Annotated in this window: 52 protein-coding genes (1 of these 52 running past the window's edge); 28 read left to right on the top strand and 24 right to left on the bottom strand. The window is 41.5% G+C overall.

All coding sequences use genetic code 11. The features are described from left to right. Positions 1 to 1,251: the 5' portion of a DNA helicase RecQ gene (gene recQ / locus LZG71_RS21355; RefSeq protein WP_233823847.1), read on the bottom strand. Its footprint begins 960 nt before the window's first position; only the first 1,251 of its 2,211 coding nucleotides appear in the window; it begins with the start codon at positions 1,249 to 1,251; its stop codon lies beyond the left edge, outside the window. Positions 1,252 to 1,345: 94 nt separating this feature from the next. On the opposite strand from recQ, the gene LZG71_RS21350 reads away from it, so the two are divergent. Beyond that, positions 1,346 to 2,320, top strand: a complete 975-nt coding sequence (locus tag LZG71_RS21350; protein WP_233823845.1) for an SIS domain-containing protein — start codon at positions 1,346 to 1,348, stop codon at positions 2,318 to 2,320. Positions 2,321 to 2,355: 35 nt separating this feature from the next. Here LZG71_RS21350 and LZG71_RS21345 read toward each other — a convergent pair whose 3' ends face one another. The 6 genes from LZG71_RS21345 to rpmG form a co-directional block, all read right to left on the bottom strand. Further along, positions 2,356 to 2,832: a DUF4293 domain-containing protein gene (locus LZG71_RS21345; protein WP_233823843.1), complete on the bottom strand. Its 477-nt coding sequence runs from the start codon at positions 2,830 to 2,832 to the stop codon at positions 2,356 to 2,358. 80 nt (positions 2,833 to 2,912) lie between these two features. Further along, on the bottom strand, positions 2,913 to 4,223 hold the full coding sequence (rimO, locus tag LZG71_RS21340; protein ID WP_233823841.1) for a 30S ribosomal protein S12 methylthiotransferase RimO: 1,311 nt from the start codon (positions 4,221 to 4,223) through the stop codon (positions 2,913 to 2,915). A gap of 150 nt (positions 4,224 to 4,373) precedes the next feature. Then, positions 4,374 to 4,949: a hypothetical protein gene (locus tag LZG71_RS21335; RefSeq protein ID WP_233823839.1), complete on the bottom strand. Its 576-nt coding sequence runs from the start codon at positions 4,947 to 4,949 to the stop codon at positions 4,374 to 4,376. Between the two features lie 48 nt (positions 4,950 to 4,997). Further along, positions 4,998 to 5,960, bottom strand: a complete 963-nt coding sequence (gene ftsY, locus LZG71_RS21330; RefSeq protein WP_233823837.1) for a signal recognition particle-docking protein FtsY — start codon at positions 5,958 to 5,960, stop codon at positions 4,998 to 5,000. A 152-nt stretch (positions 5,961 to 6,112) separates the two neighbouring features. Further along, positions 6,113 to 6,265, bottom strand: a complete 153-nt coding sequence (locus tag LZG71_RS21325; protein ID WP_233823835.1) for a DUF4295 domain-containing protein — start codon at positions 6,263 to 6,265, stop codon at positions 6,113 to 6,115. A 106-nt stretch (positions 6,266 to 6,371) separates the two neighbouring features. Then, complete coding sequence (rpmG, locus tag LZG71_RS21320; RefSeq protein WP_131960515.1) at positions 6,372 to 6,554, bottom strand: 50S ribosomal protein L33; 183 nt, start codon at positions 6,552 to 6,554, stop codon at positions 6,372 to 6,374. A gap of 277 nt (positions 6,555 to 6,831) precedes the next feature. Between rpmG and LZG71_RS21315 the strand changes: the two genes are divergently transcribed. The 3 genes from LZG71_RS21315 to LZG71_RS21305 all read left to right on the top strand — a co-directional run bounded on the left by LZG71_RS21315 (position 6,832) and on the right by LZG71_RS21305 (position 10,152). Continuing rightward, entirely contained in the window at positions 6,832 to 7,368 is a 537-nt protein-coding gene (locus LZG71_RS21315; RefSeq protein WP_233823833.1) for a hypothetical protein, read from the top strand. 138 nt (positions 7,369 to 7,506) lie between these two features. Further along, positions 7,507 to 9,003 carry an Asp-tRNA(Asn)/Glu-tRNA(Gln) amidotransferase subunit GatB gene (gene gatB, locus LZG71_RS21310; protein ID WP_233823831.1) on the top strand — a complete coding sequence of 499 codons (1,497 nt, stop codon included), beginning with the start codon at positions 7,507 to 7,509 and terminating at the stop codon, positions 9,001 to 9,003. Between the two features lie 27 nt (positions 9,004 to 9,030). After that, positions 9,031 to 10,152 carry a TlpA disulfide reductase family protein gene (locus tag LZG71_RS21305; protein WP_233823829.1) on the top strand — a complete coding sequence of 374 codons (1,122 nt, stop codon included), beginning with the start codon at positions 9,031 to 9,033 and terminating at the stop codon, positions 10,150 to 10,152. Positions 10,153 to 10,217: 65 nt separating this feature from the next. On the opposite strand, the gene LZG71_RS21300 is transcribed toward LZG71_RS21305, so the two are convergent. Further along, positions 10,218 to 11,090 (bottom strand): NAD-dependent dehydratase, encoded by an 873-nt coding sequence (locus LZG71_RS21300; protein ID WP_233823827.1) that lies wholly within the window; start codon positions 11,088 to 11,090, stop codon positions 10,218 to 10,220. 18 nt (positions 11,091 to 11,108) lie between these two features. Between LZG71_RS21300 and LZG71_RS21295 the strand changes: the two genes are divergently transcribed. Together LZG71_RS21295 and LZG71_RS21290 are read left to right on the top strand one after the other, a co-directional pair. Next, on the top strand, positions 11,109 to 12,119 hold the full coding sequence (locus LZG71_RS21295) for a gliding motility protein (protein WP_233823825.1): 1,011 nt from the start codon (positions 11,109 to 11,111) through the stop codon (positions 12,117 to 12,119). A gap of 111 nt (positions 12,120 to 12,230) precedes the next feature. Continuing rightward, positions 12,231 to 13,316 (top strand): complex I subunit 1 family protein, encoded by a 1,086-nt coding sequence (locus LZG71_RS21290; protein ID WP_233823823.1) that lies wholly within the window; start codon positions 12,231 to 12,233, stop codon positions 13,314 to 13,316. Positions 13,317 to 13,322: 6 nt separating this feature from the next. Here LZG71_RS21290 and LZG71_RS21285 read toward each other — a convergent pair whose 3' ends face one another. From LZG71_RS21285 to LZG71_RS21275, 3 genes are read right to left on the bottom strand one after another with little or no spacing between them, the layout of a single operon-like run. After that, positions 13,323 to 13,790 (bottom strand): DUF3299 domain-containing protein, encoded by a 468-nt coding sequence (locus LZG71_RS21285; RefSeq protein ID WP_233823821.1) that lies wholly within the window; start codon positions 13,788 to 13,790, stop codon positions 13,323 to 13,325. Between the two features lie 58 nt (positions 13,791 to 13,848). Further along, positions 13,849 to 15,066 carry an ABC transporter permease gene (locus tag LZG71_RS21280; protein ID WP_233823819.1) on the bottom strand — a complete coding sequence of 406 codons (1,218 nt, stop codon included), beginning with the start codon at positions 15,064 to 15,066 and terminating at the stop codon, positions 13,849 to 13,851. 42 nt (positions 15,067 to 15,108) lie between these two features. Then, positions 15,109 to 15,735, bottom strand: coding sequence for an ABC transporter ATP-binding protein (locus LZG71_RS21275; protein ID WP_233823817.1), 627 nt, complete (start codon positions 15,733 to 15,735; stop codon positions 15,109 to 15,111). Between the two features lie 247 nt (positions 15,736 to 15,982). Here LZG71_RS21275 and LZG71_RS21270 point away from each other — a divergent pair, with 247 nt between their 5' ends. Genes LZG71_RS21270 through LZG71_RS21255 form a run of 4 tightly spaced genes read left to right on the top strand, consistent with a single transcriptional unit; the run spans position 15,983 to position 19,218 of the window. Next, complete coding sequence (locus LZG71_RS21270) at positions 15,983 to 17,047, top strand: DUF6089 family protein (protein ID WP_233823815.1); 1,065 nt, start codon at positions 15,983 to 15,985, stop codon at positions 17,045 to 17,047. Positions 17,048 to 17,104: 57 nt separating this feature from the next. Beyond that, complete coding sequence (locus LZG71_RS21265) at positions 17,105 to 17,764, top strand: DUF6089 family protein (protein ID WP_233823813.1); 660 nt, start codon at positions 17,105 to 17,107, stop codon at positions 17,762 to 17,764. 3 nt (positions 17,765 to 17,767) lie between these two features. Next, a complete protein-coding gene (locus LZG71_RS21260; protein ID WP_233823812.1) occupies positions 17,768 to 18,310 on the top strand; it encodes a DUF2911 domain-containing protein in 543 nt (180 codons plus the stop codon). A gap of 20 nt (positions 18,311 to 18,330) precedes the next feature. Beyond that, positions 18,331 to 19,218, top strand: a complete 888-nt coding sequence (locus LZG71_RS21255; protein WP_233823810.1) for a serine protease — start codon at positions 18,331 to 18,333, stop codon at positions 19,216 to 19,218. Between the two features lie 17 nt (positions 19,219 to 19,235). Here the strand turns inward: LZG71_RS21255 and LZG71_RS21250 are convergent, their stop codons facing one another. Continuing rightward, the gene (locus tag LZG71_RS21250) at positions 19,236 to 19,931 is read right to left on the bottom strand and encodes a YjjG family noncanonical pyrimidine nucleotidase (RefSeq protein ID WP_233823808.1); all 696 of its coding nucleotides are present in this window, start codon (positions 19,929 to 19,931) and stop codon (positions 19,236 to 19,238) included. A gap of 380 nt (positions 19,932 to 20,311) precedes the next feature. Between LZG71_RS21250 and LZG71_RS21245 the strand changes: the two genes are divergently transcribed. The 4 genes from LZG71_RS21245 to LZG71_RS21230 all read left to right on the top strand — a co-directional run bounded on the left by LZG71_RS21245 (position 20,312) and on the right by LZG71_RS21230 (position 22,936). Further along, entirely contained in the window at positions 20,312 to 20,911 is a 600-nt protein-coding gene (locus LZG71_RS21245; RefSeq protein WP_233823806.1) for an RNA polymerase sigma factor, read from the top strand. Then, a complete protein-coding gene (locus LZG71_RS21240; RefSeq protein WP_233823804.1) occupies positions 20,886 to 21,134 on the top strand; it encodes a hypothetical protein in 249 nt (82 codons plus the stop codon). The genes LZG71_RS21245 and LZG71_RS21240 overlap by 26 nt, the downstream gene beginning before the upstream one ends. Positions 21,135 to 21,271: 137 nt before the next feature. Beyond that, the gene (gene nth, locus LZG71_RS21235; RefSeq protein ID WP_233823802.1) at positions 21,272 to 21,919 is read left to right on the top strand and encodes an endonuclease III; all 648 of its coding nucleotides are present in this window, start codon (positions 21,272 to 21,274) and stop codon (positions 21,917 to 21,919) included. A 99-nt stretch (positions 21,920 to 22,018) separates the two neighbouring features. After that, positions 22,019 to 22,936: an FKBP-type peptidyl-prolyl cis-trans isomerase gene (locus tag LZG71_RS21230; protein WP_233823801.1), complete on the top strand. Its 918-nt coding sequence runs from the start codon at positions 22,019 to 22,021 to the stop codon at positions 22,934 to 22,936. Between the two features lie 34 nt (positions 22,937 to 22,970). On the opposite strand, the gene LZG71_RS21225 is transcribed toward LZG71_RS21230, so the two are convergent. The 4 genes from LZG71_RS21225 to LZG71_RS21210 form a co-directional block, all read right to left on the bottom strand. Then, positions 22,971 to 24,134: a DegT/DnrJ/EryC1/StrS aminotransferase family protein gene (locus LZG71_RS21225; protein ID WP_255713143.1), complete on the bottom strand. Its 1,164-nt coding sequence runs from the start codon at positions 24,132 to 24,134 to the stop codon at positions 22,971 to 22,973. Next, entirely contained in the window at positions 24,131 to 24,730 is a 600-nt protein-coding gene (locus LZG71_RS21220) for an acetyltransferase (protein ID WP_233823799.1), read from the bottom strand. The genes LZG71_RS21225 and LZG71_RS21220 overlap by 4 nt, the downstream gene beginning before the upstream one ends. A gap of 80 nt (positions 24,731 to 24,810) precedes the next feature. Beyond that, positions 24,811 to 25,404, bottom strand: a complete 594-nt coding sequence (locus LZG71_RS21215; protein WP_233823797.1) for a sugar transferase — start codon at positions 25,402 to 25,404, stop codon at positions 24,811 to 24,813. An 11-nt stretch (positions 25,405 to 25,415) separates the two neighbouring features. Continuing rightward, positions 25,416 to 27,824 carry a thiamine pyrophosphate-dependent enzyme gene (locus LZG71_RS21210; protein ID WP_233823795.1) on the bottom strand — a complete coding sequence of 803 codons (2,409 nt, stop codon included), beginning with the start codon at positions 27,822 to 27,824 and terminating at the stop codon, positions 25,416 to 25,418. A gap of 206 nt (positions 27,825 to 28,030) precedes the next feature. Here LZG71_RS21210 and LZG71_RS21205 point away from each other — a divergent pair, with 206 nt between their 5' ends. Continuing rightward, entirely contained in the window at positions 28,031 to 28,429 is a 399-nt protein-coding gene (locus LZG71_RS21205; protein ID WP_233823793.1) for a DUF1573 domain-containing protein, read from the top strand. Between the two features lie 128 nt (positions 28,430 to 28,557). Here the strand turns inward: LZG71_RS21205 and LZG71_RS21200 are convergent, their stop codons facing one another. Then, positions 28,558 to 31,437 carry a putative LPS assembly protein LptD gene (locus LZG71_RS21200; RefSeq protein ID WP_233823791.1) on the bottom strand — a complete coding sequence of 960 codons (2,880 nt, stop codon included), beginning with the start codon at positions 31,435 to 31,437 and terminating at the stop codon, positions 28,558 to 28,560. A 75-nt stretch (positions 31,438 to 31,512) separates the two neighbouring features. Here LZG71_RS21200 and LZG71_RS21195 point away from each other — a divergent pair, with 75 nt between their 5' ends. The 5 genes from LZG71_RS21195 to LZG71_RS21175 all read left to right on the top strand — a co-directional run bounded on the left by LZG71_RS21195 (position 31,513) and on the right by LZG71_RS21175 (position 36,446). Next, positions 31,513 to 32,313 (top strand): N-acetylmuramoyl-L-alanine amidase, encoded by an 801-nt coding sequence (locus tag LZG71_RS21195; RefSeq protein ID WP_233823789.1) that lies wholly within the window; start codon positions 31,513 to 31,515, stop codon positions 32,311 to 32,313. Between the two features lie 85 nt (positions 32,314 to 32,398). Continuing rightward, a complete protein-coding gene (locus LZG71_RS21190; protein WP_233823787.1) occupies positions 32,399 to 33,367 on the top strand; it encodes an MlaD family protein in 969 nt (322 codons plus the stop codon). Positions 33,368 to 33,439: 72 nt separating this feature from the next. After that, positions 33,440 to 34,075 carry a Uma2 family endonuclease gene (locus LZG71_RS21185; protein WP_233823785.1) on the top strand — a complete coding sequence of 212 codons (636 nt, stop codon included), beginning with the start codon at positions 33,440 to 33,442 and terminating at the stop codon, positions 34,073 to 34,075. A 132-nt stretch (positions 34,076 to 34,207) separates the two neighbouring features. Continuing rightward, a complete protein-coding gene (locus LZG71_RS21180; RefSeq protein ID WP_233823783.1) occupies positions 34,208 to 35,818 on the top strand; it encodes an acyl-CoA carboxylase subunit beta in 1,611 nt (536 codons plus the stop codon). Between the two features lie 52 nt (positions 35,819 to 35,870). Beyond that, a complete protein-coding gene (locus LZG71_RS21175) occupies positions 35,871 to 36,446 on the top strand; it encodes a hypothetical protein (protein WP_233823781.1) in 576 nt (191 codons plus the stop codon). A gap of 76 nt (positions 36,447 to 36,522) precedes the next feature. On the opposite strand, the gene LZG71_RS21170 is transcribed toward LZG71_RS21175, so the two are convergent. Beyond that, the gene (locus LZG71_RS21170) at positions 36,523 to 36,813 is read right to left on the bottom strand and encodes a hypothetical protein (protein ID WP_233823779.1); all 291 of its coding nucleotides are present in this window, start codon (positions 36,811 to 36,813) and stop codon (positions 36,523 to 36,525) included. A 118-nt stretch (positions 36,814 to 36,931) separates the two neighbouring features. Here LZG71_RS21170 and LZG71_RS21165 point away from each other — a divergent pair, with 118 nt between their 5' ends. Then, a complete protein-coding gene (locus LZG71_RS21165) occupies positions 36,932 to 38,881 on the top strand; it encodes a GDSL-type esterase/lipase family protein (protein ID WP_233823777.1) in 1,950 nt (649 codons plus the stop codon). A gap of 10 nt (positions 38,882 to 38,891) precedes the next feature. Here the strand turns inward: LZG71_RS21165 and LZG71_RS21160 are convergent, their stop codons facing one another. Genes LZG71_RS21160 through LZG71_RS21150 form a run of 3 tightly spaced genes read right to left on the bottom strand, consistent with a single transcriptional unit; the run spans position 38,892 to position 40,398 of the window. Further along, complete coding sequence (locus tag LZG71_RS21160; protein ID WP_233823775.1) at positions 38,892 to 39,263, bottom strand: type II toxin-antitoxin system VapC family toxin; 372 nt, start codon at positions 39,261 to 39,263, stop codon at positions 38,892 to 38,894. Further along, complete coding sequence (locus LZG71_RS21155; RefSeq protein ID WP_233823773.1) at positions 39,253 to 39,426, bottom strand: hypothetical protein; 174 nt, start codon at positions 39,424 to 39,426, stop codon at positions 39,253 to 39,255. The genes LZG71_RS21160 and LZG71_RS21155 overlap by 11 nt, the downstream gene beginning before the upstream one ends. Positions 39,427 to 39,483: 57 nt before the next feature. Further along, a complete protein-coding gene (locus LZG71_RS21150; RefSeq protein ID WP_233823771.1) occupies positions 39,484 to 40,398 on the bottom strand; it encodes a DUF1338 domain-containing protein in 915 nt (304 codons plus the stop codon). A 266-nt stretch (positions 40,399 to 40,664) separates the two neighbouring features. Between LZG71_RS21150 and LZG71_RS21145 the strand changes: the two genes are divergently transcribed. The 3 genes from LZG71_RS21145 to LZG71_RS21135 all read left to right on the top strand — a co-directional run bounded on the left by LZG71_RS21145 (position 40,665) and on the right by LZG71_RS21135 (position 46,910). Then, positions 40,665 to 42,983, top strand: coding sequence for a PSD1 and planctomycete cytochrome C domain-containing protein (locus LZG71_RS21145; protein ID WP_409013649.1), 2,319 nt, complete (start codon positions 40,665 to 40,667; stop codon positions 42,981 to 42,983). 270 nt (positions 42,984 to 43,253) lie between these two features. Further along, positions 43,254 to 44,711, top strand: a complete 1,458-nt coding sequence (locus LZG71_RS21140; RefSeq protein ID WP_233823770.1) for a DUF1501 domain-containing protein — start codon at positions 43,254 to 43,256, stop codon at positions 44,709 to 44,711. Continuing rightward, positions 44,712 to 46,910 (top strand): FN3 associated domain-containing protein, encoded by a 2,199-nt coding sequence (locus tag LZG71_RS21135; protein ID WP_233823769.1) that lies wholly within the window; start codon positions 44,712 to 44,714, stop codon positions 46,908 to 46,910. It begins immediately after the preceding gene. A gap of 95 nt (positions 46,911 to 47,005) precedes the next feature. Here the strand turns inward: LZG71_RS21135 and LZG71_RS21130 are convergent, their stop codons facing one another. Beyond that, the gene (locus tag LZG71_RS21130; RefSeq protein WP_233823767.1) at positions 47,006 to 47,746 is read right to left on the bottom strand and encodes an MIP/aquaporin family protein; all 741 of its coding nucleotides are present in this window, start codon (positions 47,744 to 47,746) and stop codon (positions 47,006 to 47,008) included. A gap of 158 nt (positions 47,747 to 47,904) precedes the next feature. On the opposite strand from LZG71_RS21130, the gene purB reads away from it, so the two are divergent. After that, entirely contained in the window at positions 47,905 to 49,260 is a 1,356-nt protein-coding gene (gene purB, locus LZG71_RS21125; protein WP_233823765.1) for an adenylosuccinate lyase, read from the top strand. Between the two features lie 153 nt (positions 49,261 to 49,413). Beyond that, positions 49,414 to 50,829: a TlpA disulfide reductase family protein gene (locus LZG71_RS21120; protein ID WP_233823763.1), complete on the top strand. Its 1,416-nt coding sequence runs from the start codon at positions 49,414 to 49,416 to the stop codon at positions 50,827 to 50,829. Positions 50,830 to 50,878: 49 nt separating this feature from the next. On the opposite strand, the gene LZG71_RS21115 is transcribed toward LZG71_RS21120, so the two are convergent. Together LZG71_RS21115 and LZG71_RS21110 are read right to left on the bottom strand one after the other, a co-directional pair. Further along, complete coding sequence (locus tag LZG71_RS21115) at positions 50,879 to 53,431, bottom strand: adenosylcobalamin-dependent ribonucleoside-diphosphate reductase (protein WP_233823761.1); 2,553 nt, start codon at positions 53,429 to 53,431, stop codon at positions 50,879 to 50,881. Positions 53,432 to 53,737: 306 nt separating this feature from the next. Next, a complete protein-coding gene (locus LZG71_RS21110; protein ID WP_233823759.1) occupies positions 53,738 to 55,657 on the bottom strand; it encodes an alpha/beta fold hydrolase in 1,920 nt (639 codons plus the stop codon). A gap of 421 nt (positions 55,658 to 56,078) precedes the next feature. Here LZG71_RS21110 and LZG71_RS21105 point away from each other — a divergent pair, with 421 nt between their 5' ends. After that, the gene (locus tag LZG71_RS21105) at positions 56,079 to 57,047 is read left to right on the top strand and encodes a hypothetical protein (RefSeq protein WP_233823757.1); all 969 of its coding nucleotides are present in this window, start codon (positions 56,079 to 56,081) and stop codon (positions 57,045 to 57,047) included. A gap of 86 nt (positions 57,048 to 57,133) precedes the next feature. Beyond that, the coding region (locus LZG71_RS21100) for an IS982 family transposase (protein WP_233823755.1) at positions 57,134 to 57,671 on the top strand (538 nt) is incomplete at its 3' end.

The following is a 57,671-nucleotide window of genomic DNA, read 5'->3' as shown; positions in this document are numbered from 1 at the left end:
CAGAACAACTTCATCCTGGACTTTGGTTTTTTCGGTTGGGTGCATGCAATTGTCGCAGAAACCGCAATCTTTATCCAGATATTCACCAAAGTAGCTCAGCAATTGTCTTCTCCGGCAGGCACCAAGTGTTGAATAAGCCACCATCTCGTTAAGCAAGTGGCGGGCATTATCACGTTCGGTTACTGTTTTGTCTTTGTTGAATTTTTCAAGTTTCTGGATATCGTCATAACTGTAAAACATCAGACAGTTACCTTCCAGTCCGTCGCGCCCGGCTCTTCCAGTTTCCTGATAATAACCTTCCAGGGATTTGGGAACATCGTAGTGGATCACAAATCTTACATCCGGCTTGTCAATCCCCATTCCAAAGGCAATGGTGGCAACAATCACGTCACAGTCTTCATTCAGAAACGCATCCTGGTTAGACATCCGGGTATTGCTGTCGAGGCCCGCATGATAGGGGAGAGCCCTTACATCATTCACCGAAAGCAATTCGGCAACTTCTTCCACCGTTTTCCTGCTCAGGCAATAAACAATGCCCGACTTGCCCTTATTATTCCGGACATAGCGGATCAGTTGCTTTTTAGTATCCTTTTTGGGACGGATTTCGTAGTAAAGGTTTTTTCGGTTGAAAGAAGATTTAAATGTCTCAGCTTCTTCCATTTGAAGATTTTTGCGGATATCCTGTTGCACCTTCGGAGTGGCTGTGGCAGTAAGCGCAATAATCGGCAGATCACCAATGTTTTCAATGATGCCATATATCCGCCTGTATTCTGGTCGGAAATCGTGTCCCCATTCAGAAATACAATGTGCTTCATCTATGGCTACAAACGCAATTTTTACTTTCTTTAAAAAGTCAAGATTATCTTCTTTTGTTAAAGATTCCGGTGCAATGTAAAGTAGTTTCAGACTTCCGTCCAACGCGTCGTTTTTCACGCGCGTCATTTCACTTTTGGTAAGTGTTGAATTAAGAAATTGGGCGTTGATGCCAAATGCGGTCAATTGGTCTACCTGATTCTTCATCAGGGCAATAAGCGGCGAAATGACGATGGTTAGTCCGTCGCTCACAAGCGCTGGTAACTGATAGCAGAGCGATTTACCTGCTCCGGTTGGCATAATCACAAAAGTATTCTTCCCTAACAGGATGTTCTGTATAATAACCTCCTGTTCCCCTCTGAACTGACTGTATCCAAAAATCTCTTTAAGTCTTTCTTTTAACGTGTCTAATACGACAGTATCAACCTTCTTTACCATACTCTGTTAACAAAATGGTTATCCCAAACTTCTCTATCTTTGTTTTTTGAAATGAATAATTGCAATTGGTTCTCAATAAAACTGTGTTTCAGATTTGAAATTAATAAAAAATATTCAGTCCATAGCAAAAGAAGTGTTACAGAAGGAGGCCATAGCTGTACATAATCTGATTGAAAGGATTGATGACGAATTTGAAAAGTGTGTGCACCTTATATTGAATTCTGGTGGCCGGGTCGTCGTGTCGGGAATTGGCAAGAGTGCAATCGTTGGTCAGAAGATAGTGGCGACGCTGAATTCCACCGGGACGCCTGCCCTATTTATGCATGCCGGTGACGCAATTCACGGTGATCTGGGCATGATTCAGAACAATGATGTGGTGATTGTCATTTCAAGAAGTGGAGATACGCCGGAGATAAAGGTGCTGATACCGCTTTTAAAAAGAACCGGTGTGAATATCATCGCAATGCTGAGCAACAGGGATTCTTACCTGGGACGTAACGCGCATTTGGTATTACATGCTTATGCACCTCTCGAAGCAGACCCACTGAATCTGGCACCAACCACAAGTACAACGGTTACCATGGCTTTGGGAGATGCACTTGCTATTTGTTTGTTGGAAGCAAGAGGTTTTACACATCAGGATTTTGCTAAATTTCACCCTGGCGGATCTTTGGGCAAAAGACTTTATCTGAAAGTGTGTGATTTATATCCAAATAATGCGCTGCCGGCGGTTTCCGAACATGCTACCTTAAAGGAAGTAATACTGGAAATAACCTCAAAACGTCTTGGTGCGACATCAGTTGTAAAGGAATCTGGCAAAATGGCTGGAATTATTACAGACGGAGACCTCCGCAGAATGCTGAATCAACATGCAGGAGAAGTTTTACCCGGACTTGTTGCTTCTGATATCATGACAACCCATCCGATATCAGTCGGTCCGGAAGAGTATGCCGTGAATGCTCTGGAAATCATGCAGTCAAGAAGTATCACACAGGTTGTGGTCGTTGAGGACGACTGTATTGTAGGTTTTGTTCATCTGCACGATTTACTAAGAGAGGGGCTGGTGTGAACCAGCCCCTCTCTTAGTAAATCGCCTTGTTCGTATTATCTGAACCTGTTTGATTGCTGAACCTGCTTCTCATCTTTACGGATGAAGCGATTTGCAAAAACATTGGATAACATAGAGGCTACCAATCCGTAAAACCCTATTTCGTAATTACCAGGATTACCTTCGTCGAACAACTTAGATGTAGTATAATAGGTGTAGTAAATGACAAGACCGATAATAACAGTCATTAAAATTGAATTGACAGCACAAAGTGCCGACTGGAGTACCCGATTCTTAAAGCTGAAAATAGCATATGCTGTAACCAGTGCAACAAGAATGGCTAGAATAATAAAGTAATAAACCGGCTGTACTTCTGATTGAACTGTGTTGATTTGATGTGTTAGTTTCAGTGCAGTAAGCTCTGCGCTTTGTGCACCTGATGCGGCGATTTTAGTCCAGATAGGAAATGAAAGAAAAACGCCCATTCCTATGATGGTGATGGCTAAAAATACAGTTTGAATTCGTTGTAACATGGTAAAATGTAATATTTCTAAAAACAGTTATCCTGCAAAATTAATAAAGAAGGTTCAGAGGTGGCAACGTGCCGGGAAAATTATCCAACGACCTCACCATACAGATCGAACTCCTCTGAATTAGTTATTTTAACGTTAGCAAAATCTCCAAGTCGTACGTATTGGCTCGCAGAAACCAGTACTTCATTATCAACCTCAGGAGAATCTGATTCTGTGCGGCCGATAAAATGCCCGCCTTCTTTTCTGTCAAAAAGCACTTTGTATGTATTTCCTATCTTCTGCTGATTCAGCTCATAAGAAATACCTTGCTGCAACTCCATGATGGCATCCGCGCGCTCCTGTTTGATTTCAGCCGGAATATCGTCAGGCATGGTGTAGGAGTGCGTATTGTCCTCATGCGAGTACTGGAACGCACCCAGTCGGTCGAATCGCATTTTTTCAACGAAGTCATAGGTTTCATCGAAAAGAGCCTCTGTTTCGCCCGGATGTCCCACGATAAGTGTTGTTCGCAACGTGATGCCCGGCACTTTTTCTCTGATTGATTCAATCAATGACTCAGTTTTTTCACGTGTAATGCCTCTCCGCATGGATTTCAATATTTCCGTAGATCCGGTCTGTAACGGCATATCAAGGTATTTGCAAATATTGCTTCGCTCGTTCATGATGTCCAGTATGTCCATTGGAAAACCAGCAGGATATGCATATTGCAATCTGATCCAGTCGATGCCTTCTACGTCAGAAAGTTGAGCGAGTAAATCAGACAAATTTCTTTTCTTGTATATATCCAGACCGTAATAGGTAAGGTCCTGAGCGATCAGAATCAGTTCTTTTGTTCCGCGCTTAGCCAGTGACTTAGCCTCTTTCACCAACTCTTCAATAGAGCGGGAAACGTGTCCGCCGCGCATAATTGGAATGGCACAGAAGCTACAAGGACGATCGCAACCTTCTGCAATTTTCAAATACGCATAATGGCTGGGTGTTGTGAGTAAACGTTCACCAACAAGTTCGTGTTTGTAATCTGCTTTAAGTGTTTTGAGCAAACGGGGAAGTTCATTGGTTCCAAACCATGCATCAACAGTTGGGATTTCTACGGAAAGTTCATCTTTATAACGATGAGACAAGCAGCCAGTTACATACACCTTATCAACTATTCCGGCAGCTTTTGCGTCGGCATAGCGCAGAATGGTGTTGATAGACTCCTCCTTTGCATTGTCGATAAAACCGCAGGTGTTGATTACTACGATCTGAGAATTATCCTTTTTTGATTCATGAGCTACATCAAACCCGTTGCCTTTCAATTGGGTATATAGCACTTCCGAATCCACCAGGTTTTTGGAACAACCCAGTGTTACAATATTGACCTTATTTTTAACTATTCCTTTGGTTTTCATTATGGAGAGCTGTTAGCTTTCTGTGCTGAGCTAGCAGCAAGTTATGTTGTTCGAATAAACGGATTAACGTATTGCGGCTTTTACAAGTAATTGATATTGAGCAAGCAAAACGGGCTGCAAAGATCGTGAAAAAATATCAGAATAGCGAGATTAACGGATCAGGGGAAATAGCTGTTTCTGGGTTTGCGTGGGCATTTTCAAAAAATGATGAAATATTTTTGAAACACCTTTTGTTCTGCTTGTTAACAGAAGCTCGCCTTTACCTTTGATTGTAAAGCGGTAATAATCAAATGGTAATTTGTAATTGTTGTTGGTGAAGATAGTAACCTGCTCAATATCGTCTTCATACAATTCATAAGAATTCTGGGGCGTATTGATACAAATCAGCTTATTTAATGGATACCAAATAATGGTAACGCCTTTTGTATATTTCCAATGATTGATAGCCAGAGACAGGATGTAAAAAGATAAACCTGCAAACAACAGAATTATGCCGAAAATGATTATTCCACTTGTCCAATCGGAAATTAATATTCCATTTTTCCCGAAAAATAGCACTTTGAAAAGCGCTAGTAACATTCCTGCTAAGTATATAGCAAAGAGAATGTCCAGGTTGGAGAAGTAGGATTCAAATGAAGTTTTAAAGAATTGAGGCTCAGTAGATCTTTCATTTTTACCGTCCCTGAGCAAGGCTACAACCATAGCAACGAATGGTCCTACTATCATGACTGATATCAGGAGGACTGCTATAAGTGTTTCTCCGTTGGTCAATTACTACCCAATCTTTTTAAACAATGAATCCACAAACTCAGCCCGGTCAAAAACCTGCAAATCATCCATTTTTTCCCCTACTCCAATGTACTTCACAGGAATTTTGAATTCGTCGGAGATGCCTACCACAACGCCTCCTTTGGCAGTTCCATCCAGTTTGGTGACAGCCAGCGCCGTAATTTCGGTGACTTTGGTAAATTCACGTGCCTGAATGACGGCATTTTGTCCGGTACTGCCATCCAAAACCAACAGGACTTCATGTGGAGAATCAGGAATGATTTTCTGCATGACACGTTTGATTTTAGAAAGCTCGTTCATCAGGTTTACTTTGGTATGCAACCTTCCTGCGGTATCAATGATGATGACATCGGCACCAATTTCCATGCCTTTTTTCAATGCATCATATGCAACAGACGACGGATCGGTGTTCATGCCGTGATCGATAACGGGCACATCCACTCTTTTTCCCCATAACTTCAGTTGTTCTACAGCAGCTGCGCGGAATGTATCAGCAGCGCCAAGTACAACCTTGTGTCCGCGCGAATGAAACTGATGAGCCAATTTCCCAATGGTAGTAGTTTTGCCCACGCCGTTCACGCCTACAACCATAATTACATATGGTTTTGGCAGGTGGGCGGTTTCAAAGCTGTCGGTAAAATCAACCGACTTATTTTCTGTAAGCAAGGCCGCAATTTCTTCACGAAGAATTACATCCAGCTCAGCTGTGGTAGCATATTTATCGCGGGCTACTCTTTCTTCAATACGTTTGATAACCTTTACTGTGGTCTCTACGCCAACATCAGAGCTTACAAGAATATCTTCCAGCTCGTCAAGAACGTCTTCGTCAATGGTGGTTTTCCCAACAATGGCGCGGGAAAGCTTTCCAAAGAAGCTGTCTTTTGTCTTTTCAAGACCTTTATCTAACGTTTCTTTTTTCTCTTTTGAAAAAAAACCAAATAAGCTCATATCGGCGTGGTGAAAATCGGTAAAGTATAAGTGTGCCCGTGTTAGTCCTTAGAGGACTGTAATTTATTACAAGCCAAAATTAAAACAAAAAAAGTCCCGAAAGGGACTTTTTAAAATGCAATATTTTGCGACCAATTGAAATGCAATCAATTTCAGTTTTTCAATGCGCTTTGTACACCATCAAGAGGTACAATCTCTTCTTTGAAGGTATATGCTCCTGTTTTAGGAGATTTTACGGCTTTAATAACTTTAGCAAAAGCTTTACCGCCTTCTTTTTTCAGGGTAGCAACTACTTTCTTTGCCATGTCTGTATATATTTAAAATGTTATCAGTTATCAACAATATGCTATTCAAGACGAACTCTGATCAATTGTGATTAACCAGATAGACCTTTTACTTAATAAGGAAGTCTTATTTAATCTCTTTATGCAGAGTATAACGTCTCAGGAAAGAATTGAATTTTTTCAATTCCATACGGCTAGGCGTATTTTTACGATTCTTTGTAGTCACATAACGTGACATACCTGGTACACCGCTTTCTTTTTGTTCAGTGCACTCTAATATAACCTGTACTCTATTACCTTTCTTAGCCATTACTTTACATCGTTTTACAAATAGGACTGCAAAAGTAATGATATTTCATATTATTCACAATAAATTATTTTAAATAATAAATAAAATTTCATGAAGAAAATTCGCCTATCTTGTTTTAACTAGCTGTTTGTTAGGTATTTGAGTAGATTTTTAGAATATCGCTATTGGATGATTTGTAAAATTTTTGAGGGAAATCTAATACAAACTTACTTTCTTCGTGTAATAAATTATCGGTAATAGCGATAACATGGCGGAAATTCTTTAAATAATTAAAACAATGACTCTTAAAAAAAGTACTTCGCTGGCAATTATTGCTCTAGCGGCTTCGGTATGGATTGGCTGTTCCTCTCAGGAAGACAAAGAAAAGTATGATCATTATTACGGATCAGGTAGCAAAGCGCGTGAAGAAGCATCACTTATAGCTATTCAGAATGACAAAAAAACACCAAAGCCAACCGAAACCGTATCTGCACAGCCTGGTGCTACTCCGTTAGCGGATTCTGTTAAAACGGGAGACGCTCCTGCGACCGAAACTCCTGCTGCTGACGCGAAACCTAAACGCAAACCTGTACCTGCTGAAGTTTCAGCACTGTTGAACAAACATGCTTGTTTTGCTTGCCACCAGGCATATGACAAAGTTATTGGACCAGCATATTCGGAAGTTGCGAAGAAAAAATATTCTACTGACCAGATTGTAGAATTAGTACATAGCCCAAAACCTGAACATTGGCCGGGCTACCCTCCAATGGCGCCAATGACGCACGTACCGAAAGCGGATATTGCGGTAATTGCAGGCTGGATCAATTCGTTGTAATTTGTTTCGATGTGTCGGAAGGCAGCATCGAATTATTAAGGCCTGTTATAAAAGTATCAGGATATACAGAAAATACGGGTCGTTCATATCTATGGACGACCCGTATTTGTATCTTTGCGAAAGCATTTGCATTATTATATGACTCAATCTGAAATTTCTCCCTCACTAATAAGCGAAGAACTTCTTGCCACCTATGAAAGTGTAATAGGTCTTGAAGTGCATTGTCAACTCTTAACGGAATCTAAATTATTTGCTTCTGACCGAAACTTATTTGGTACGGAACCTAATACAAATATCGGCCCTATCACGCTGGCTTTGCCTGGGACTTTGCCTAAAGTCAATAAAAAAGCGGTGGAATATGCAATCCGGATGGGCCTCGCCTGCGATTGTTCCATTAGCAGCAGAACCATTTTTGACCGTAAAAACTACTTTTATCCTGATCTGCCAAAAGGCTATCAGATATCACAGGATAAAAAGCCGATTTGCGAAAATGGCGGTGTAACTATTGCGATCAAGGGTGCTGATGGTAAAATGATCGAAAAACGAATCCGTTTTCATCATATTCACCTGGAAGAAGATGCCGGAAAGTCGGTGCACGATGGAAGTGAATCGAATACTCTGCTGGATTATAACCGTGCAGGAACGCCTCTGGTTGAGATGGTGTCGGAGCCGGATCTTCGTTCTGCGGAAGAAACCGGTGCTTTTGTTACAGAAGTGCGTCGCCTGGTAAGGTATCTGGGGATCAGTGACGGAAACATGGAAGAAGGGTCACTTCGATGCGATGTGAACGTCTCTGTTAGAAAAAAAGGTGATAACAAGCTGGGCGTAAAAGTTGAAGTGAAAAATATGAACTCCATCAGAAACATGATGCGGGCTATCACATTTGAAACTTCAAGACAGATCGGTCTTTTAGAAAGCGGAGGTGAGATACATCAGGAAACGAGAATGTTTGATGTTGAATCTGGTAATACTTACGGGATGCGGATGAAAGAAACGATGAACGATTATCGCTATTTCCCGGATCCCGATCTGAGTCCAGTAGTTATTTCGGAAGAATGGCTTGAAAGCATTCGTGCCACAATGCCATCGTTACCAAAAGAACTGCGGGAAAAGTTTACAACAGTTTATGGGATTCCGGCATACGACGCATTGGTATTGACTGATACCAAGGAAATAGCCGATTATTTTGAAGCGGTTTGTTCTAAGACCAATTTGTATAAGCAGGCATCCAACTGGCTTATGGGCCCTGTTAAATCTTATCTGAACGAAAATGAAGGAGATATTAGCCTGTTTCCGGTCAAACCTGAAAGCCTTGCCGCGCTTATCGAATTAAGTGAATCAGGAGTGGTGAGCAATTCGGTAGCATCGCAAAAAATATTACCGGTAATGCTCGCAGAGCCAGACAGATCGCCTGTGGAGATTGCTGAGACAAATAACTGGTTGCAAAATAGCAATACGAACGAGCTGGAAACGTTGGTAAATGAGGTACTTGAATCGATGCCCGACAAAGTTGACGCCTACCGAAAGGGAAAGAAAGGGTTACTAGGATTGTTCGTTGGTGAGATTATGAAAAAATCAAACGGTACGGCTGATCCTAAGCTTGTTAACCAGCTTTTGGCAAAGAAACTTCAATAACGGTTATACACATTAATAGAATAAAAGATGAAGCTGTCTAATACAAAGTACTTTTTGACATTGATTCTGCTGGTGAGCTGTTTTGCAGGATTCGCTCAGATCTCACCAAAAAGTTTTACGGTAGCAGGGAATGTTAAAGGCGGTGCCAAAGGTGAAAAAGTTGTCTTGCTACAATCTATGGCAAATGGATCTGCGATGAAAGTGGATTCTACACAGCTTTCAGCAGATGGCAGTTTTTCAATGAAAGCAACGGAAAAGGACGGCGGAAGCTTTTTTACGTTGAATATTGCTGATCGCCAGAAAGCCGTGCTTTTGGTAGAAGGCGGTGAGGTATTTAGTGTAAATGCCAATAGCCAGGGTAAGGTGCAGGTTACTGGTTCCAAAAACATGGATTATTATGCCAAAATAGACCAGCGGATGCAAGCTTTTGCGGCAAAAGTGACCATATGGAATGAAGAATTTGCCAAGGCTGAGGAAAAGAAAGATACTAAGAAGATCCAGGAAATACAGTCAGCCTATGCTGCTGCGGATAAAATTCGCATGGACGAAATCAAGAGGCTGTTCCCTGAAATGGGAACTTCGCTTATTGCATTGTTCACGGCCAATAATTTTTTGAATCCTGATAGCGATTTACCTTTATTGAAACAGCTTGCTGCTGATTTCGAAAAAGTGAGTCCGGTTCCAACGCTGGCACAAGGATTTATCGGACAGGTGAAGAGAATGGCAGGGGTGGCAATAGGAGACGTTGCGCCTGATTTTACTCTAAATGATCCGGAGGGAAAACCTGTTCAGCTTTCTTCACTTCGTGGTAAATATGTACTGATAGATTTTTGGGCGTCATGGTGTGGACCTTGCAGGCAGGAAAATCCCAATGTGGTAAGAATGTATGGAAAGTTTAAAGATAAGGGCTTTTCTATTTATGGAGTTTCATTGGATAAGGAAGCAAACGCATGGAAAGCTGCCATCAAAAAGGATAACCTCACCTGGCTCCACGGCTCCGAACTAAAACACTGGAATTCTGCTGTTGCTCAAACGTATGGTGTGACTGGTATTCCTGCAACCTATCTGTTGGACAGAGAAGGGAAGGTTGTTGCCAAGAACCTGCGCGGAGCGGCTCTGGAAGCAAAATTGACTGAGCTGTTACAGTAATTCAGCCATTGCTAAAAATATGTAAAAAGGTCCGTCAAAGCGATTTGATGGACCTTTTTGATGACTTATGAAATCAATTCGTAATAGAAATGCAGTGGATCAGGGAATTTGAAATGGTACTTGTAGTATTCTGACAGTTTTTCTCCGGAAATTATTTTAAAATCCTCGGGAATTTCCGGCTCCAAATATGTTGGGGCTTCCCATCCGAACTGCGCACAGGTGCTATCATATATTTCCTTTCGGATAGGGTGAAGCGGGGCAACAACGTTAAAAGTTTCATTGTGTACTCCCTCTGTAAGCATCGTCGTAATTATGCCAACAGCATCGTCAGGATGAATGTAATTCACCGGAATTGAACCCGTATTCATATCTTTTTTCCCTTTCACATATTTTCCGGGAATGCGGTCGTTACCGATCAGCCCTGCCAGGCGAAGTACTGAAACTACACGATCCGGACGTAAGGAAATTAGCAGGTTTTCGACTTCAACCATTTCTGGTGAAGCAGATTCCGCAGGTAGCTTCACATCCTTTTCAGTCACAGTTTTGTTAAGATCAGGATATATACCCGTAGAGCTCAGAAGGATAATTTCTTTAACTGGTGAAGATTTTATTTTATCAACAACGTATTCTATCTGTTGTCTGTAATGGCCGGGCTCGCTTTTACTTAATCTGGGTGGCAGAGATATAATTAAGGAATCAGCATCAAAAAACTTACTTATAGTTTCATTTTCGGCTGAGAAGTGGGGGTTTAAATCGAATAGAAAACCTTCAATACCAACACTGTTGAGTATTGCGACTTTGCCTTCTGAAGTAGTGCTTCCTTTTACTGTTGATGTAATATCATGTTGCAGCAAGCGTTTAGCTAAGGGAAATCCGAGCCATCCGCAACCCAGGATGCTTATTCTTTTTTTTTCTATTTTTGAGTTTTTGTTCATCATTTTGATAAGTAGCACCGAATGACCTTCTTCCGTAATCTGGCTTTGTTTAGTTCATTAATAACTTTTGTAATTTCCTGTAAAACCGATAACCGGGAGGTTGTGGATACCTCATCGGTTCAAATGGATATAGCGGTTGAAAACCTGGATCAGGAGCTTTTCAAAAGTAAATCTGTTCAAGATGTACAAAATTTTTTGAATAAACATTCCTACCTCAAGTCGTTGTATTTTACTGATTCACAAACAGACACAACGCAGTTGCCGGCTCAACTCTATAATATGTCCCAAAATCCAGGTTTTCAGGAATTCAGGGCTCAGATAGATACGATTATCGGAGACAGGAATAGCAATATCATTAACCCTCTGAAAGAAGCGTTCAAAAGAATCAAGGTCTACTATCCTGATTTTAAAGCTCCGAAAATCCAATTTATGGTTTCTGGATTTACAGGAAGTGATCTTTATGTGTCCGACTCACTAGTGATTATCGGCCTCGATTTTTTTGGAGGACCAAAGTCGCTGTACCGTCCCAACGTCTACGACTATCAGTTAAGGAAATATGAGAAGGGATACATTGTGCCTTCCATTGTATTCTTTTTGTCTAACAAATATAATTACCTCGACGCTGCTGATGCAACATTGCTTTCTGATATGATAGGATACGGGAAAGGGTACGAATTTGTGAAGCAGGTGATGCCAGACACACCTGATAGCCTTATTTTAGGTTATTCGGAGGATAACCTCATTCGGACGTATAACAGTCAGCTGGATCTATGGTCATTCTTCATCACAAATAAATTGTTATACGAAAAGAATGAATTGAAAAAGCAAAAGTACATAGGAGAAAGACCTTTTACAGTAGAGATTGGAAACAAAGTGCCAGGTGGCATTGCCAAATGGTTGGGATGGCGAATTGTGAGCAGATATATGGAAGAAAATCCAAAAATTACTCTTCAGGATTTAATGAAAAATGGCAATTCTGGGCAGATCTTGCAGGAATCGGGATATAAAGGACAAAAGGACGAAGACGAGTAGGTATTTAATTACTTTTGTGCTTAATTTTACTGTCAGGGTACTTTATATAAAGCCCGGTTTACCCGATTAATCAATTCCGTCTGATTCTAAAATCACCCATTTTAATCTGCAATGCCTGTAACACTTCTTATTTTTCTTCTTGCAGTTCCTGGCTTTGTAGTAGTTGGTGTATATCTGGAGCGTAAAGTTTCAGCCTTCATACAGGATCGTCTGGGACCTATGGAAGTGGGTAAATGGGGTTTGCTTCAATTATTTGCAGATTTGCTCAAACTTTTACAAAAGGAAGACATCGTTCCTAAGGCGGTTGACCGAAGGCTCTTTCTCATTGCACCTGTCGTTATCTTCGTTTCGGTATTTGCAGGTTTTGCTGTAGTTCCTCTTGCTCCTGGTTTGAGTGGTTCAGGGGCAGCAGTTGGTGTTTTCTTCCTGATGACAATCATTTCGGTGGACGTAATTGGGTTGTTAATGGCCGGTTGGGGCTCTAATAACAAATTTGCTTTATACGGAGCCATGCGTGCTGTGGCTCAGATCGTTTCGTATGAAGTGCCACTGGGACTTTCAATTCTGTGTGTCGTTATGCTCTCGCAAACATTGGATTTGCAGGTGATTAGCTTTCAGCAGGGGATTTACAGTGCGGATCCGGTCTATCTTTTTGGATTGAAGAGATTGGGCGTGGATGTTACTTCGGTAGGTGGTTTCTTAACCTGGAATGTTATCAGAAATCCATTTTTGTTACTGGCTTATATTGTATTTTTTATCGCCTCCCTTGCAGAGTGTAACCGTGCTCCATTCGATTTGCCGGAAGGAGAGTCTGAGCTTGTTGCAGGCTTTCATACGGAATATTCCGGCATGCGCTGGGCGCTTTTCATGCTTTCCGAATATGGGATGATGTTACTGGTTTCGTTACTGGGAGCCATTCTTTTCCTGGGTAGCTGGAATACCCCGTTCCCTAATATCGGGCCTCTGAGACTGGCCGACTGGACAAGCGGAGAACCCGGAACCTGGCTTGGATATATATCCGGTGCCTTTTGGCTGTTTGGGAAAGCACTAGCAGGCGTAATCGTACAAATGTGGGTACGATGGACATTCCCGCGCCTGCGTGTAGATCAGCTCATGTATCTGGGTTGGAAAGTGCTTACACCTGTTGGATTGGTCTTATTCTTTATTTCAGGTGTTTGGCGGTTAATAGGAATTTAAAGTTCGTTATTCCGTGATTTCAGCGCCATCCAGAATATAATTCATCTGGTAAATATCATCCGCATTCAGCTTCAGAGTACCTGTAAGTGTGAGACGCTCATCTGTCTTGAACTTACGACCATTCTTTTTAAAATTTAGTGTCATTACAGTTTCCGGTCCGGCTCCTCCACAGAAGAAACATGCACTGAAAGGAAATGCCGACAAAACGTATAAGTTGGCGTCCAAATCAACGGGTAGAATGTAACCAGTGATAGTGACCTGTTGGTTTTTGAGCTTCTGAACACTTGGTCCAAATGTGGGATGTAGCATGTAGATTGACTCTGCCGCATACCATTTCTTTTTAAAGGTTACATCCCGGAGCGTTTCCCAGGTAACCTTCACCGGAACGGCATTGGGATTTTTTTTAGAATCTATCGTAAAGGCAGACAGCGAAAGAGTAAATGCTAATATGATGAAGAGGCGAAAGGATCTCATGGGTAACATGTTTAGAAAGCAACATTGGTTTTTTTGACTAACAAATCTACAAAGAATATCATTCCTCGGCCAATGTACGTGATATATTCAACTTGTAAATGCCCAGCGAGGGCAAGGCTGCGGCCAATATGCCGAGGAGGAGAGCTGCTGCAAACAAATAGATTTCCTCCGGCAGTAAACTGAACTCTTTTAAAGAATAGTGGAAATCTTTTTCGGCGGCCCTGCTGAAAGCTAATAAACCAATCCTGCTTAGAACAACCCCGGCAAGATACCCTATCACCGAAAGCATCAAACCTTCAAGAAGGAGCATCAGGAAAAGCCTGGTCCGTGTCGCGCCCATGGATAGCATCAGCGCTATTTCGTATTTCCGTTCTTTAAGTGAGTTATATAATGAAATGAATACACTTGCTCCGGCAATGACAATGATGATCAGTGCAAGAGCCCTCAGTGTTTCAATTCCTACCCCGAGTAAAGAAAATAAGCGGTTGATCTCTATACTCGGTAAAGCCGCCTGCATGGAGGTGTTCTCGTTAATCTGACGAGGCAGGGCAATCAATCCCATGGGATTTCTGAAACGGATCAATGCGCTTGTTACTTGCTTTTCATCTTCATGATGTTCAACGGATTCTTCATGTTCCTCGTGGTGCGCTTCACCTTCAGCATGTTCGTGGATGTCCCATACGCTTGAAAGACTTGTAAGAATGAGCTGATCTACGACGGAACCTGTCGGTTCAAAAATACCAACAACTTTATATTTTTTATCGCCATGTACATCTCCGCCAGCATCAAGGCCATGTGCACTGGCAAATGTGCTGCCAATTTTTAACGTTCCCGAAAGTGCCACTTTACTCCCGATAGTCACTTCCATCGTGCTGTTGAACATTTTTCCGGAAGAAACTTTTGCCTCAAAATGCTCTGAATAACTTTCATTGGTTCCAACAATCCGGAAGCCGTTGTAATTATCCCCCATTGACAATGGAATCACCGTTTTTACAAATGGATTGCGTTTCAGCGTATTGACCTCTGATAAGGGGATATTACCGGTAGGCGCGTCGATCTGGTAAATACTGGACAAAATGATTTGCAAGGGACTTCCTTTGGCACCTACCACCATGTCAATTCCTCTGATGTTTCGTCTGAACTGTTCGTCAAGCTGCTTATTAAGTAGCAATAACAATGATATCATTCCTATACCAAGCGTAAGCAGTAAGGCACTCAGAAAACTGTTAAGTTTTTTTTCTTTAAGATTAGCTATGCTGATTTTGAAAAGATTCATTGGGCAGGGGAAATTTTGTGAGTTGTATGGCTACGTTTGAAGTTACAGAAATACGCTATTTGTAAATTCGTCTTTCAAACGCTGGTCATGTGTAACTACTACCAGACTTGCACCTATCTGAGCCGACTGTTTTTTGAGTAAATCAATTACCTTTCCGCAATTATCGTCGTCCAGGCTGGAAGTCGGCTCGTCTGCTAAAATCACGTTTGGATTGTTCATGAGCGCACGGGCAATGCTGACGCGTTGCTGTTCTCCCTGGCTCAGCTGATTGGTTTTTTTTTCAAGATGCTCTGCAAATCCAAGCTCGCTTGCCAGGAAACTGGCTTTGTCCCGATCCTGTTTTTGGCCTGCAAAGTAATTTGGGAGCAGAATATTCTCCATTACAGAAAGAGAGCTTGCGAAATGTGCCCGTTGATATATAATACCGATATTTTGTGCTCTCACATTAGTTGCTTCAGAGGAGCTAATACCGGATGCTTTTTTATTGGCAATGTGAATTTCTCCGGATGTAGGTTTAAGCAGTAGCGCTAGCAGGTGTAATAATGTTGTTTTTCCTTTTCCCGATTGTCCGAGAATCAGGAGCGTTTCATTGTCATCGCAGCTTATATCAGGAAATGTGAAATGTTTTTGACTAGAATATGAGAAATGTAGATTCTTGCTGGTAATCATCAGGAATAGGAATTTGAGCTATGCAATTATAAGGAAGTTTTTAACTTGTTTCAGAAGCGATGCCTTATTTTATTATAGAATCTATTGTTTCATGTCAGAATGAGGTGGAATATAGTAAAGGGTTGAAAATAGGATTATATAAATTTTAATAGCTACACAAATAAATGAACGGTAAATACGTTGAAAAGGAGATATTATCTGTGGAAAACCGGCAACTGTTATATTTTTGCACAAAAAAAGAGCTCAAATGCGTAAGAATTTTGAATTAAAGGAAATATCCGGGGCACTAACGCTGATCATGACCTTAGGTCTGTTTTTGTCAGATGGTGCAGCGATGGCGCAGAGCCGTGGTATATTCATACCGTACTCTACTGTTGGGTTTGGCTTGGGTACGTCCAACTATTATGGGGACTTTGCTCCTTACAGAAGGCCCGTTGCTTCTACTTTTAATATGATGAGGTGGAGCGTTGCGGGTAATTATACACGTCACTTTACACCACGTTTGGCTGCGAGAGCTAGTTTTACTTATGCACGCATCGCCGGAGATGACTACATTATGAACAAAAGTTCAAAGCATGAAACCAATATTTTTTATGCTAGAAACCTGCACTTTAGAAATGATCTTAAAGAATTTTCTGTACAGGGTATTTATAAACTTACACCAGACAACAGAAGTTACGACAGGCGCCCGCAATTCTCTGCATATCTTTTCGCCGGTATTGCAGTAACAGCTCATAATCCTAAAGCAATGGTTCCGGATGAAGAAGATTGGAACAGAACTCAACCTGCAGGTACTGTGTATCCTGGTAGCGGCGAGTGGGTTAAACTGCAACCTCTTGGAACAGAAGGACAGGGTAATGAGGGTTACAAGGACAAATATTCCCTGGTGACTTTTGCGATTCCGGTGGGTGTAGGTGTGAGGTATAAAATTAATTCCAGATTTGATGTTTCTGCCGAACTAGGCTTCAGAAAGACCTTTACCGATTATCTTGATGATGCGCATGGAGCATACGCAGATCCGGCCTTGTTCGCAAATGATCCGTTGGCGCTTGCAATGTCGAACAGGTCCCAGGAGCGCGTGGCGGTGAGAAAAGGTGCTGTAAGAACAGAAAGTCTTAAAAAGTTTGTTCAAGCCAATTATGTTGGTGCAGCGCCTGACGGCGACCCTTATGCTGAGATGATTAATCAGGGTTTTGCCAGACCTGGAAGCGACCGGGGAAATAGCCCGACTTATACGGATAATTATTTAATCGGACAGATACAGCTTCATTACATACTGCCGACCCAAATCAAATGCCCTCCATTGAAATAAAATGATATTCCGTTGAATCAGATTCATAAATTTTCTTTGCACAAATACTTGCGGTCTGTGACGGCAAGTATTTGTTGTTTTATTCTTTTCCCATTATCAGCCACGTTTGCTCAGAGAGTCGAGTTTGGGGCTGGTTTGGGTGGTTTCAACTACAAGGGAGATATAGCCCCGCATTTACGCCTAAAGTTTTTTAAACCGGGCGGAAGCCTTTTTTTTCGATATAATCCTAATTCTGCTCTGTCTCTGCGAGCGGAAATAGCAGGTGGATTGATCGGTGCGAAAGATGAAGGCAGTAAAGATCCTTATCAGCAAGTTAGGAACATGTCTTTTAATACCAGGATTTTTGAAGGGAGTGCAGTAGCGGAATACAACTTTCTTGATTATGAAGATCGCCGTTTTGCCGTGAACTGGACACCCTATGTTTTTGGTGGTATAGGGCTGAATACTTTTAAACCAGAAGTAAAAACAGGAGATTATAAGACCAGTGGTTTGGTATTGCCATATGGGGTAGGAATTAAGTATCAGATACGCCGTCCATGGAATATCGGTATCGAATATGGTGCAAGAAAAACTTTTACCGATTATCTCGACAATTTGGGAGGTGATCCTGCTTCAACAGACAAATTAATGCAGGGAGATCCATCCACAAAAGATTCCTATTATTATCTCCGATTCTCGGTAACATATACTTTCTACCGAATTTTTTGCCCGAAGTAGTCTATGAAAAAACCTCTCCTTCTTCTGTTTTCTATTCTTTTTCTCGTACTGATCGTTTTTTTTGGATTCCGGCAATACAATCGATCCCTCAGCCCGGCAGCAAATGCAGAGTACCATGAAGGTAATTTAAATGTGGTGGTTCAATATGGACGGCCTGCTAAAAAAGGAAGATTTATTTTTGGCAGAGAGCAGGACAATGCATTGCTACCATATGGAAAAGTTTGGCGTACCGGTGCAAATGAAGCTACAATAATTGAATTGAAAGAAGATGTAATGTTTGCAGGGAAGGAGGTTAAGGCGGGTAAATATTCACTTTGGACAGTACCCGGACCGGGCAGTTGGAAAGTGATCCTTAACTCTCAAACTGGTCAATGGGGCACAGAATATAACGATGGAAAAGATTTGTTCAAATCAGATGTTCAAATTCGTGTCCGGCCTCATGTGCAACAGATATTTACTATTTATTTTGATAAGATTCCCAATGGCACTAACATGATTCTAAGCTGGGATCAGATTGAGGCCATCATTCCTATACAACCCAGGTAACCTGTTTGCCAACCCTTTCTATGTTTGTTGAAGCAATTGAATCAGTGGACCAGTTTACTCGTCCGATACATTTTATATTACGTTATTACACAGGAAGCGATATAGTACCGGGTACAGCTACCTTGTTTTTCGTCAATCAGAATGGCTTTGCAGTCACTTGCAGGCATGTTGCCAGACAAATACTTTACGCCAACTCCGTTTACGAAAACTATGTAAAATTTAGCTCTGAATTACGTCGGTTTGAGCGGGATCCAGGGCTAAACACACAACGGCAGTTGCTGGAATCCAAATATAAGATTAATGCGGAAACGCCGGTCAGAATACTTTTTAATTTCATAAACTGCGTTTCTGCTTATAAAAGTCTAACTGTTCACCTTCATCCAACCCAGGACCTGGCCATCATCCAGTTCCGTGACTTTGATTCAATCCAGTATCAGGGACATGCCCGGTTTTTAAAGGACACCAGGATGGTAAAGCAAGGCCGGTATCTTTGCAGGCTTGGTTACCCGTTTCCAGAATTTACAAACTACGGTTACAATAAGGATATCAATGACATTGAGTGGCTCAAAACCGGACGTGTAAATACACCTAGTTTTCCAATAGACGGCATTATCACACGCCATATTGGTGAAAATAATGAAATTACCGGGATAGAGATGAGTACACCGGGACTTCGTGGCCAAAGTGGCGGGCCTCTTTTTGACAGAAATGGAGTTATTTATGGTATGCAAAGTTCGACCCGCCATCTGCATCTTGGATTTGATCAGATAAACCGTGAAGTGGTTACAGACGGTCAGCGAAAAAGAGTCTCCAATTATCCTTTTCTTAATGTTGGACAATGTGTCCATGCCGACGTGATCAAGAATTTTCTTCGGGAGAAAAGGGTCACTTTTTACGAAGAGGATTAATTGACGCGCCTATACACTTAAAGAATCAGTTTGAGCTCTTCCAGGTTACGGATATCATAAGTTGGTTTTTGATCAAATATTAAACCAGCCGGATTATAGTAAACAGTGTCAAGTCCGAAACCACTCGCTCCCAAAATGTCAGCAATCCAGTTGTCGCCTATCATAATACAGTCATCTGGTGATGCATTAGCTTGTTGAACCGCATAAGCAAATATGGCAGGTTCAGGTTTTTTTGCATTCGCATTTTCAAATGTAACGACGTTCTCAAAATAGTGACTGATGCCTGAGCTGGCAATTTTTCTGGCTTGGATTTCTGTAAACCCGTTTGTAACAATATGCATTTGATAGCCTGCGGATTTGGCATAGCTTAGTGTTTCAAGTGCTCCTTCCAACAAATGTTTTTTACCAGGCAGGGTATTAAGGTAAAGTTCTCCAATCTCCAGATGATTCTCCGGACATTTTATTCCCAATTCATCAAAAACCATTAGAAATCTGTTTTGACGTATATAGGAGTGGTGGAATTTACCCTGATCAAAATCCTCCCAGAGTTTTGTATTGATGCGGATAAATGACTTAATAAACAGCTCCATGGAATACACACCATGATCAGCCAGTGAAAGTTGATGAAATATATCTTCTAACGATTCGGAGGAATTTCGCTCAAAATCCCACAAGGTATGATCAAGGTCAAAAAAAAGATGCTTATACTTCATTTCTTAGAATAATTCAATTGGTTTAAATTTACGATTTCAGGCAATAAAACTTGTTTTGTCAATTTCTAAGTTCACCTTTGATCTAAACGGGGTGTCTTTATCGTATCTTATTTGATAAGTTCTATTATTTGATACAATATGAATATTGGGCGGCTTTTTAATGGAAATAGTTATAATAGAGCCTTTCAGTTGTTAACATCTGTTAATTGAAAATAATTTAAGGAAAAAAGAAACATAAACATTTGCAAATTATTTGGCAAATCTATTTCTTTGATTCACAATATTGGAATAAGCAATATTTTTACTTCATTATATCACTAAAAAGAAAGGAGAAACAATATCGATCAACCGCTCTACGTTAACTAAATCGAATAGTAAAAATGGAGAAAGTCCAAGTTAGCGACAGTGAGTTGGTAACATTGTATATCCGTGGTAACGAGAAGGCTTTTGAAAAGCTGGTTCAGCGCCATAAATCCAGAATATACACCACTATTTATCTGATTGTCAAGGACCAGTATGTTGCTGAAGACTTATTGCAGGATACATTCATAAAGGCCGTTGACACAATTAAAGGTGGTAGATATAATGATGAAGGCAAATTTTTGCCTTGGATAATACGAATCGCACACAACCTCGCCATTGATTATTTCAGACGCGATAAACGCTACCCCAATGTAGTGTTCGAAGATGGAAGCAGTGTTTTCAATACACTGGATTTTGCGGAAGATTCCGTGGAGTCAATCCAGATTCGTCAAGAAACACACGAGCAACTTAGGGAGATGATCCAAAGGTTGCCGGATGTTCAAAAGCAGGTTCTGATCATGCGCCACTATGAGGACATGAGTTTTCAGGAAATTGCGGATGCGACGGGTGTGAGTATTAATACGGCATTGGGGAGGATGCGTTACGCGTTGATAAACTTGCGTAAGCAATTCAACCAGCGTGCCCCACAATATGACAAAAACTTTTACCTACGATGATGTTGTTCGGTATATTTATTCTGAAACAACCGAAACTGAAAATGATCTGATTGTTGAAGCCTTAGCGCTCGACGATGACTTGATGACCTTTTACATTGATTCTCTGGAAATTAAAACCCAGATGAACAAAATCGTTCGAACTCCTACCGAACAGACGATTGGTAAGGTTCTAAGTTATTCCCAGCAGTTTTCTGCAAAAAGACCTGCTACTCTTTCTTTTTAGAATGAGTAATAGGTCTTTTTCTTGCCAGCTATTGTACAAATAGCTGGTTATTTGGGTTTATACCCAACAGTTTTAATAGTGCTTTAAGTACTGGTCCGGATATATTGGACGAGTTTCTTATTGAAAATTAATCATATATGCAGAGAAAAGAGCGTTTCAGATTACTTCTGGAATATTTTACCACCAACTTCCCGGAACCGGAAACTGAGCTTCATTATGGAAATCCGTATGAATTGCTGGTCGCGGTAATTCTTTCAGCCCAATGTACCGACAAGCGTGTAAACATGGTGACGCCGCCGCTTTTTGAGCGTTTCCCGGATGCGGAATCACTTGCATTGTCAAATGCGGAAGAGGTTTTTACATACATCAGATCTATATCTTATCCCAACAACAAGAGCAAACATCTTGTAGGAATGGCCAGGATGCTTGTGGAACAATACGATTCGCAAATTACTGCTGCTATTGATGAGCTTCAAAAATTACCGGGAGTTGGGAGAAAAACTGCTAATGTAATAGCTTCTGTGATATTTAATCAGCCGGCTATGGCGGTGGATACACACGTGTTCAGGGTGTCTCACCGAATAGGACTGGTGCCCTCTACGGCTACCACACCTCTTGCAGTTGAAAAAGGGCTCATGAAACACATTCCATTGGCAATGGTACCAAAGGCACACCATTGGCTCATTTTGCATGGTCGGTATGTGTGTATTGCCCGAAGCCCTAAATGCGGCGAATGTCAGCTTAAATCATTTTGTGCATTTTATGAGAAGAATGTTGCTGCCTGATTTTTTTTGAACAGATTGCAACCCTTTGCGTCAAGATAGAGTCTAGTGAACAATGGAGTTTTGAAAAATATTATATAATTCTAAAATTGAAAAATTAAAATGGGTGGTAAGTATTTGAAAATCGGTGTTCTGGCCGCGGTTGTGGTGGGTATGGTGTCTTGTAATAAGATGGACAATAATAATGACGAGGAAAAAATTAAAGAAAATGAAACCGCTATCGAAAAATATGTTGCTGACAGTTCGATTAGTGTAACCAGGGATCCACAGGGGTTCTATTATAAAATCACACCAAATGCCTCTGGTGTGAAGGCAGCAGTGGGCGAGGAAGTTACTGTGAAATATGATATGTATCTTTTAAATGGGTCACGTGTATGGACATCCAAAAAGGATACTGTTACGATTGCAAAGTTTCCTGCTCTTAGTGGTTACATGTTTGTACTGCCAGCAATGGAACTGACGATGAATCTGATGAAAACAGGAGAGAAAGCGACCATTTTTGCTCCCTTTTATCTTGGCTTTGGGAATTATACATCCGTTCTTTCTGGCTTTCCCGGAAGTGTAAGTATTCCTTCATATTCACCTATCAGAGTTGAAATGGAATTGATCAGTAAAAAAACAGAAGTGCAGCAAATAGATCAATTTATTACCACTAAAAAATTGACTGTAACTGAAAGAACCTCAGACAACCTTGTAATAGCTAAAACGTTTATTGTGTCTGCGGGAGACACTCTGGGTAGAAATAAACCAGTTAAGGTGAAGTATGTTGGTAAGTTAATGGATGGAACTGTTTTTGATGAGGGTAAGGATATCTTAACGTTTACAACAGGTTCCGGGAACAATACTCTGATAACAGGATTTGACCGTGCTATTCGTAAAATGAAAGTTAATGAAAAAGCTACAATCATTTTGCCATCGGCAACCGCATATGGCAAAAATGGAAGAGCAAATACCGCGGGTAGCAACTTTGTAATTAAGCCTTATCAGCCAATTACTTTTGAAGTTGAAGTACAACCGTAAGTTTAATTTTCGCTTAAAAAAGCCTCCGGTCAGATCAGTTTCTATCGGAGGCTTTTTTGTGTCCAGTTTGTAAACAGCTCCTGATTTCCTGTTGAATCCTTTCCAAATTATGAGTTGACAAACTTGATCCGGAAGGCAAACAAAGACCATTTTTAAAAAGGTTTTGGGAAATATTTCCTCCAAAGTACATGGCTTTTTTAAACACGGGCTGCAAATGCATAGGCTTCCAGATAGGCCGGGACTCTATGTTGTGTAATTCAAGATGCTGGCGAATTTCTTCACTGCTTGTCCAGGCAGTTAACGGATCAATGGTTATGGTGGTGAGCCATCTGTTTGAAAAAAAGTCCTCTGGTTCGTTCTGAAATGATATCCCGGGAATATTTGACAGTTTTTCGTGATAAAAACGATAATTACTTCTTCGCTGGGAAACTCTTGCGTCGATTACTTCCAGTTGGCCTCGTCCTATTCCGGCACAAACGTTGCTCATTCGATAGTTGTATCCGATTTCGGAGTGTTCATAATGAACGGCATGGTCACGAGCCTGGGTTGCCAGAAATCGGGCTTTGTTAATTAGTTCTTCATTGTTTGAAAATAGTGCTCCACCGCCAGAAGTTGTAATAATTTTGTTTCCATTAAATGAGAAAATACTCATTTTGCCAAAACTTCCTGCTTTTCTCCCTTTGTACATTGAACCAAGAGCCTCAGCCGCATCTTCGATAAAAGGTACTTCATATTTTTCGGAGAGATAGAGAATTTCGTCTATCATACACGGCATCCCATAAAGATGTACGCCAATAACGGCTTTTGGTTTTTTACCTATTGAAATAAAGTGTTTTAGAGCATCTTCCAGCGCATTTGGACAGATGTTCCATGTCACATTTTCACTGTCAATAAAAGCAGGTGTTGCGCCCTGATAAACAATTGGGTTTGCACTTGCCGCAAATGTCAGTGACTGGCATAATACAATATCGTCCTTGCTTACATTAAGAAGAATCAATGCAAGGTGTAATGCTGCTGTACCGGAAGATAAGGCCACCACATTATTTATCCCGACATATTTTGCCAACTCTACCTCAAAACCTGTAATATTCGGTCCTGCCGTGGTAATCCAGTTTCCATCGAAAGCTTCCTTAATGTATTTCTCTTCACGTCCACTGGGATGAGCTAATGAGAGCCAGATTTTTTCAATTGATTTCAATGTGATGTCTTTATTATTTTGCCAGGATTACCTCTTACAATGCAGCCATCGGGGACGTTCTTTGTAATAACACTACCTGCTGCGATGATACAGTTGCTGCCAATGGAAATATTAGGGACAATAATAGATCCGGCACCGACAAGCGTATTTTCTCCAATGCTTACATTACCACATAATACCGCACCTGGAGCAATGTGTACAAAATCTCCAATGCTACAATCGTGATCGATTCTGACACCTGTGTTGATGATCACGTGATTACCTATTTTGTTGGAGCATTGGATAATACTCCCATGGAAAACCACTGTTCCCAACCCTAGCTGAACATCCTTTTCAACAAGAGAAGAGGGGTGAATTACATTACCAAAACGATGACTTATACTTTGAGATATCTTCCGGCGAATCTGGTTGTTTCCTATTGCAATAACAATGTGCTCATCAGAGAAAATGGAAGGATCATATTTGCTAATTACCGTTTTGTCGGGAATGCTTATTTTAGAATCGTCATCATCAAAGACCGCTGTTACAAGCTGATTGCTTGCATGAATGCAACTCACAATAACTTTAGCATGACCGCCAGCACCGTAGATAACCATCGTAATTGGGTTTAAATAACTGTGTTACGAGTAGTACGGCGAATAACGCTTTAAGTAATTGCTAAAAGCACAGAATTTGATTACGCTTTGAATTTTTCAGGAATATCCGTTTCCTGAGTTGGGCCGTTGGTAGCTCTGAGTAGTTTGGAAACGGTTTTTACCAATATCTTAAAGTCCAATGCAAAAGAAACGTTTTGGGTATACCACACATCCATGTCCAGCCTTTGTTGCCAATCCAGCGCATTCCTGCCATTAATTTGTGCCCAGCCAGTGATGCCAGGTTTTACGTTGTGTCGTTGGTTCTGGGTAGAATTGTAGAGTGGCAGATATTCGGTTAGTAGAGGTCTTGGTCCTACAAGGCTCATATCTCCTGTTATTACATTCCATAATTGAGGTATTTCATCTAACGAACTTCCTCGTAACACTTTTCCAATTTTTGTAATACGTTCGTTTTCGGATAATTGGGAGTTGTCTTTTTCGTCAATCATGCTTTTGAACTTGATGATTGTAAAAGCTACTCCATTTAAGCCAGGGCGGGATTGAAAGAAAAATGGATTTCGCTGTCCAGATATAAATAGCAACAGGGTGATTAAAATAAAAAGCGGAAACAGGATGATAAGTCCTGTTCCCGCCAAAATGATGTCCAAACTTCTTTTTCCCCAGCGTTTGTACATTTGGAGGCTATCTAAAATAATTCCGGAAACTGTTGGGGATTGGCCTCATGCATAATTTTATAAGCTGTTTCCAAAACGTCATCCATATTGGGTTTGGTAAAATAGTCTCCGTCTGAGCCGTAAGGTGGTCGGTGGTCCTTGGCCGATATGGTCACTGGTGCGGAATCCAGCCAGCGATAGGCGTTTTGTTTTTCCACCACCTGTTGCATCATATAGGCAGAAGCGCTCCCAGGCATATCTTCGTCAGCAAAAATAACTCTGTTGGTCTTTTTTACAGATTCCACAATGCTGTGGTTAAGGTCAAAAGGAAGGAGAGTCTGAACATCTATAATCTCTGCATCAATACCTAGTTTTTGTAGTTGTACGGCTGCCTCCATTACAATCCTGCACATTGAGCCGTAGGTTACTATGGTTATATCCTTGCCCTCTCTCAGAATCTCAGGCTCGCCGAGCGGTAGACATATTTCTCCGATATTATCAGGTAATACTTCTTTTTGTCGATATGAATTCAGTGGCTCTATTACCAGAGCCGGATCATCGCCTTTGATCAGTGTATTATAAAAGCCGGCAGCTTGTGTAAAATTTCTCGGAACGATAACATGTAAGCCCCGAAGGCTGCTGAGCATGGTTCCTATTGGCGAGCCCGAATGCCATATTCCTTCCAGACGATGCCCTCGTGTACGAACAATAAGAGGTGCTTTTTGTCCGCCTGCTGTTCTGTAACGCAGGGATGCAAGGTCGTCGGTCAGGGTGGGCAGTGCGTAATATATGTAATCAAAATACTGAATTTCAACAATCGGACGTAAGCCGCGCATGGCCATTCCAATTCCCTGCCCAATGATGGTTGTTTCTCTAATACCCGTATCGGTAATACGTAATGAACCAAATTTTTCCTGCAATCCGGCTAGTCCCTGGTTCACATCACCGATCATCCCTACATCTTCGCCAAGGGCTACCACGCGGGCATCTCTTTCAAAAAGGGCATTGAAATAGGAGCGGATGATTTCCCGGCCATCTACTGTCGGACTTGTTTCGCTGTAAACGGGATGAACAGGTTCTACCAAAAGGGGAGACTCAGGAGAGTCACTGTAGAGGTGCGTTCCGAAACGATTTGAATTGTCTTTGAGGCTTTTTCGTAAAGAAGTTTGCAACTCATCCTTTGCAGTATTTTTCTCTGTTCCCATCAGTCTCAGTGCTTTACGAACACTAGATACCATATCCTTTCTCACGGGAAGATATGTCTTGGATAATTCGAGAACGATATTACTGATTTCAGCTGTAAATGAGCTTTCCTTCATCGCATTTTGAAGTAGCTGAATCGTTTGCAGATATTCCTTATCCAGCTCTTTTCTATAAGCTTGCCATGCCCTGTTTCTTGCCTGACTAGCAGTTTCCTTCGCTTCGGCTTCTATCTGTTCGAGCTCTTCTTCGGTAGAATAACCGTTCTGTAAAATCCAGTCTCTGAACCGTCTGTTGCAGTCATGGTCAGTTTCCCATTTCAGCCTTTGTTTTGATTTGTATCTTTCGTGGGATCCCGAAGTAGAGTGTCCTTGTGGCTGTGTAAGTTCTACCACATGAACGAAAACCGGAATTTGCTCTTCCCTGCAAAGATCTGCTGCCCGCTGGTACGTTTCGATAAGTGCAGGATAATCCCAGCCCGGAACCGTTATAATCTCCATGCCGGGCTCGTCTTCATTTCGTTGCAAGCCTGCGAGCGCCTTGGAAATACTTGCTTTTGTAGTCTGATATTCTATTGGTACAGAAATACCGTATCCATCATCCCAAACGGAAGTGAGCAGAGGTATTTGTAAAACACCTGCGGCATTCATCGCCTCCAGAAACATGCCCTGAGAGGTGGATGCGTCACCAATTGTGGCAAAAACGATTTCATTCCCACGATTCGTGAAATTGGTAAGATGCTGTATATCTTTATTTTCTCTGAATAATTTCGAAGCATAAGCAAGGCCAACGGCGCGGGGGATTTGTCCCGCAGTTGAGGATATGTCGCAAACAGAATTATAGATTTTTGTCTGGTCAAGCCATTGTCCGTTTTCATCCAGCCATCTCGTAGAAAAGTGCCCGTTCATTGATCTTCCTCCTGTGCTGGGTTCGTGTTCCAGGTCGGCATGCGCGTACATTTGCGCGAAAAACTGCTGCCATGTAAGGTTACCCAAAGCGGCTTCGATAGTCTGATCCCGATAATAGCCTGATCGGAAATCACCTCTTCGAAAAGCACGCGCTAGTGCAATTTGCGCGACCTCTTTACCATCTCCAAAGATTCCAAATTTGGAACGGCCACCCATTGTATCCTTTCTTCCCAATAAACTTACCTGACGGCTTTCGCAGGCTAGGCGATAATCGTCAGTAATATTTTTCTTACTCAACACACTGGAACCGGTCAAACTGTCATTCTGAAGCATAAGCAAAAGTTACGGGTTTTGAATCCGTAGTTAAATTACATTTTTTTGGATGCACGCCAAAATTATGCAGGAAAATAATATTCATAACAACAATTGCACATCTTTAACGACCGTTGTTAATATTGGTTAATGTTTATTAATTTTAACTTTTATACATTAATCTTGTTATGTAATTAGTTTTCACCACTAAATGTACCAATACAATTATGAAAGTATTTTTTTCTGCACTGGTTCTATTGATAGGTTTAACCACTGTTAGTTTTGCTCAAAAGGGTGTTTTAAAGTTTAAAGAGGAAACACATAAGTTTGGCAAAGTACCTCAGGGCACACCTGTAACACACGAATTTGTGTTTACAAACACAGGTACTGATCCTGTTGTTATTTCTAACGTAACTGTATCGTGTGGATGTACAACTCCGGTTTGGTCTAAAACACCGGTTGCACCAGGAAAAACAGGTTCAGTTAAAGCGACTTTCAACGCAGCTGCGGCAGGTCCTTTCAACAAGCCTGTAACAGTTTTTACAAACACAGAAGGTGGTTCTATTACTTTATACCTGAACGGAGAAGTAGTTGCTAAACCTGCTGCTGCAAAAGCATCAAAGTAATTTATACTTTACAGTTAATTACTTGATAGCCATTCGAAAGGATGGCTATTTTTTGTCTAAACGGAATTTATGAAGGTTGATAAGCCCGCAGTCGACAGCCGAAAAACCGACTGTTAATCTCCTTGTCTTTAATATTCACCCAGGTCTCTGAAAGAACGACGGCGGGTAACTTTTAAATCTTGCAGAATACTCGATTTTACTTTCAGTGTAAAATTGTAATTACTTGCACGTGAAGCATTTCCTGCAAATGGTGTCCAGCTAAAACTCATATCCCAGCAGTGCAGATCGCGGTACAAAGTGAGTGATGTAATGGTCGGCTGAAATGCGGTGAAGTCAAAACCCGTATTAACACTTACCTTGAAGTTTTTGGATAGGCTAAGATCTCCTGTAACCTGAATAGCCTGAATCAGCATAGCATTCGAAAGCCCGGGTTTGGTAAGGCCAAAGTTATAGTTCAGATTGATGTTCCAGGGAATAGAAAAATCAACGTACAAATCCGGGTTGTTCTGAACAAATTCCCTTTGCTCTGGCGTGGCAGTACTATTTCCCCCTGGCGCCGGCTTGGTTTTATCTGAGGATGATTTTGGTGAAAAGCTGGTTCCCAAAGTAAAACCAAGGTTTTGCAGACCAGCTAATCCCTGTCCCTCTGTAATCGCATACTTATTAACTCTTGTTCCAATCTGATTTCCAAGGATATTAGGGTTTGCCTCATATGCATATGGATCCAGATTCATATTAAAGTTAAGGTTTAGATTTTTGCCGATCCTTGCATTGGCATTCACAGTGATATTGGATAGGTTGAGTGAGTCTGCCAACAAATTGTAACTACCACCAAGACTTAGGTTATCAAGCAACGATACTTTTTCAAATTGCGAAGCAGCCGTATCACTTTTTGATTTGAGTTTCATCTCAAACGAATTGTTCAAACTAAATGAAATTACACTGGAAGCGCGCCCGTTGCTAACGCCGGTGCCAACACCACGGAAGCGGGATAAACGTTTCGTGTCACCTTGTATGTTGTATTGCACATCCTGATAAAAACCGTAACTGTTTCCTGTGAAGTCCGGCGTGTAACTGAAGGATAGTGATGGAATTACCGTATGCCTGATGGCTTCCAACCGCCTTCCCTTAACAAAGAATGTTCCATAAAACCGCGTATTCAATCCTCCGCCAAAAGAATAGGAATATTCCGTTCCGACTTTATTTATTGTATCAATTCTGACATTATTAGCTCCAACATAAGTGTATTGGTACTGTTTTGTAAAAACCTCGCCTTGCAGCGACATGCTTGGTGTAAGATTGATGAACTTGAGTAGTTTGAAGTTAGGAAGAGATATAGGCAGGCTATAACGACCCGTGAATTGCGCATCTTTGAAGATATCCGGCAAATTGCCTGTATTAAAATCCACGAGTTGCTGCTTGTTTATCCGGTTAGAATCCGCCTGCAGGTTAGTCACTCTAAATCCTAATCTTGAATAGGATGTATCAATGACAGACAGCGAATTGGAGATAGCATAGCCACCACTAAAATCCAGACCAAGCCGGAAACTTTCATACCATCTTCCTCGTCCCCCATTCATGGCAAATGGTGCAATTTGGTTCACACCTAAGCTGAAATCTGACGAAATATTGGTTTTCCCTCCAACTTTTCTATTTAAACTATCAACGTATTGACCAAAATTTTGATTCACTCTTAAGCTGGCTGCGCCGCGCAAATATTGCCCCATTGTACGGGTATATTGCACCGAGGATGTAGCAACGTTGGAGGTGTACTTCGTGGTTTGTAGTTCCTGAGTCTGGTTATAGTTGTTACTGGTAATGTTGACATTGGCCGAAAAGGTGGAATTGCCACGTGGCTTTGGAGCGTGAGACCATACAAGGCTGTAATCATTAGAAACACCCTGTCCGGTGCGTCGCCTTACCTCGTCGCTAGAGTTGTTTCTGGCAATGCGGAAAGAAAAATTTCCGTTGTATTGATAACGTTTGGAATATGTAGATGCAAGCCCAATTCCCCAGCTTCCTGATGAATAGATTTGTCCTGTTATGGCTGCATTCACATACTCACTGATTGCAAAATAATATCCGCCATCGCGCAGGTAAAACCCACGTCCGTTAGGTTCCTCGCCGTATGTAGGAAAAAGTATTCCGGAAGTTCCGATTTCCTTTTTCTTTGGAAATGGGAAGAACCCGAAAGGCAGAGCGATTGGCAAAGGGACATCACCTATGACGAGATTAAACGGGCCTGATATGACCTGTTTCTGATTCACCATTTTGATCTTAGGGGCATTGATAAAATAGTGCGGGTGGGTCAGATTACAGGTGGTATACATCGAATGCTGGATATAGAAGTTCCCTTCGGCGTCCTTCTTTACCTTTTCTCCTCTGATGTTCCCGTCGCCTTCGGTGGTCACAATTCCCTGAATGATTGCCTTTTTGGACTTGAAATTGTACCTGATCTCCTTGGTATTGTATGTTTGGGCACCATCCTGAAAAATAGGTTCGCCAGCCATTTTTTTCGCAGTGGAATCGTAAGTTCCCACCGCGTACACCTCATTTGTTACCCAGTTGAGACGGATGTAATTCGCTTTCAGATTAATGGTTCCGTAGGTTACAACTGCGTTTCCATACAAATGAACCTGCTTCAAAACAACATCGGATATGGTGGAGTCTTCCGAATCGTACTTGACCAGGAATTCAAGATCATCAGGATTTGAGAGTGTGTCGGCAGCAGTGGAATCAGCTGCAACAGACAGGCTGTCGCGTACCGAAAGAGAATCTCCGGGTGTTATTATGCCCGTTTTTGAAGTATCTGATAGTGTTTTGTTCTGCGAACTTTTGGGTACAGCGAGCGTGTCCGCTTTTTGCGTTATCTGTTTTGCTCCCTTTTCTTTAGAAAGGTTTTTATCAGATCGCCCCAAGCGCTGCTGCACACATCCCAATGTGCCGATCAAAAGAAACGTCACAAATCCTAGCGATATAATAATCGCCTTTCTTTTCAGTTCTAACAAATAGAGTATTTTTGCATAAGGAATTTCAAAATTAGTGGAGAAACCCCTAAAGAGTAACGCCGTAACTGAAAAATAATGTTAAAAGTTCTTAAAACCCTGATTTTAGCCTGTTTGTTATTAACGAGTCTTGCTTTTGTATTTCAGGAAGAGCCTGTTTCGGCAAAAAAAGCTGACAGCAAAGTAAAAACAGTTGTAATTGATGCAGGTCACGGAGGGAAAGACCCCGGAACCAGAGGCAGAACCACCAGGGAAAAAGATGTTGCTTTGAGCGTAGCGCTGAAACTTGGTCGTAAAATAAAAGACGCCACTCCTGATGTGAAAGTATTGTATACACGTTCAACCGATGTTTTTATTGAATTAGGAGAACGTTCCGCTTTTGCCAACAGAAACAATGCCGATCTCTTCATATCCATTCATTGTAATGCAACGCCCAGATCTAAAAGTGTGAGAGGTACCGAAACCTTTGTAATGGGTTTACACAAAACAGAAGGTAACCTTGAAGTTGCAAAACGTGAGAACTCGGTAATTTTGCAGGAAACGAATTACAAACAGAAGTATAAAGGTTTTGATCCGGATTCTCCGCTTGCGCATATTATGCTTGCCAATTATCAAAGTGCGTTTATTTCGAGCAGTCTGAGGTTCGCAGATCAGGTAGAAAAGAAATTTCAATCTGTATCAGGGCGTGACAGCCGAGGGGTGAAACAAGCCGGATTTCTTGTTTTATGGCGGGCAGCCATGCCCAGTGTACTTATTGAAACAGGATTTTTATCAACTCCTGATGAAGAGGAATACCTGGCATCGGATGACGGGCAGGACGAAGTGGCGGATTCTATTCTTCAGGCATTTAGGATATATAAGAAAGAGATGGATCAATAACAACTTTTCAGGTGTTAACCCAAAAAGAGAAGAACACAGTTTATTTTTAATGCTTTGGCTCATGTCAAAGCAAATTTTTTAGTCCATGAAAATATCTAAAGAGGCAAAAGTGGGAGCAATGGCGATCGTAGCCATTGTAATGTTATACTTCGGCTTTCATATTCTTAAAGGCTCTGATGTTTTTTCCAGAACATATACCTATTACGTGGTGTATGATAACATAGATGGACTTACGGCTTCAAATCCTGTTTTGTTGAATGGCTTAAATGTTGGTCGTGTTCAGGGAATTAAACTTTTGCAGGAACGGCAAAACACGCTTCTTGTAACACTGGATATACAGAAAACCGTTGCACTTCCCGAAGGAACGATCGCGACGTTGGCTGATGGTGGTTTGTTAGGCGGAAAAGTAATACACCTTGTTATTGGTAAGTCAGGCAAGCTTCTGGCTGATAACGATACGCTTTCCGGAATGAAGGAAGCTGGTATTTCGGCACTTCTTCAGGAGAAGGCATTGCCGTTGGTAACACATGCCGATTCTCTCGTTAAAAATCTTGATGTAGTTGCCTCGGGTTTTAAAGAAACAGGCCTGATCTTAAACCAGGTCTTAAAAAACTATGATCAGGCGGGGAGTGATGTACAGGGGCTTTTGAAGGATAACAGAAAAAACCTTTTAGCCATAACAACCAACTTGAACAAACTTTCTGCTTCATTGGTAGAAACTGAAAAAGAATTAAAACCGCTTCTTGCCAAAACGGGATCGCTTGCCGACTCTCTCAATGCTTTAAGACTTGGCGAAACGGTACAAAGCGCGAATAAAACGATTGCCGAACTACGCCAGATACTTGCTAATGTAGAGTCTGGTAAGGGAACAGCTGGTAAGCTTATCAACGACGAGACATTGTATAACAATTTGAACCGCACGATTGTAAGTCTGAACCACCTGATGACCAATCTGCGCGAACATCCTAAGCGATATGTTCATTTGTCGGTTTTTGGCAAAAAGGACAAAGGACCTGCGGAATCTTCGATTGATACTACTGCTGTCATTAAATAGAATTTCAGGCAACTTCTTCTGCCTCTGTTTTTTCGTTATATTGCTTTAAATAAAATCGGAAAGGAGGATCTTATGTTAACGCAGGAGCCAAAGAAACGTAGTCAAACTTCAAATAATAAGTACGATAATATCCCTGATTCCCTTATTTACGAGGTGATGGATGGAGAGCCTTTGTATTATCGTGGTTATAAAGACGTTTTGAACAACAAAAAATCTCTTGACGATATCATGGGAAGTAGTGGTTTGCAATCATTTATAATCCAGTACATTCTGGAAATCTTGTATGTCAAAGTAGGTCGAAAAATATATCATTTTCTTACTAATGAGGTAGGAACGCATTTAGGTAAAAAGGATAATCTTTCAGGAGATGTCTATGTTTATGAAAAAAGTAAGTTGACTCCTGCTGAGATTAACGAAAAGTACATCAATATTCCAGCCAAAATTGCCGTAGAAATTGATTCTAAAATAGACATTTCAAAGGACAGGGATCTTGACTACGTCAATATTAAAACTCAAAAACTATTAAACTTTGGTGTTGAAAAAGTGATCTGGATCTTTACGGGAAGCCAAAAGGTGATGGTTTCTGAGCAAGGTAAAGACTGGCTTACAAAGGATTGGAATCAGGACATTGAATTGCTGGACGGACATTTTTTCAATATATGTCAATATTTAAAGGAAGAAGGCGTAAAAGTGGAAACCAATTTTTAACCATTTTTCTGTCCATACAAAATTAAGTCGTTTGCTTACTGGCGAACGACTTTTTATTTTGTACTAAATCCAATAAATTGTAAGAAACGTTATCTTTCTATACAGTCATTCATTTACTTTCATCAGAAACTTATGCCAAATCAAACCATACAGGAACTATTGACCACGCTCAACCTCAAATACGAACAGGTAAAACTGGGTGGCGGGCAAAAGAAAATAGATGCACATCATAAGAAAGGAAAGCTTACAGCAAGGGAAAGGATTGACTATCTGATTGATACAGATTCTTATTTTCTGGAAGTTGGGGTTTTCACCGCCGAGGGAATGTATAAAGAAGACGGTGGTTGTCCGTCCGGTGGTGTTGTTGCCGGAATTGGATACGTTTCCGGTAAACAATGTATGATCGTTGCCAACGATGCTACTGTAAAAGCAGGAGCATGGTTTCCAATTGCTGCAAAAAAGAATTTGCGGGCACAGGAAATTGCGATGGAAAATCGTCTGCCTGTCATTTACCTTGTTGATAGCGCAGGAGTATACCTGCCTATGCAGTCAGAAGTTTTTGCAGACAAAGAGCATTTTGGACGCATTTTCAGGAATAATGCTAAAATGTCATCGATGGGAATTGTACAGCTTGCTGCCATTATGGGAAGTTGCGTAGCAGGTGGAGCGTACCTGCCCATAATGTCCGACGAAGCATTTATTGTGGAAGGAACAGGATCGGTTTATCTGGCTGGGCCATATTTGGTGAAATCGTCAGTTGGTGAAGATGTGGACTCAGAAACACTGGGTGGTGCCGAAATGCATTGCGAAATATCAGGTGTGACCGACAACAAATTTCCTGACGACAAATCCTGCCTGGATGCCATTAAAAGACATATTGATAAAATTGGAAGTCCGGAAAATGCTGGTTTTGATCGGAAAATAGCAGTTACTCCGGCAAGGCTTCCAGAGGAAATCTACGATATATTACCAACCGATAGGCTGAAACCGTACGACATGCGTCATATTCTGGAGTGTATTGTCGATGCTTCGGAATTGGATGAATACAAACCGGATTACGGAAAAACGCTGATTTGTGCTTATGCACGTGTCGACGGCTGGGCTGTGGGAATCGTGGCGAATCAGCGCAAAATGGTCAAATCCGGGAAAGGTGAAATGCAGATGGGCGGCGTTATTTACGGCGAATCCGCCGACAAGGCCGCCCGTTTTATCATGAATTGTAATCAGAAGAAAATTCCATTGATATTCTTCCATGACGTTACCGGTTTTATGGTTGGCAGTCGTGCGGAGCAGGGAGGCATTATCAAAGATGGTGCAAAAATGGTGAATGCTGTCGCCAATTCGGTCGTTCCGAAATTTACTTTTATTGTGGGGAATTCTTATGGAGCAGGCAATTACGCCATGTGTGGAAAAGCGTATGATCCTCGATTAATTTACGCCTGGCCAACAGCCCAAATGGCTGTAATGAGTGGGGCAACTGCTGCGAAAACATTGCTTCAAATTCAAACGGCAACTTTGAAAGCCAAGGGTGAGACAATTACTCCCGAAGCGGAAAAAGCTTTGCTGGACGAAATCACGGATCGTTACAATGATGAATTGTCGCCATACTATGCAGCTGCCCGACTTTGGGTTGATGGAATTATAGATCCGGTCGAAACCCGAAGAATTATTTCAATGGGAATAGAAGCTGCGAATCAGGCTCCGATTGAACAGCGGTTCAATGTCGGGGTAGTGCAGGTTTAAAAATAATGTTGTTTAAGTAGATGGGATTTGCTTCATTTTAAATCAGGTTCTTATGGGAAAATTCATATGCTGTTTTCTGATTTTCTTAACAATTGGATTGTCTCCTGATGCTTTTGCGCGTAAGAAGAAGATAAAGTTACATCGGCTTACCGTCGTTCAATATGACGATTCCAGGGTTAAAGGAATATTGTACGATGTCAATGAACAGGGATTGGTGTTGGTGCGTGCAAAGGATTTAACTAATATACCATTTGACCTGATAACGAAGTCGATTAATGAAGGGAAAATACAGGTTACCAACGTACCTTATGGTGCTGCAAAAATACTGTATGTTAGGAGAAAAGGATCCTCAGGGCGGGGCTTTGCAATAGGTGCGCTTGGTTCGTTCGCTATCACGGCCCTACTTGCGGCTGGTACTGCGGCGTTCGGTGATGGTTGTGGCTGCGCCGGTCCGCCGGCTGTTCTGGTTTTGCCCCCTATTGCAGGTCTTCTGGGAGGTGCAGTGGGTTCTATCGTTGGACTTGCTCCCAAGAAAACCATACGGCTCGATCCTGACAGATTCTATGAAAGTGCAGATTCAAGTTTAAGGAAATACTCTTTGGCAGGTCAGTTGATTCTCCAAAAGTGAAGTTGAATTGAATAGGAACAAAGAAAGCTGCCCGTTCTTAGCAGCTTTCTTTGTTTCTATTTTATTATTTCATGCACTAGTTAGATTCGCTGAATTCGAGCAACATCTCGTCTGTAATTTTGTTCTTGTCTTTGAAATCGGATACTGTTTCGGTGAAAGAAGTATGCAGACCTTCAATGTTTTCAAGATTTTTATATGCGCCGTCGTAGATCGATGCAATGGATTTTTCAAGATCCTGAATGTTCAGATTCATGTTTTCAGTTTCTATCTGACCGATTTTTTTAATAACGGCAGTTTCACTGTTTTTCAAGTCTTCAATTTCACGAAGCACTTTCTCCATTGTCTTATACTTTTCAATCTTATCCATAAGTTCTCTTGTTAATGTTGCAGTAACAGAGTAAAATACCGTGCCAATCATTGTTGTAAAAGCGATGGATTCTGAATTTAGAGAGGTAAGTTTTAAGGTAAATTTCCTTTACAAGATTATGATACGAATACTTCGAATATGGCTTATATCCTTTGTAGGCTTCACTTTATCTGTTTCTGCACAACCTTCACAAAGAGTTGTTCCCGGTGCTGTAACAAACTGGAAAGGTTTTGAAAAACAGGAATTTAAATTTGAAAACAGAGAAGCCTGGTACTTGAAACCTAAACAAGCTGCCCCGGGAAATCCATGGGTGTGGCGCGCGCACTTCCCAACATGGCATACAGAAATGGACAGCATTCTGCTTACCAGGGGATTTTATATTGCGTATGTAAACACCAACGACATGTTTGCCCATCCCAAAGCGATGCAGGTTTGGGATAATTTCTACGATTATCTGGTTAAAGAAAAACAATTTGCTCCAAAAGTGGCACTCGAAGGTGTGAGCCGCGGAGGTTTGTATGTATATGGTTGGGCCAAACGGAATCCCGATAAGGTTAGCTGTATTTATGCCGAAGCGCCCGTTTGTGATCCAAAGAGCTGGCCTGGTGGAAAGGGTAAAGGACCGGGATCTGAAAAGGACTGGACATCCTGGTTGAAGCAGTTTGGACTAACTGAAAAAGAAGCAGAAACGTTCGAAGACATTCCAATTAACGATCTGAAAGGATTAGCCGCTTTCAAAGTGCCTATTTTACACGTTTTAGGATTGCAGGATAAACTGGTGCCGCCAGCAGAAAATTCGGATGTTCTGGTTCAAAATTACCTGAAACTTGGCGGTCCAATCAGTGTGTATCCGATGACGAGAGGTGAGCAAACATTGGAAGGGCATCATTTTCCTATCGAGCGTCCGGAATACTTTGCCAATTTTATCTGTGAGAATAGTATCCCGGTTGTAAAGCCACTTGGTCATTTGCCGTATATAGAAATGAACAATGGCTTGTATAATGCCTATCAGAAATTCAGAACTACGAAAAAAGGAACCGTCGCTTTTTTAGGGGGATCAATCACGCATAATCCGGGATGGCGGGATAAAACGACTCAATATCTGAGGGAACATTTTCCCGAAACAGAATTCACCTTTATCGCCGCCGGTATTCCATCCTTGGGAAGTACGCCACATGCGTTTCGTTTTTCCAGGGATGTTTTGACAAAAGGAACGCCTGATCTATTATTCGTGGAAGCTGCTGTCAATGACCGTGGAAATGGTTTTAGTGAAAAAGCGCAGATTAAAGCTTTGGACGGAATTTTAAGGCAAATGTATACTCAAAATCCAAAAGCGAATGTGGTATTGATGGCGTTTGCAGAACCTCATAAAAATACAGATTATGAAGCAGGAAAAGTACCCATTGAAGTAGCAGTTCATCAAAAAGTTGCGAAACATTACGGAGCTTCTTATATCAATCTGGCAAGGGAAGTTTATGATCGGATCAAAGCCGGAGAATTTACCTGGAAATACGATTTTAAGGATTTACATCCGTCACCATACGGACAGGAAATATATTTTCAAACCATTAAGGAATTGCTGAAAATAGAGCCAGAAAGTGCCGGAAACTCATCAAAGCTGCCATTGGCAATGGATAAATTTTCCTATGAAAAGGCAAGTTATCACACAATAGAAGAGGCAAAGAAATTACAGGGTTTTTCACTTGATCAAAAATGGAAACCGAAGGAGAAAATATCCACACGTGAAGGGTTTGTCAATGTTCCCATGCTGGTGAGCGAAACCGCAGGTTCTTCTTTTGAATTCGATTTTAAAGGTCGGGCAGTCGGAGTTGCCATTATTTCCGGACCTGATGCTGGCAAGATTTCCTATTCTATTGATGGCAAAAAGCCTCATACTCTTGATCTTTTCACACAATGGAGTACGCAGTTGCATTTGCCATGGTACCTAATGCTGAACGACGAACTTTCATCCAGGAAACATACTTTGAAGTTGTCGGTTTTGTCTGATAAAAATGAGAAGAGTGTCGGGAATGCGGTTAGGGTAGTTCATTTTTTGGTGAATGAGTGAGGGTTTTGCATTAAAATTCCAAGAGAATTAAATCCAGATTGGGAATGGTTGCAAACCCTTTATCGAAAGTGATCAATTCTACTTTTAGAAACTGAGCAGTTGCAGCAATAATCGCATCAGGAAGTTTAATGCGATGGAACTGTTTTAATTTTATCGCTTGCTCTTTGATAACATCAGTAAGTCCAAGTATTGAACAGTCGCCCAGTAGAAAGTTGAAATATTGCTTTTCGGATTCAGAAATTTGATAGAAGCCCAAAAGTTCAATTTCTGTAATAACCGAAACAAAGATCTCCCTTCCTTGCAAATGGAGTTCGATTCCTTCTTTGCCTTCTGCTAAGTTAATAAAGACATTGGTGTCAACCAGAATCTTTTCACCAATCATCCCTCTGCTGTTTTTGATATGCTAACCCATCAAAGCCACGTTTCAATTTTCCAGCATATTTTTTTGCATCAAATCCCTTTCTTGTCGCCTTCTCTCTAGCTATTGCCTCCATAGCTTCCTTAATTTCAGAAGCCGGGGCATCTTTTTTAATTGTGACTATCATATGTTACAGATTTACACAAGTTTACATATTTTTTGACTGAATTTCAAGTTTACATAATCACCTCAATGTCTGCGTCGTATATGTACTCTCAAAGATCTTGTCCGCATTCGCAGCTTCAAATCCGTCACGGCGGTGTTTTCTCAAAATCTTTCCCTGAGGCAAATCACTGAATTCCGGCAAAACCTTGCGCTCTGCAAATTCGACGTAGGAACCTGATATTTGCATGGTTTCATTGTTGGCAAATTGTGCTTCTATCATTTCTGCAACCGTAGAGCTTTGGATCAATCCGCCGTCGGGACTTGTTTTAATTTTCCCTCCTGATGTATTGAGTTTAATGCCAATGCCCTCCAAGAACTGATTGAAATCAGCAACTGTGTTATATCCTTCTGGCAGATTATGCACGCTGATCGTGAAATGGTTCAGATAATAACGGTTGTAAATGACCCAGGCTGCATACTCGCTTTCTTTTAAAAGTGTCTGGTAATCGGCTAAGGAAGGCGTTCTCCAAAGTGGCTTGTGCAGGAAGTCATCCACTTCCAATCCGTTATCAAGATCCAGACTATCAGCCGGATCGGCGGTTACTTCATCCGTATAGCTTTTTATAATTCGCTGACTTTCTTCCGACAAATCACCCACCCGTAGTTCACTTACAAAAATGCGCGGGTCGGTTTCCTTTGGCGGGCTGTACCACCATGCGTCCAGCTTCTTTCCTTCGAAAAAATAGTGCTCCCGTTTCTGATAACCATAATGAAGAAATATTTTTTCGAAAGATTGTACTCCCAATTGCGGAACACCCATCGTGCGGAAAGCGATGTGATCGTTTTCTATATCCGTTGCATCGCCAATGATATGCGCTTCGATCATGGCATTGATAATGATTTTTACATCAGGCACGCGGTCAGAATAGCGACTCATCAGTCCGTTTAAGACAATATCGAGTGTTTCCAGTCTTTTCGATGAAGCAGTTTCCATTATATTTCTCTTGTTGGTCAATGAATATTTTATAGGGACAGAGAGCCAGATTTTTGAGGCAATTAACAAATTTTACGCTAATGGTTATAATAACGGTATATTATTCTTTCTCTTGTGAGAACAACTTATGCAAATGGAAGTTTAAACGTGATTTCGGTAATTATTAAAATTTTTTATAAAATATAATAGCGTAAACGGATAATAGTTTAGACATTTGTTTTTATAAATATTGCAAGAATAAATTTAACCTATTGCGATCCTGATTCATGAACAACCGGATTCTCTTTGCTGCTCTGACACTATTGATCGTTGGCATCATGTTCGGTTCCTGCTATCAGAAAAATACGTTAAAGAAGAATTCTCTTCCGGATGTAGTCAGTTACAATTTTGATATAAGGCCCATTTTATCCGACAAATGTTTTGCCTGCCATGGACCTGACGCCAACAAACGGGAAGCGGGTCTCCGTCTGGATGTTGCAGAAAGTGCCTATGCCAAATTGAAAGACGGTCATGGTGTCGCTATTTTCCCAGGCAAACCGGAGCAGTCGGAATTGTACAAAAGAATTACATCGATTGATCCTGAATATCAAATGCCGACACCCGAGTCGCATTTGGGTTTATTGAGCGAAACGGAAATCGGTACTGTTAAAAAATGGATTGAGCAGGGAGCGAAATATGAAAAACACTGGGCCTTCACGGCTCCTGTTTTGCCAGCGATTCCGGAAGTTGATAAATCGGAATGGATGAAAAACGAGATTGACCATTTTGTATTGAAAAAATTAGAAGACGCTGGTCTACAACCCAATGAAGAGGCCGATAAAAGTCATTTACTGAAAAGAGTTGCACTGGATTTGACCGGGCTTCCGCCATCGTTGGAATTGCAAAATAAATTTGAGGCAGATAAAAGTGATAAGGCATACGAAAACATAGTTGATGACCTGATCAAACAAAAAACCTACGGTGAGAAAATGGCCGTTTACTGGCTGGATATGGCTCGTTATGCGGATTCCTATGGATATCAGGATGACGAGGTAAGAACGCAATGGCCATGGCGCGACTGGCTGATCAATGCCTTCAATAAAAACATGTCGTATGATCAGTTCCTGACCTGGCAAATTGCGGGAGACATGCTTCCAAATGCAAATAAAGAGCAGATTCTGGCAACGGCATTTTTCCGAAATCATAAATACACCGAAGAAGGCGGTGTAATTCCGGAAGAGTATCGGATTGAATATAATATCGATAAAACCAAAACATACAGTACTGGTGTACTGGGACTTACTGTTGAATGTGCCCAATGTCACGATCATAAGTACGATCCAATTTCTCAGGAGGATTATTACCGTCTTTTTGCCTTTTTCAATAATTCAAAGGAAGTTGGCTACGAAGGAGACGTTTCTCAGTCAAAACCTGCCAAAAATCCGATGATGTCCATTACAGATGAAGAGGTTAAAACCTTATTGTCTTTCATCAATCGCCCGGATACCAATCGATTAACTGTTTCGGTTTTGGGAGATCTGGACACATTGAGACCTACTCATATTTTGAACCGGGGTGTTTATGATGCGCCCGGGAAAGTGGTGAGAGCACGAGGACTACCCGCTGTGATGCAGTTTGACACAACAAAACTTCCACAAAACCGGCTTGGACTGGCAAAATGGACAACAAGCAAAACGAATCCTTTGACAGCAAGGGTTTTTGTAAATCAGGTTTGGCAGGAATTCTTTGGTCGCGGACTGGTGAAAAGTACCGGTGATTTTGGAATGCAGGGAGATTTGCCGACCAATCCTGCCTTGCTCGACTGGCTTGCCGTTGATTTTATGAACCACAATTGGGATATAAAACGACTTGTGAAACAGATCGTTACTTCTGCCACGTACCAGCAATCGGCTAAAATTACTGATGAAAAATTAAAGGCTGATCCTGAAAATATTCTTTTATCACGCGGACCGAGATATAGGTTGCCGGCAGAATTTGTTCGTGATATGGTGTTGTCTACAAGTGGCTTATTGAATCCAAAAATTGGCGGACCAAGCGTAAAACCTTACCAGCCAAAAGGACTTTGGGAAGCTGCGACATCAGGACGCGGATCGCTCAGAACTTATCAGCAGGATCGGGGAGAAGCGCTTTATCGAAGAGGAATGTACACGTTTATTAAACTGACCGTTCCGCCGCCATCCATGATCATTTTCGATGCAAGCAACCGGGATCATTGTGAAATAAAACGCTCGAAAACCAACACGCCGTTGCAGGCGCTGGTGATGCTGAATGACCCAACGGTGCTTGAAGCATCGCGGGTTTTGGCTGAACGAATTTCATTGAAATCTTCAAATACAGAGGATAAGATCAAAGAATCTTTCCAAAGAATTGTGTGTAGAAAACCGACGGATAAAGAATTGAAGCTGTTGACGGACTATTACAACGAAGAGGAAAGTGTATTTGTAAAAGATAAAAAGCAGGCTTTCAAAATATTGAATGTAGGGGAATATCCGCATGAGAAAAATGTGAAAGAAAACCAGGCGGCAGCGCTGATGCGGGTAATTAACACGCTGTATAATATGGAGGAAACGATCACGAAATCCTGATTAGCTATGAGCTGTTTTTGCCTTCGTTTGTGTCCTCACAAACGAATCGGGCGTCTTGCAAAAAGCTGTTTGTGAGGACACAAACAGCGGCGGAAAAGGGTTTGCCTTCGTTTGTGTCCCCACAAATGAATTGGGCATCGTGCAAAAAGCTGTTGTGAAGACACAAACCGCGGCAGAAGGACACAAACCGCGGCTAAGAAATAGTAGAAATATCATTTGAAAACGAAACAAAGCTAACAGCTCAAAGCCAGGAGCTAAAAGCTACCACTCATGGAAAAACAGGTTTTTGATTTTGGAATGAATACCACCAGACGACACTTTCTGTCCAAGCTTAGCCTGGGCCTTGGAAGTGCTGCTCTTGGTTCGTTGCTGATTCCCGATATTTTCAAAGGGAATGGCGATAGCGATATGAATGATCTCATGGCTGGTTTGCCGCATTTTGCACCAAAAGCCAAACGCGTTATTTACCTTTTCCAAAATGGCGCGCCTTCACAGCTCGATTTGTTCGATTACAAACCGATGTTGAACAAAATGCATGGTGAAGATTTGCCGGAATCAATTCGTGGTGGACAGCGACTGACTGGTATGACAGCCGATCAGGCCAAATTTCCGCTGGCAGGTTCGATTTTTAATTTCAAACAATACGGCAAATCAGGTGCATGGATGAGCGAATTGCTGCCATACATGGCGGGCATTGTCGATGATCTTTGCATCATAAAAACGTTAAATACCGAAGCCATTAACCACGATCCGGCACTAACGTTTTTCCAAACAGGCGCACAGGTTGGAAACCGGCCAAGTATGGGTGCGTGGCTGAGTTATGGTTTGGGAAGTGAGAATCAGAATTTGCCCGGATTTTGTGTTTTGTTGTCGAGAGGAAAGGGAAATGGGCAAGGGGTTTATTCCAAATTGTGGACAAACGGTTTTCTGGATTCGGTTCATCAGGGTGTGCAGTTTAGTAGTGGTGAAAATCCGGTTCTGTATCTGAACGATCCCGAAGGAATGGATCGCACGCAGCGTCGTAAAATGCTGGATAAGCTTTCTGAACTTAATCAGGGCACCTATGAGGACTTTGGCGATCCGGAAATTACGGCCAAAGTGCAGCAGTATGAAATGGCTTTCCGAATGCAAACAGCTGTTCCCGAAATCACGGATATGAGCAAAGAGCCTGAATCTATCGTGAAAATGTATGGGCCGGAATGTTTGGTTCCGGGTACGTATGCAGCGAATTGTCTTTTGGCAAGAAAGTTATCCGAGCAAGGCGTCCGCTTTATCCAGCTTTATCATCAGGGTTGGGATAGTCATGGTGGTTTGCCTAATGAAATAAAAGGTCAATGTATGGATGTAGATCAGGCATCGGCAGCATTAATTACCGATCTGAAACAGCGCGGATTATTGGATGAAACGCTTGTGATCTGGGGTGGAGAATTTGGTCGGACAAACTATTGCCAGGGAGCGTTGACAAAGGATAATTATGGCCGTGACCACCATCCGAGAGCATTTACGGTTTGGATGGCAGGTGGTGGAATTAAGCCCGGAATTGTATACGGCGAGACCGACGAATTCGGCTATAACATTGTGAAAGATCCTGTTCACGTTCACGATTTTCATGCAACGATTCTGAATCAATTAGGGCTTGATCATGAGAAACTGGTTTTCAAAAATCAAGGTCGACGTTACCGGCTTACGGACGTAGCTGGCAAGCTGGTAAAAGGTATTATTGCTTAAATGGAATCAGTTTCTAAACCCACGCATCAACATTTACCGAATCCGAAAGAGCCAGCCTGGGCTGGTTGGGTATACAACGTTACCTTTTTTCTCAACGGATTACTCATATTTATCCTCATTTTCGAGAACAGTTTTGCCGTACCGTATTGGATGCAGGCAGTTGGGCGAATGCATCCGCTGGTTTTACATTTCCCTTTGGTTGTGTTGATGCTGTATGCGTTTTGGACTTTAATTGTTGAGAAAAAGGATTCCACACGTTGGCATGAGAATCTGGCCGACACGCTGTTTCTTATCGGAATTTTCACAGCTGTAATCGCTGCATTTTCCGGTTTCATTTTGTCGCAGGAAGAAGGTTATGAAGACAATGCGCTGTTTTGGCACAAATGGATGGGAATTGCTATTTCCATAGGTGGTATTGTCTGGTATAGCTTTCGCCACTATTTGCCCATTTGGAAAATCCCTGCGAAGATTCTTGCCGCCGCCTTTTTATTTCTCCTGATCGTTGGAGGGCATTTGGGAGGAAATCTAACCCATGGAGAAGATTTCCTGATTTCTCCAATACCCGTTTCCAATGAAACAGAAAAGAAAGTCGCCATTGAGGACGCCAAGGTATACGACGATTTGGTACAACCTGTTCTTCAGCAAAAATGCTATTCATGCCATAATGCTGAGAAATCGAAGGGAAACCTCCAAATGCAAACGAAGGAGTTGTTGGCAAAAGGAGGCAAAAACGGGATACTTTGGGATACGACGAAAGCGGATCTTGGATTACTTTTAAACCGCGTTCATTTGCCTCTTGATGATAAAAAGCACATGCCGCCAAGAGGAAAAGTGCAGTTAACTGACGAAGAGATTGTCTTAATAGCGGCTTGGGTCAAAGACGGTTCCCGCTTCGATCAGATGGTGAGTTCGCTGTCTCCTCAAAGTGCGGTTTATGCGTATGCGGAGAATATACTTGGAGGAGGAAGAACGGAAGAAGAATATGATTTCAGTGCTGCGAATGCCGATAAGGTAAAGGAATTGAACACGAATTACAGACTGATTAAATCGCTATCCGCAGAATCTCCGGCGCTGTTTGTGAACTTTTACAATCGGGCCAATTTTAAAGCAGAAGATATTTCGGCACTGTTGCCTTTAAAAGAACAGATCGTTTCAATGGATTTGAGCAAAATGCCGGTGAAAGATGAGGATATAAAAGCAATTGCTCAATTTCCTGAATTACGAAAACTGATATTGAATTTTACTGATGTTCAGGGTACTACATTAGGAGAATTGAAAAAGCTGACCAAGTTGAGAGAGTTGTCGTTAAGCGGGACTTCCGTCAAACTGGCGCAGGTGAAAGTTTTGGAACAAACACCGTCGCTGAAAAAAGTGTATGTCTGGAGCACAGGAATTTCGACCGAAGAACTGGCGTTATTGAGAAAGGAAAAGAAAATCAGTTTCGAGACAGGTTACCGGAGTGACACCGTTGTTCTCGCCCTGAATCCACCCATTATTGAAAACGAAAATCAGATTATTTCCGGCGGCACCAAAATCACATTGAAACATCAGATTCCCGGCACGACGATCCGATATACGCTGGACGGCAGAGAACCGGATAGCACCACGTCGCTAGTCTATAAGAAGCCGATTGACATCGCGAAAAATACGAAGATCAAAGCAAGAGCATTTAAGAATGGCTGGTATGGAAGCAAAGGTGTGGATAAATACTTTTTTAAATCCGCATTTCATATTGACAGCGTGCGGCTAATCACGCAACCTGATGTTAAATATCCTGCGCAAAAGGACATTACGATTGCAGATGGAGTAAAGAGTGACAACACTCCTTCCAGTGGAAAATGGCTGGGATACAGAGATCAGCCATTTGAATCCTATTTATTTTTCACAAATTCTGTAAAGGCGCAAAATGTGACACTGAGTATGCTCAGGAATGTAGGCGGCTACATTTTCCCTCCGACGAGAATTGAAATTTGGGGTGGAAAAGATGAGAAAAATTTAAAACTATTAAAAGTACTCACTCCCGAATTGCCTGTAAAAGAAACCCCAAATGTGGATAACATGGTTTTTGAAGCAGATTTCGAATCTCAGGAATTAAGCTGCATCAAAATCATTGCAAAACCATTGGCAAAATTACCTGCCTGGCATCCCGGAAAAGGAGAAAAGGCTTGGGTTTTTGTGGATGAGGTTTTTGTGAATTGAGAGGAAAATGCATTTTTTTAATGCAAAAACTCCGAATTTTTGCACAGATTTAATGCAAAAAATTCGGAGCAGTGCAATGAATGTATTTTAGTTTTTCAAAAAGAAAATGCCCTCAAAACCAATCCGCCCACAATCGCGCCAACAATTGGTGCTACCACGGGAATCCATCCATATCCCCAATCGGACGACCCTTTGTTTGGAATAGGCAAAATAGAATATGCCAGTCTCGGTCCCAGATCCCTGACCGGATTGATAGCGTAGCCTGTCGTTCCGCCTAATGAAAGTCCGATACTCCACACCAACATACCAACCAGATAGGGTGCTATACCGGAAGGGATTCCACCTTTATCAGGATCTGAGGTTCCGGCGTACCCAATTGCAACAACTCCAACAATAAGTACGATTGTTGCAATAAATTCGCTCAAAAAATTGGGTCCGGATGACCTTATTGCGGGGCCTGTTGCAAAACATGCAAGTTTTGATCCAGGATCTTCCGTTGCTTTCCAATGGGGATAATAATTCAGCCAAACGAGAACTGCTCCCAGAAAGGCCCCAATCAGTTGGGCTAGGAGGTAGGTGGGTACCATGCTAAAATCGTTCCGTAATACGGCGAAGCCAATGGTAACAGCGGGATTAATATGTGCAGCCGCACTTCCAAATGCATTGGCAGTAAACACACCTAACATGACGGCAAAAGCCCATCCAGCGGTAATCACGATCCAGCCGGCACTTTCGCCTTTGGTTTGTTTAAGAACTACATTGGCTACAACACCATTGCCTAATAAAATAAGGGTCATAGTTCCGATTAACTCTCCGAGAAATGGCGATTGATGCATGTTGGTGATAACAGTTCAGATTTGACAGGCGAATATGCGAATTGTTTTAAAATATCTTTCATGAATACCAAAAAGAATATTTCATGTTGGATTTACCAGTTTTGGACGCCGATTTCTGCTAACTTTGTGTGATAATCTATTCTTCTGTATTGAAAATCATGTCATTAAACCAACTTACGGCTATTTCACCGGTAGACGGCCGTTACTACAAACAAGTCTCTGAGCTTTCGGCCTACTTTTCGGAATACGCACTTATTTACTACCGCGTGTATGTTGAAATCGAATATTTTATCGCGTTATGTGAAATTCCTCTCCCTCAGCTAGCCGAGTTCGATAAGAAAAAATATGCTTCCCTGCGTAAGATATATGAAGATTTTTCAGAACAGGATGCACTGCATATAAAAGACATCGAAAAGACGACCAATCATGATGTGAAGGCTGTTGAATATTTTATCAAGGAACAGTTTGAGAAACTGGAAATAGAATCTTTTCAGGAGTTTATCCACTTTGGATTAACTTCTCAGGATATAAATAACACAGCGATTCCATTGTCATTGAAAGATGCGATGGAACGTCAGGTGAAGCCATTATTCCGTCAGGTTCTTTTTGTGCTAAAAAGAATGTCGATTGAGTGGAAAAATGTACCTATGCTTGCTTTCACGCACGGGCAGCCTGCGTCTCCTACACGTGTAGGGAAAGAGTTTTTGGTATTTGTGGAACGTCTTGAACGCCAGTTAGAGATGTTAGACAAAATTCCAAATTCGGCGAAATTCGGAGGTGCAACAGGTAACTTCAATGCGCACCATGTAGCCTATCCAAAGCAGGACTGGATGGCATTCGGGAATCATTTTGTGGAAGGGCTCGGACTGAAAAGAAGCAGGCATACAACCCAAATTGAACATTATGACAACCTTGCGGCAACGTTTGACTGTCTGAAAAGATTAAATACGATTCTTACCGATTTGAACCGGGATATGTGGACCTACATTTCCATGGGATATTTCAAACAGAAAATTAAGGCTGGCGAAGTTGGCTCATCTGCAATGCCGCATAAGGTGAATCCGATCGATTTTGAAAACTCGGAAGGAAATCTTGGACTGGCATCTGCTTTGTTTGAGCACTTTGCTGCAAAACTTCCTATCTCAAGAATGCAGCGTGACTTAACGGATTCTACTGTACTGCGTAATATAGGTGTGCCGATTGCGCACCAGTGTATTGCTCTTAACTCTTTAATTAAAGGTTTAGGGAAAGTGGAGCTGAATGGCGAAATTCTGAAAGCAGAGCTTGAAGACAACTGGGCTGTGATTTCAGAGGCAATCCAGACTATACTTCGTCGTGAAGGTTATCCAAAACCATACGAAGCGCTGAAAGAACTCACTCGTACCAACGAAAAAATCACCCACGATTCCATTTCCAGATTTGTGGAGACTCTGGAGGTTTCCGAGCAAATTCGTGAAGAATTGAGAGCGCTAACTCCTTTCAATTACTTGGGGGTAGTTGAGGAGACGAAATAGTTAGGAATAGTCATTAAAGGATCAAGAAAGGAATCAATCGGGAGATTGATTCCTTTCTTGATTTATATACATGTGCAATAAGGATAATTAATTATATATAAATGTTTTTTATATATTTACTCTGTTATTTTTTCACATGTAAACGACAACGTCATGTTTCTAAAACGATTCAAAGGATTAACAATCCACTCCCAGTTTATGCTTCTGGTCTTGTCGCTTTACCATGTACAAGCCCAGAGCCCTATTACGCTAACTACTGAGCAGTCGGGTAATTTTACAAATGTCAAAAAATACATAAATGAAAGTCCGAACCAGGATTCTGCATTCGTTTATATTGTAAAGTTTTCGAAGGATCTCACGAAGGAAACAAAGGGATTGTTGAGTGACGAGATTCACTATCCTCTCGCCCAGATGCTGATCGATACATCGGGTAAGAACGCCTCTGAAAAAAAGGAATTTGCAACAACTTTGTTAGGTTTATTGACACGTGACACAACAACCGAGTTGTCAACTTTAGTACGTCCACTCGACCTTTGGATGAAAATCCAGGCATCTGCTAAAAACCCGACCCAGGTAACAACACTCATCAATAAGTTTATCAAAAATGAAGTTGAGTCAAATGATTTATATGCCAGCAAATCAGGACGATATGGGGTGTTGATATATAAAGCAATCGTAGGGAATCCGGCTTTATCTGAGGTTTCTGAACAACTTTTCGTCGCTTTAAGTAAACAATTTGGCAATGCTCCAATCTCTGTGACCGAGTCGACTCCATATGATGAACTACGGAGACGATCCTGGTTGAGGTATATTTACGCCAGCTTAAATTTGTTGAGAGCCATCAATACCCAGAATTTGGAGGAGAAAGAGTCCAGTCTAAAAATTGCTTTCAAAAATAGTCCTGATCGAATAGATTTAACCAACTATGGATTTTATTACGACATGCCCTTTCTATTTGGTGCAGATAAAATCTCCTTTCAGAGCGATTATTTGACTTTCTTGACGCAACAAAAAGCTGATAACAATAAATTGATTCCTGTACTACTGGAAATGTCTCTAGCTGATCCCACACACAAAAGTCAGTTAGAAGAAGTCTACGGCCGAACAGATAATAACAAAATGAGTTTCGAAGCTTATTGGCTCGAAAACGTAAACAGTAGATCGGCAAATATTCCGCCCATTGAGCTTTCTATGCTGGATGATAAGAAATTTTTAGGAAAAGAATTGAACGGGAAGTGGATTTTGATCGACTTTTGGGGGACTTGGTGTGCGCCTTGCCGGGAAGAGCATCCTGATCTCGAAAATTTATATCAGTCGTACATCAAGCCAAAACAAGATAAAATGACCGTTTTGACTATTGCGTGCAACGACAAGAAGGACAAAGTTTTGGGTTATATTCAGGAGAAAAAATTTACTTTTCCTGTTGCCATGTCAGACGGCAAAGTTGAGAAAAGTTTTGCCGTAACTTACTATCCAACAAAATTGTTAATCACTCCACAAGGAAAATACCTTCGGGTACCGAATGGCAAAAACTGGGTAGAATTTGTAAAACTGTATACTGGTCTTTGAAAAATTAAAGCCTGCCCGATTTTTAAAGCCGGACAGGCTCTACTCATACTCACCCACACTTCGAACTGCCGCAATCCTTACAAGTCAAACATCCTTCCTGATACATCAGATTTGTAGAATTACAGTTCTGGCAGCTTTGCTTTTTTACTTCCGTACCATCCGGGACATAACGTTTCAAGGCACGGGCTACACCGTTTTTCCAGGTATTGATGGATTCATCCAGTTGCAAACTACTGATCAGGTCTACCACTTTTTCAATTGGCATTCCGTGACGTAATGTGCTGGAAATCAACTTGGCGTAGTTCCAATATTCCGGATTGAACTTGTGAGATAAGCCTTCGATGGTCGTTTTGTAACCTCTTGTGTTTTTATATTGGAAATCGTAGCGTGAACTTCCATCAGCTTCGCGGTTCTTGATGATCAAACCTTCATCAACCCATCTTGGAATCAATATTCCGTCTTCATCATCCGCAAAACCAGTGAAAATTTCGTAGGGTTTGTCATCTATTAAGCCAATAAAAGCAATCCATTTGTCTTTTTTATTCTGGAAACGAACAACTTCCGCCTCAAGCGTCTGAGGACGGATAGTCGGGAATGGAGTATTAGCAACCACTTCCGGTTCTTTTTGTTTGTCGTCCGCTGAGATCAGAACGCCTGAACGTGAACCATCACGATATACTGTAACTCCCTTGCAACCCGCTTTCCAGGCTTCCATGTAACACTCGCCTACCAATTCCTCGGTCACATCGTTTGGCATGTTGATCGTAACGCTGATCGAATGGTCCACCCACTTTTGAATAGCACCTTGCATTTTTACCTTATTCAGGTAATTTACGTCGTTTGAAGTCGCTTTGTAGTAAGGCGATTTCTTAACGATTTCTTCCAGTTCTTTTTCCGAGTAATTCACCGAAGTATCATAGCCATTGATCTCCATCCATTGCTTGAAACGATGGTGGAAAACGATGTATTCTTCCCATGAATCACCCACTTCATCCACAAAGTCAACACGAACATCTTTGTCATTCGGGTTCACTTTTCTTCTTCTTTTATAAACCGGCATGAAAACCGGCTCAATTCCCGAACTGGTTTGAGACATCAAACTCGTTGTTCCGGTAGGAGCGATGGTCAGCAATGCAATATTCCTTCTGCCATATTCCAGCATTTCATAATAAAGCTGTGCATCGGCTTCTTTCAAACGAAGAATAAAAGGATTATTTTTCTCTCTTTCTGAGTCAAAAATGGAGAATGCACCACGTTCTTTGGCTGTATGCACAGAAGCCCTGTAAGCTTCCAAAGCAACCGTTTTATGGATTTCAACAGAGAATTCGGTTCCTTCATCACTTCCGTACCGCAATCCCAACGCAGCAAGCATGTCACCTTCCGCAGTGATACCAATCCCGGTTCTTCTGCCTTCATTAGCTTTGGTCTGGATATTGAGCCAAAGGTTACGTTCTGTCCGTTTGATCTCCGCATCTTCTGGATCTTCATCGATTTTTAAAAGTATCGCGTCAATCTTTTCCAATTCCAGATCAATGATGTCATCCATCATCCGTTGTGCGGCAGCAATGTGTTTTTTGAACAAAGTCCAATTGAATGCAGCCTCTTTGGTAAACGGATTTTCTACATAAGAGAACAAATTGATTGCAAGCAAACGGCACGAATCGTACGGACAAAGCGGTATCTCACCGCATGGGTTGGTAGAAACCGTTTCGTATCCCAAATCGGCATAACAATCCGGAACTGATTCACGGATAATCGTATCCCAGAACAGAATTCCAGGCTCAGCCGAACGCCATGCATTGTGTACTATTTTCTTCCAAAGCGCATTTGCATCAATATCCTTTTGGTAAGTTGGCGTGGCGCTATTGATCGGATATTGCTGGTTGTAAAGACTGTTGGATTCAACAGCTCTCATAAACGCATCGTCAATACGAACCGAAACATTAGCACCGGTCACTTTGCCGGATTCCATTTTTGCATCGATGAAATTTTCAGAATCCGGGTGTTTAATTGCCACAGAGAGCATCAATGCGCCACGGCGACCGTCCTGAGCTACTTCGCGTGTTGAATTTGAGTACCGCTCCATAAAGGGAACAATACCCGTTGAAGTTAGCGCCGAATTTTTAACAGGCGATCCTTTCGGGCGGATGTGTGACAAATCGTGACCAACACCTCCACGACGTTTCATCAGCTGCACCTGCTCCTGATCCACTTTCATAATTCCGCCGTAAGAATCCGCAGCAGAACCATTGCCGATCACAAAGCAGTTGGACAAAGAAGCGATCTGGAAAGGGTTTCCGATTCCGGTCATCGGGCTTCCTTGTGGTATAATGTATTTGAAATCCTTGATCAGGTCGAAAATTTCGTCCTCACTTAGTGGATTTGGATAACGTACTTCTATCCTTGCAATTTCTTTTGCAATCCTGCGATGCATGTCATCCGGAGTCGCTTCGTAGATCGCTCCGTAAGAATCTTTAAGAGCATATTTGTTCACCCAAACGCGGGCCGCAAGTTCGTCTCCTTTAAAGTATTGAACCGAAGCCTGATACGCTTCGTCGCTGGTGTAGGTCTGTTCCGTTTGAAAGGAATTGGTAACTTCCATTTTGTGTGTTGGTATGTGTTGGGGTTAAAAATCGAGCTGGTAAATTTAGTAAATTAATACATGTTACGAAGATTTAAATGGAGAAAAGTTTACAGAAATTATTTGTAACTAATTTATAGTGAGTTCATTATTTTTTAGTTGTAGAAAAAAGTTTACAAAAAAGTATTTTTCTATTTGCTGTTAAAGTGGTTTAGCGATGGGCAATAAAAGGGCTATAATTTAAGGGGTTACAAAAAAAGAGACCAAATATTCTGATCTCTTTTCTGTAATTTCAAATACAATTATTACAATTTGGCTGCCATCAGATCACTTGGTTTCTGGTTGTGTTTTCAGGTATTTATCCAGAAACGCCAGTGTCTTTTTGGAGGTGGTGATCTGGTTTTCTTTTTTTACAAATCCATGACCTTCATCGCGGTATACCACATACTCAACCGGTATACCGTTTTTCTTCACGCCCGCTACAATTTCATCGCTCTCCACTTTCAAAACCCGAACATCGTTCGCGCCTTGGAAAACGATTAGTGGTTTTTTAATTTTTTCATAATTGAATAAAGGCGAAATGCTTTTAAGTCGAACGCTGTCCGCGGTTGACGGGTCACCCAGTTCATCATAAAGTGCTTTTCGGGCTGCTTCCCAGTATGGCGGAATGCTTCTCAATGTACGTAGCCAGTTGGCAACACCGAACAAATCCACCCCAACTTTAAATTCGTCCGGCTGAAATGCAAGTGCGGCCAAAACCATACAGCCTCCATAACTGCCGCCATAAATTCCTATCGCACTGCTGTCGATATAATTTTGCTCGGCAAGCCATTTTTTACCCCAAACACAATCCTTCAAATCGCCGTTGCTGTGGTCTTTGTTGTCCATTTTATAAAATGTCTTTCCATATCCGCTGCTACCGCGGTTGTTCACAGCGAGTACTGCATAGCCATGATTCACCAGATATTGAATGGAATTGCTGAACCCAACCCGACTTTGTCCACCCGGACCGCCATGAACCCAAACCAGCGCCGGGGTTTTGCTGTCCTTGCTGGCTTGTAGCGGTTTGTAATAAATCGCAGGGATCTCTTTTCCGTCAAAAGATTTAAAACGAACCACTTCCGCTTTTACCAGATCATTCTCATCAATTGCCTTGTTTAGCGTCGACGTGAGTTGTTTCAACTCCTTCTTTTCAAAATTATAGGTATACAGGTTTGTCGGGCTTGTGCTGCTGCCTACGGTTAACAGCATATTCCTTTCCGTTGGAGAAATAATGACATTCAGCACATCCGCATCCTTGATATCCGGGAAATTGATGGCTTTGCCACTTGCGTGATCGAATAGCAGCACCTTGTTTTTGCCATCATCGTTAATGAAAATGGTGTGATATTTCTCATTCTCACTCAGGCTCATGTTTACCACGTCCCATTTGTCTTCAAAGTATTTTTCGGCCTTTCCGCTATTGATGTTGTATTTAGTGATGTAGGTAAACTCGCTTCCGTCGCTCGTGGCATAGTACATAATGCTGTCGTTTTTCTCAAAAGCCAGCGGGAACCAAATCGCTTCGTTGTCGTTGCTCAGGCGTTTGGTTGTTTTTGAAGTGCGGTCGTACAAATACAGGTCGTTTTTATCTGATGTGATTTCCTTCGTTAGGGCCACATAACGTTCGCTTTTGCTCACACCCGATGGTGTATAACCATCTTTGTTTTCGAAAAGCAAAGTAGGCTTCCATGATGCCGTTTCCAGTTTCCATATGTCAAAAAACTTAGGATCGCGTTTGTTGCTGCTCACGTACATCGCCTTTTTATCGTCGCTCCATCCGGCAAAATTGTTTGCGCTTTTTGGCCAGGGCGTAAGATCTTTTGCGGTAGAATCGGTCTTGCTTCTCAAATAAAGATGCGCATTCTCGTCACCACCCTGATCGGCGGAATAAATATAATTGTCACTTTTGGGAAGATAATCAACTGCGAAAAATGATTCCTTTTTCGACGATGTGAGTTCTTTGGAAGTAGTGTCGGCAACGTTTAGTTCATATACGTTGAAAATTCCGGAGGAATTATTGCTTACCAACACCTTCGATTCATCGGCACTGAAACCGGCAGCTGAAACCGACAAGTTGCTGGCCAGCTGCTCAATGGTGTACTGTTTTGGTATTCGGGATTTGTCTTCTTCCTTTTTATTACAAGAACCTAATAGCCCGGCCATAACTACCACGGCTAGTACTGATTTTGACTGAACCATCATCATTATCAAAGTTTTAGTGAGAGAATTTGTTTCTATAAAGTTATGAAATACAAATACTTACTAATAGAAAATTGTGGATTTTGATTTAGCGTGTAGTTGGGTAAGTTGAGGGTTGTCAGGTTGGCGGGGAGGAAGTCTGCAACAGGTGCATTATCCAAAACGCCAATGTCCTTTTAGAAGTAGTGATCTGGTTTTCTTTTTCCTCAAACGCATGACTTCGTCCGGGTTAATCCACCGACTCAAATCCTCATATTTTCGTTCTGCGGGCTGTTATCTATCACCTTTTTTAAGGACAGCCTGTGCTCTTTCGAAACCGTTAAATAAGTTTTAGGTTCAAATAGTCTGCCATGGGTTTAAGAGATATTATTTATGAATATATTCATGTAACACATTGAAAATCAGTCATATATAAATCTACAAGACTATGAAAATGTTCTACAACCCTCTTCGAAATAGGTCGCTTGGCGCCTTGTCACATTTTGTGTCGTTTACCTGTTTTTTTTATTGTATGTTTTTTGTTGTTGGGAAATCCACAGCTCAGTGTGACTTCGATAGTCCTGGGGTGTCGCTAAATACTACTACATTTGATGGTACTAATTGTCAGGTAAATATTGATTTGTCCTTTGACCTCGAGAGTAACAATGGTAACAAGTTTATTTTTGTACATCTCTGGACACTGGATGGGTACACAGCTTCTCATCCTATTCCCTACAGTTCTGCCCCCACCAGTACGCAGCTAGGCAATGCTCTGGCAACCCTGGTGATAGATAACACTAATGCTATTCCTGTTCTCCTTGAGGAATACAGGGCAGATGCAGCAGTTTCTCCTATGTTTACGGGTATAACAATAACAAAGGGAGGAGGGCTTAATGCGGGTTTTGATAGGTATACCGTAACTAATTTAACATTAACAATTCCAGGCTCCTGTAACTCGGTGCCAAGTCTTAAAGGTGATGCCTGGTCTACAAATGCGAATTCACAAAATCCTACGGTACATTGTTCTACTTTGGGATTTCAACTTGTAAATAATGATATTGAATTAAGTGGAAACCTTAATTGTAACGATCCGGCATCAAATAGCTATGACATAGACGTGACGACCACTGCAACTACCCCGTTTGAGATAAATTATAAAGTTTATTTGGATGATGGAGACGGTATTTTAGAGGCGGGTACAACGGATAATGAAATAGAAGCCGGTACAGCAATGATTTCATCGGTGTCACCACTTTCCTTGTCTGATGTGTTGTATGCTCATACTGAAATTGAAAAAATACGAAGTCTTTGGGTTGTAGTTGACGGGCAGGCTGTTCCTTACTTTTCGGTAGAGGAATTAGTTAGCACCTGTATTCTCCCGGTTAAAATGACCTATTTTAACGTCAATTCGGGATAAGAATCTTTGCTTATTATTTATAAAAACAGGGAAAATATTGGTATATTTAAGTATCTGACATTCAAATATTTAACCGATATTCTCCCATGTTTTCAAAGGATAAAGTTACCGAAATATTTTGCATTGTAGACGATTTCACTAAGGAATTTGAGTCACGAATCAAAGATATGAAATTGGCTCAGCTCGCCACGGATAAACAGCACAGAAACAGGGCTTTATCCATGTCAGATTCTGAGATATTGACCATTTTGATCTGTTTCCATTTAGGAGCTCATCGAACTTTTAAGCATTACTATCAACAGATAGTCCAGGATCACTGGGCGGATTTATTTCCTAAGTCACTGTCTTATAATAGGTTTGTTGAGATACAGAGTCGCTATTTTATTGTTTTGGCTTTATTCTTGAAAGAAAAATCCCTGGGAAAGTGTACGGGGATTAGCTTTATAGATAGTACCACAATTAAAGTTTGCAGAAACCAGAGAATTCATAACCATAAGGTATTCAAAACATTAGCTGAGAGAGGGAAGTCTTCAATGGGCTGGTTCTACGGTTTTAAGCTGCATCTAGTTTGCAATGAAAAGGGAGAATTACTTTCATTCTATTTGACCAAAGGCAATGTCGATG

Origin of the sequence: Dyadobacter sp. CY312 (assembly GCF_021390535.1) — a bacterium.
Lineage (GTDB): Bacteria > Bacteroidota > Bacteroidia > Cytophagales > Spirosomataceae > Dyadobacter.
This window is presented reverse-complemented; position numbering and strand designations above follow the sequence as displayed.

Coding starts and splice junctions, on each gene's coding strand:
- LZG71_RS21345 (WP_233823843.1), bottom strand. CDS start 2,832: ATGTTACAACGAATTCAAACTGTATTTTTAGCCATCACCATCATAGGA.
- rimO (WP_233823841.1), bottom strand. CDS start 4,223: ATGAAAACCAAAGGAATAGTTAAAAATAAGGTCAATATTGTAACACTG.
- LZG71_RS21335 (WP_233823839.1), bottom strand. CDS start 4,949: ATGATAGTAGGACCATTCGTTGCTATGGTTGTAGCCTTGCTCAGGGAC.
- ftsY (WP_233823837.1), bottom strand. CDS start 5,960: ATGAGCTTATTTGGTTTTTTTTCAAAAGAGAAAAAAGAAACGTTAGAT.
- LZG71_RS21325 (WP_233823835.1), bottom strand. CDS start 6,265: ATGGCAAAGAAAGTAGTTGCTACCCTGAAAAAAGAAGGCGGTAAAGCT.
- rpmG (WP_131960515.1), bottom strand. CDS start 6,554: ATGGCTAAGAAAGGTAATAGAGTACAGGTTATATTAGAGTGCACTGAA.
- LZG71_RS21315 (WP_233823833.1), top strand. CDS start 6,832: ATGACTCTTAAAAAAAGTACTTCGCTGGCAATTATTGCTCTAGCGGCT.
- gatB (WP_233823831.1), top strand. CDS start 7,507: ATGACTCAATCTGAAATTTCTCCCTCACTAATAAGCGAAGAACTTCTT.
- LZG71_RS21305 (WP_233823829.1), top strand. CDS start 9,031: ATGAAGCTGTCTAATACAAAGTACTTTTTGACATTGATTCTGCTGGTG.
- LZG71_RS21300 (WP_233823827.1), bottom strand. CDS start 11,090: ATGATGAACAAAAACTCAAAAATAGAAAAAAAAAGAATAAGCATCCTG.
- LZG71_RS21295 (WP_233823825.1), top strand. CDS start 11,109: ATGACCTTCTTCCGTAATCTGGCTTTGTTTAGTTCATTAATAACTTTT.
- LZG71_RS21290 (WP_233823823.1), top strand. CDS start 12,231: ATGCCTGTAACACTTCTTATTTTTCTTCTTGCAGTTCCTGGCTTTGTA.
- LZG71_RS21285 (WP_233823821.1), bottom strand. CDS start 13,790: ATGAGATCCTTTCGCCTCTTCATCATATTAGCATTTACTCTTTCGCTG.
- LZG71_RS21280 (WP_233823819.1), bottom strand. CDS start 15,066: ATGAATCTTTTCAAAATCAGCATAGCTAATCTTAAAGAAAAAAAACTT.
- LZG71_RS21275 (WP_233823817.1), bottom strand. CDS start 15,735: ATGATTACCAGCAAGAATCTACATTTCTCATATTCTAGTCAAAAACAT.
- LZG71_RS21270 (WP_233823815.1), top strand. CDS start 15,983: ATGCGTAAGAATTTTGAATTAAAGGAAATATCCGGGGCACTAACGCTG.
- LZG71_RS21260 (WP_233823812.1), top strand. CDS start 17,768: ATGAAAAAACCTCTCCTTCTTCTGTTTTCTATTCTTTTTCTCGTACTG.
- LZG71_RS21255 (WP_233823810.1), top strand. CDS start 18,331: ATGTTTGTTGAAGCAATTGAATCAGTGGACCAGTTTACTCGTCCGATA.
- LZG71_RS21250 (WP_233823808.1), bottom strand. CDS start 19,931: ATGAAGTATAAGCATCTTTTTTTTGACCTTGATCATACCTTGTGGGAT.
- LZG71_RS21245 (WP_233823806.1), top strand. CDS start 20,312: ATGGAGAAAGTCCAAGTTAGCGACAGTGAGTTGGTAACATTGTATATC.
- LZG71_RS21240 (WP_233823804.1), top strand. CDS start 20,886: ATGACAAAAACTTTTACCTACGATGATGTTGTTCGGTATATTTATTCT.
- nth (WP_233823802.1), top strand. CDS start 21,272: ATGCAGAGAAAAGAGCGTTTCAGATTACTTCTGGAATATTTTACCACC.
- LZG71_RS21230 (WP_233823801.1), top strand. CDS start 22,019: ATGGGTGGTAAGTATTTGAAAATCGGTGTTCTGGCCGCGGTTGTGGTG.
- LZG71_RS21220 (WP_233823799.1), bottom strand. CDS start 24,730: ATGGTTATCTACGGTGCTGGCGGTCATGCTAAAGTTATTGTGAGTTGC.
- LZG71_RS21215 (WP_233823797.1), bottom strand. CDS start 25,404: ATGTACAAACGCTGGGGAAAAAGAAGTTTGGACATCATTTTGGCGGGA.
- LZG71_RS21210 (WP_233823795.1), bottom strand. CDS start 27,824: ATGCTTCAGAATGACAGTTTGACCGGTTCCAGTGTGTTGAGTAAGAAA.
- LZG71_RS21205 (WP_233823793.1), top strand. CDS start 28,031: ATGAAAGTATTTTTTTCTGCACTGGTTCTATTGATAGGTTTAACCACT.
- LZG71_RS21195 (WP_233823789.1), top strand. CDS start 31,513: ATGTTAAAAGTTCTTAAAACCCTGATTTTAGCCTGTTTGTTATTAACG.
- LZG71_RS21190 (WP_233823787.1), top strand. CDS start 32,399: ATGAAAATATCTAAAGAGGCAAAAGTGGGAGCAATGGCGATCGTAGCC.
- LZG71_RS21185 (WP_233823785.1), top strand. CDS start 33,440: ATGTTAACGCAGGAGCCAAAGAAACGTAGTCAAACTTCAAATAATAAG.
- LZG71_RS21180 (WP_233823783.1), top strand. CDS start 34,208: ATGCCAAATCAAACCATACAGGAACTATTGACCACGCTCAACCTCAAA.
- LZG71_RS21175 (WP_233823781.1), top strand. CDS start 35,871: ATGGGAAAATTCATATGCTGTTTTCTGATTTTCTTAACAATTGGATTG.
- LZG71_RS21170 (WP_233823779.1), bottom strand. CDS start 36,813: ATGGATAAGATTGAAAAGTATAAGACAATGGAGAAAGTGCTTCGTGAA.
- LZG71_RS21165 (WP_233823777.1), top strand. CDS start 36,932: ATGATACGAATACTTCGAATATGGCTTATATCCTTTGTAGGCTTCACT.
- LZG71_RS21160 (WP_233823775.1), bottom strand. CDS start 39,263: ATGATTGGTGAAAAGATTCTGGTTGACACCAATGTCTTTATTAACTTA.
- LZG71_RS21155 (WP_233823773.1), bottom strand. CDS start 39,426: ATGATAGTCACAATTAAAAAAGATGCCCCGGCTTCTGAAATTAAGGAA.
- LZG71_RS21150 (WP_233823771.1), bottom strand. CDS start 40,398: ATGGAAACTGCTTCATCGAAAAGACTGGAAACACTCGATATTGTCTTA.
- LZG71_RS21145 (WP_409013649.1), top strand. CDS start 40,665: ATGAACAACCGGATTCTCTTTGCTGCTCTGACACTATTGATCGTTGGC.
- LZG71_RS21140 (WP_233823770.1), top strand. CDS start 43,254: ATGGAAAAACAGGTTTTTGATTTTGGAATGAATACCACCAGACGACAC.
- LZG71_RS21135 (WP_233823769.1), top strand. CDS start 44,712: ATGGAATCAGTTTCTAAACCCACGCATCAACATTTACCGAATCCGAAA.
- LZG71_RS21130 (WP_233823767.1), bottom strand. CDS start 47,746: ATGCATCAATCGCCATTTCTCGGAGAGTTAATCGGAACTATGACCCTT.
- purB (WP_233823765.1), top strand. CDS start 47,905: ATGTCATTAAACCAACTTACGGCTATTTCACCGGTAGACGGCCGTTAC.
- LZG71_RS21120 (WP_233823763.1), top strand. CDS start 49,414: ATGTTTCTAAAACGATTCAAAGGATTAACAATCCACTCCCAGTTTATG.
- LZG71_RS21115 (WP_233823761.1), bottom strand. CDS start 53,431: ATGGAAGTTACCAATTCCTTTCAAACGGAACAGACCTACACCAGCGAC.
- LZG71_RS21110 (WP_233823759.1), bottom strand. CDS start 55,657: ATGATGATGGTTCAGTCAAAATCAGTACTAGCCGTGGTAGTTATGGCC.
- LZG71_RS21105 (WP_233823757.1), top strand. CDS start 56,079: ATGAAAATGTTCTACAACCCTCTTCGAAATAGGTCGCTTGGCGCCTTG.